The sequence below is a fragment of the Aestuariirhabdus sp. LZHN29 genome, assembly GCF_049985285.1.
GTDB lineage: Bacteria > Pseudomonadota > Gammaproteobacteria > Pseudomonadales > Aestuariirhabdaceae > Aestuariirhabdus.
The window spans coordinates 1-57,671 of record NZ_JBNIEU010000004.1 but is presented as its reverse complement, the minus strand read 5'-3'; the positions used below and the strand labels follow the sequence as shown (position 1 = coordinate 57,671).

General features: G+C 53.9%; 48 protein-coding genes and 3 tRNA genes (1 of these 51 running past the window's edge). 30 read left to right on the top strand and 21 right to left on the bottom strand.

Features of this window, described 5'->3' with window-relative positions; genetic code table 11:
* Nucleotides 1-192 carry the beginning of an AAA family ATPase gene (locus tag ACP3PW_RS14425; RefSeq protein WP_426417435.1) on the bottom strand. Its footprint begins 771 nt before the window's first position, so the window shows 192 of its 963 coding nt (coding positions 1-192); it begins with the start codon at nt 190-192; the stop codon falls past the left edge of the window.
* A gap of 205 nt (nt 193-397) precedes the next feature.
* On the opposite strand from ACP3PW_RS14425, the gene ACP3PW_RS14420 reads away from it, so the two are divergent.
* From ACP3PW_RS14420 to ACP3PW_RS14410, 3 genes are all read left to right on the top strand, one after another.
* On the top strand, nt 398-5,209 hold the full coding sequence (locus tag ACP3PW_RS14420) for an NAD-glutamate dehydrogenase (protein WP_426417434.1): 4,812 nt from the start codon (nt 398-400) through the stop codon (nt 5,207-5,209).
* 123 nt (nt 5,210-5,332) lie between these two features.
* The gene (locus ACP3PW_RS14415; protein ID WP_426417433.1) at nt 5,333-5,551 is read left to right on the top strand and encodes a DUF2835 domain-containing protein; all 219 of its coding nucleotides are present in this window, start codon (nt 5,333-5,335) and stop codon (nt 5,549-5,551) included.
* Between the two features lie 93 nt (nt 5,552-5,644).
* On the top strand, nt 5,645-6,673 hold the full coding sequence (locus tag ACP3PW_RS14410) for a quinone-dependent dihydroorotate dehydrogenase (RefSeq protein WP_426417432.1): 1,029 nt from the start codon (nt 5,645-5,647) through the stop codon (nt 6,671-6,673).
* Nucleotides 6,674-6,758: 85 nt separating this feature from the next.
* Here ACP3PW_RS14410 and rmf read toward each other — a convergent pair whose 3' ends face one another.
* Entirely contained in the window at nt 6,759-6,965 is a 207-nt protein-coding gene (gene rmf / locus ACP3PW_RS14405; RefSeq protein WP_426417431.1) for a ribosome modulation factor, read from the bottom strand.
* 332 nt (nt 6,966-7,297) lie between these two features.
* The gene (locus ACP3PW_RS14400; RefSeq protein ID WP_426417430.1) at nt 7,298-7,585 is read right to left on the bottom strand and encodes a hypothetical protein; all 288 of its coding nucleotides are present in this window, start codon (nt 7,583-7,585) and stop codon (nt 7,298-7,300) included.
* Between the two features lie 233 nt (nt 7,586-7,818).
* Here ACP3PW_RS14400 and rlmKL point away from each other — a divergent pair, with 233 nt between their 5' ends.
* Nucleotides 7,819-10,068 carry a bifunctional 23S rRNA (guanine(2069)-N(7))-methyltransferase RlmK/23S rRNA (guanine(2445)-N(2))-methyltransferase RlmL gene (gene rlmKL, locus ACP3PW_RS14395; protein ID WP_426417429.1) on the top strand — a complete coding sequence of 750 codons (2,250 nt, stop codon included), beginning with the start codon at nt 7,819-7,821 and terminating at the stop codon, nt 10,066-10,068.
* A 28-nt stretch (nt 10,069-10,096) separates the two neighbouring features.
* Here rlmKL and ppsR read toward each other — a convergent pair whose 3' ends face one another.
* Nucleotides 10,097-10,915 (bottom strand): posphoenolpyruvate synthetase regulatory kinase/phosphorylase PpsR, encoded by an 819-nt coding sequence (gene ppsR / locus ACP3PW_RS14390; protein WP_426417428.1) that lies wholly within the window; start codon nt 10,913-10,915, stop codon nt 10,097-10,099.
* Between the two features lie 209 nt (nt 10,916-11,124).
* Here ppsR and ppsA point away from each other — a divergent pair, with 209 nt between their 5' ends.
* Together ppsA and rraA are read left to right on the top strand one after the other, a co-directional pair.
* Nucleotides 11,125-13,497 (top strand): phosphoenolpyruvate synthase, encoded by a 2,373-nt coding sequence (gene ppsA, locus ACP3PW_RS14385; protein ID WP_426417427.1) that lies wholly within the window; start codon nt 11,125-11,127, stop codon nt 13,495-13,497.
* A gap of 104 nt (nt 13,498-13,601) precedes the next feature.
* Nucleotides 13,602-14,093, top strand: coding sequence for a ribonuclease E activity regulator RraA (gene rraA / locus ACP3PW_RS14380; RefSeq protein ID WP_426417426.1), 492 nt, complete (start codon nt 13,602-13,604; stop codon nt 14,091-14,093).
* 38 nt (nt 14,094-14,131) lie between these two features.
* Here the strand turns inward: rraA and ACP3PW_RS14375 are convergent, their stop codons facing one another.
* Nucleotides 14,132-14,605 (bottom strand): MaoC/PaaZ C-terminal domain-containing protein, encoded by a 474-nt coding sequence (locus ACP3PW_RS14375; RefSeq protein ID WP_426417425.1) that lies wholly within the window; start codon nt 14,603-14,605, stop codon nt 14,132-14,134.
* Between the two features lie 10 nt (nt 14,606-14,615).
* A complete protein-coding gene (locus ACP3PW_RS14370) occupies nt 14,616-15,554 on the bottom strand; it encodes an alpha/beta hydrolase (protein ID WP_426417424.1) in 939 nt (312 codons plus the stop codon).
* 285 nt (nt 15,555-15,839) lie between these two features.
* Here ACP3PW_RS14370 and ACP3PW_RS14365 point away from each other — a divergent pair, with 285 nt between their 5' ends.
* The 4 genes from ACP3PW_RS14365 (at nt 15,840) to ACP3PW_RS14350 (ending at nt 23,561) form a co-directional block, all read left to right on the top strand.
* Nucleotides 15,840-17,525 (top strand): AMP-binding protein, encoded by a 1,686-nt coding sequence (locus ACP3PW_RS14365; protein ID WP_426417423.1) that lies wholly within the window; start codon nt 15,840-15,842, stop codon nt 17,523-17,525.
* Between the two features lie 87 nt (nt 17,526-17,612).
* Complete coding sequence (gene hrpA / locus ACP3PW_RS14360) at nt 17,613-21,494, top strand: ATP-dependent RNA helicase HrpA (protein WP_426417422.1); 3,882 nt, start codon at nt 17,613-17,615, stop codon at nt 21,492-21,494.
* A gap of 162 nt (nt 21,495-21,656) precedes the next feature.
* Nucleotides 21,657-22,778, top strand: a complete 1,122-nt coding sequence (locus tag ACP3PW_RS14355) for a beta-ketoacyl-ACP synthase III (RefSeq protein WP_426417421.1) — start codon at nt 21,657-21,659, stop codon at nt 22,776-22,778.
* Between the two features lie 54 nt (nt 22,779-22,832).
* A complete protein-coding gene (locus ACP3PW_RS14350) occupies nt 22,833-23,561 on the top strand; it encodes an MlaA family lipoprotein (RefSeq protein ID WP_426417420.1) in 729 nt (242 codons plus the stop codon).
* A gap of 74 nt (nt 23,562-23,635) precedes the next feature.
* Here the strand turns inward: ACP3PW_RS14350 and ACP3PW_RS14345 are convergent, their stop codons facing one another.
* Nucleotides 23,636-23,932 (bottom strand): PilZ domain-containing protein, encoded by a 297-nt coding sequence (locus ACP3PW_RS14345; RefSeq protein WP_426417419.1) that lies wholly within the window; start codon nt 23,930-23,932, stop codon nt 23,636-23,638.
* A gap of 319 nt (nt 23,933-24,251) precedes the next feature.
* Here ACP3PW_RS14345 and ACP3PW_RS14340 point away from each other — a divergent pair, with 319 nt between their 5' ends.
* Entirely contained in the window at nt 24,252-25,430 is a 1,179-nt protein-coding gene (locus ACP3PW_RS14340) for a SpoIIE family protein phosphatase (RefSeq protein ID WP_426417418.1), read from the top strand.
* Entirely contained in the window at nt 25,430-25,912 is a 483-nt protein-coding gene (locus tag ACP3PW_RS14335) for an STAS domain-containing protein (protein WP_426417417.1), read from the top strand. Before ACP3PW_RS14340 ends, ACP3PW_RS14335 begins: the two co-directional genes overlap by 1 nt.
* Before the next feature lie 32 nt (nt 25,913-25,944).
* On the opposite strand, the gene ACP3PW_RS14330 is transcribed toward ACP3PW_RS14335, so the two are convergent.
* The 4 genes from ACP3PW_RS14330 to ipdC form a co-directional block, all read right to left on the bottom strand.
* Entirely contained in the window at nt 25,945-26,403 is a 459-nt protein-coding gene (locus tag ACP3PW_RS14330; RefSeq protein ID WP_426417416.1) for a TerB family tellurite resistance protein, read from the bottom strand.
* Between the two features lie 2 nt (nt 26,404-26,405).
* Nucleotides 26,406-27,371: a transaldolase gene (tal, locus tag ACP3PW_RS14325; RefSeq protein WP_426417415.1), complete on the bottom strand. Its 966-nt coding sequence runs from the start codon at nt 27,369-27,371 to the stop codon at nt 26,406-26,408.
* Nucleotides 27,372-27,437: 66 nt separating this feature from the next.
* Complete coding sequence (dusA, locus tag ACP3PW_RS14320) at nt 27,438-28,415, bottom strand: tRNA dihydrouridine(20/20a) synthase DusA (protein ID WP_426417414.1); 978 nt, start codon at nt 28,413-28,415, stop codon at nt 27,438-27,440.
* Between the two features lie 112 nt (nt 28,416-28,527).
* Nucleotides 28,528-30,156, bottom strand: a complete 1,629-nt coding sequence (gene ipdC, locus ACP3PW_RS14315) for an indolepyruvate/phenylpyruvate decarboxylase (RefSeq protein WP_426417413.1) — start codon at nt 30,154-30,156, stop codon at nt 28,528-28,530.
* Between the two features lie 149 nt (nt 30,157-30,305).
* Here ipdC and ACP3PW_RS14310 point away from each other — a divergent pair, with 149 nt between their 5' ends.
* Nucleotides 30,306-30,839 carry an Lrp/AsnC family transcriptional regulator gene (locus tag ACP3PW_RS14310; RefSeq protein ID WP_426417412.1) on the top strand — a complete coding sequence of 178 codons (534 nt, stop codon included), beginning with the start codon at nt 30,306-30,308 and terminating at the stop codon, nt 30,837-30,839.
* Here the strand turns inward: ACP3PW_RS14310 and ACP3PW_RS14305 are convergent.
* Entirely contained in the window at nt 30,804-31,178 is a 375-nt protein-coding gene (locus ACP3PW_RS14305) for a hypothetical protein (protein ID WP_426417411.1), read from the bottom strand. The two genes, ACP3PW_RS14310 and ACP3PW_RS14305, sit on opposite strands and share 36 nt — an antisense overlap.
* A 128-nt stretch (nt 31,179-31,306) precedes the next feature.
* On the opposite strand from ACP3PW_RS14305, the gene ACP3PW_RS14300 reads away from it, so the two are divergent.
* Nucleotides 31,307-32,374: a zinc-dependent alcohol dehydrogenase family protein gene (locus tag ACP3PW_RS14300; protein ID WP_426417410.1), complete on the top strand. Its 1,068-nt coding sequence runs from the start codon at nt 31,307-31,309 to the stop codon at nt 32,372-32,374.
* A gap of 26 nt (nt 32,375-32,400) precedes the next feature.
* On the opposite strand, the gene ACP3PW_RS14295 is transcribed toward ACP3PW_RS14300, so the two are convergent.
* On the bottom strand, nt 32,401-32,802 hold the full coding sequence (locus tag ACP3PW_RS14295; protein WP_426417409.1) for a globin domain-containing protein: 402 nt from the start codon (nt 32,800-32,802) through the stop codon (nt 32,401-32,403).
* A 197-nt stretch (nt 32,803-32,999) separates the two neighbouring features.
* Between ACP3PW_RS14295 and rmuC the strand changes: the two genes are divergently transcribed.
* The 5 genes from rmuC to ACP3PW_RS14270 all read left to right on the top strand — a co-directional run bounded on the left by rmuC (nt 33,000) and on the right by ACP3PW_RS14270 (nt 37,940).
* Complete coding sequence (gene rmuC, locus ACP3PW_RS14290) at nt 33,000-34,556, top strand: DNA recombination protein RmuC (protein ID WP_426417408.1); 1,557 nt, start codon at nt 33,000-33,002, stop codon at nt 34,554-34,556.
* A 44-nt stretch (nt 34,557-34,600) separates the two neighbouring features.
* A complete protein-coding gene (locus tag ACP3PW_RS14285; RefSeq protein ID WP_426417407.1) occupies nt 34,601-35,227 on the top strand; it encodes a dUTP diphosphatase in 627 nt (208 codons plus the stop codon).
* 110 nt (nt 35,228-35,337) lie between these two features.
* On the top strand, nt 35,338-35,667 hold the full coding sequence (locus tag ACP3PW_RS14280) for a hypothetical protein (RefSeq protein WP_426417406.1): 330 nt from the start codon (nt 35,338-35,340) through the stop codon (nt 35,665-35,667).
* Between the two features lie 405 nt (nt 35,668-36,072).
* Complete coding sequence (locus ACP3PW_RS14275) at nt 36,073-37,353, top strand: exo-alpha-sialidase (RefSeq protein WP_426417405.1); 1,281 nt, start codon at nt 36,073-36,075, stop codon at nt 37,351-37,353.
* On the top strand, nt 37,353-37,940 hold the full coding sequence (locus ACP3PW_RS14270) for a hypothetical protein (protein ID WP_426417404.1): 588 nt from the start codon (nt 37,353-37,355) through the stop codon (nt 37,938-37,940). The genes ACP3PW_RS14275 and ACP3PW_RS14270 overlap by 1 nt, the downstream gene beginning before the upstream one ends.
* Nucleotides 37,941-37,993: 53 nt before the next feature.
* Here the strand turns inward: ACP3PW_RS14270 and ACP3PW_RS14265 are convergent, their stop codons facing one another.
* Nucleotides 37,994-40,048, bottom strand: coding sequence for an LTA synthase family protein (locus ACP3PW_RS14265; RefSeq protein ID WP_426417403.1), 2,055 nt, complete (start codon nt 40,046-40,048; stop codon nt 37,994-37,996).
* A 215-nt stretch (nt 40,049-40,263) separates the two neighbouring features.
* Between ACP3PW_RS14265 and ACP3PW_RS14260 the strand changes: the two genes are divergently transcribed.
* Nucleotides 40,264-40,458, top strand: a complete 195-nt coding sequence (locus tag ACP3PW_RS14260; protein WP_426417402.1) for a hypothetical protein — start codon at nt 40,264-40,266, stop codon at nt 40,456-40,458.
* A 138-nt stretch (nt 40,459-40,596) separates the two neighbouring features.
* Here the strand turns inward: ACP3PW_RS14260 and ACP3PW_RS14255 are convergent, their stop codons facing one another.
* The gene (locus tag ACP3PW_RS14255) at nt 40,597-40,974 is read right to left on the bottom strand and encodes a SirB2 family protein (protein WP_426417401.1); all 378 of its coding nucleotides are present in this window, start codon (nt 40,972-40,974) and stop codon (nt 40,597-40,599) included.
* A 68-nt stretch (nt 40,975-41,042) separates the two neighbouring features.
* Here ACP3PW_RS14255 and ACP3PW_RS14250 point away from each other — a divergent pair, with 68 nt between their 5' ends.
* Nucleotides 41,043-41,624: a nucleoside deaminase gene (locus ACP3PW_RS14250; RefSeq protein WP_426417400.1), complete on the top strand. Its 582-nt coding sequence runs from the start codon at nt 41,043-41,045 to the stop codon at nt 41,622-41,624.
* A gap of 77 nt (nt 41,625-41,701) precedes the next feature.
* Here the strand turns inward: ACP3PW_RS14250 and ggt are convergent, their stop codons facing one another.
* The 4 genes from ggt to fusA form a co-directional block, all read right to left on the bottom strand.
* Nucleotides 41,702-43,453 carry a gamma-glutamyltransferase gene (gene ggt / locus ACP3PW_RS14245; RefSeq protein WP_426417399.1) on the bottom strand — a complete coding sequence of 584 codons (1,752 nt, stop codon included), beginning with the start codon at nt 43,451-43,453 and terminating at the stop codon, nt 41,702-41,704.
* A gap of 70 nt (nt 43,454-43,523) precedes the next feature.
* Nucleotides 43,524-43,763 (bottom strand): GrxA family glutaredoxin, encoded by a 240-nt coding sequence (locus ACP3PW_RS14240; protein WP_426417398.1) that lies wholly within the window; start codon nt 43,761-43,763, stop codon nt 43,524-43,526.
* A 106-nt stretch (nt 43,764-43,869) separates the two neighbouring features.
* Nucleotides 43,870-44,673, bottom strand: a complete 804-nt coding sequence (locus tag ACP3PW_RS14235; RefSeq protein WP_426417397.1) for a substrate-binding periplasmic protein — start codon at nt 44,671-44,673, stop codon at nt 43,870-43,872.
* A gap of 125 nt (nt 44,674-44,798) precedes the next feature.
* A complete protein-coding gene (gene fusA / locus ACP3PW_RS14230; protein WP_426417396.1) occupies nt 44,799-46,844 on the bottom strand; it encodes an elongation factor G in 2,046 nt (681 codons plus the stop codon).
* Nucleotides 46,845-47,077: 233 nt separating this feature from the next.
* Between fusA and ACP3PW_RS14225 the strand changes: the two genes are divergently transcribed.
* Both ACP3PW_RS14225 and ACP3PW_RS14220 read left to right on the top strand, forming a co-directional pair.
* The gene (locus tag ACP3PW_RS14225; RefSeq protein WP_426417395.1) at nt 47,078-48,397 is read left to right on the top strand and encodes a DUF3422 family protein; all 1,320 of its coding nucleotides are present in this window, start codon (nt 47,078-47,080) and stop codon (nt 48,395-48,397) included.
* A 164-nt stretch (nt 48,398-48,561) separates the two neighbouring features.
* Nucleotides 48,562-50,460: a propionyl-CoA synthetase gene (locus ACP3PW_RS14220; RefSeq protein ID WP_426417394.1), complete on the top strand. Its 1,899-nt coding sequence runs from the start codon at nt 48,562-48,564 to the stop codon at nt 50,458-50,460.
* A 252-nt stretch (nt 50,461-50,712) separates the two neighbouring features.
* Here the strand turns inward: ACP3PW_RS14220 and ACP3PW_RS14215 are convergent, their stop codons facing one another.
* On the bottom strand, nt 50,713-51,528 hold the full coding sequence (locus tag ACP3PW_RS14215) for an AraC family transcriptional regulator (protein WP_426417393.1): 816 nt from the start codon (nt 51,526-51,528) through the stop codon (nt 50,713-50,715).
* Nucleotides 51,529-51,543: 15 nt separating this feature from the next.
* Nucleotides 51,544-52,143 carry a LysE family translocator gene (locus ACP3PW_RS14210; RefSeq protein ID WP_426417392.1) on the bottom strand — a complete coding sequence of 200 codons (600 nt, stop codon included), beginning with the start codon at nt 52,141-52,143 and terminating at the stop codon, nt 51,544-51,546.
* Nucleotides 52,144-52,434: 291 nt separating this feature from the next.
* Between ACP3PW_RS14210 and ACP3PW_RS14205 the strand changes: the two genes are divergently transcribed.
* The 7 genes from ACP3PW_RS14205 to ACP3PW_RS14175 all read left to right on the top strand — a co-directional run bounded on the left by ACP3PW_RS14205 (nt 52,435) and on the right by ACP3PW_RS14175 (nt 57,594).
* The gene (locus ACP3PW_RS14205) at nt 52,435-52,893 is read left to right on the top strand and encodes an Lrp/AsnC family transcriptional regulator (protein WP_426417391.1); all 459 of its coding nucleotides are present in this window, start codon (nt 52,435-52,437) and stop codon (nt 52,891-52,893) included.
* Nucleotides 52,894-52,936: 43 nt separating this feature from the next.
* Entirely contained in the window at nt 52,937-54,625 is a 1,689-nt protein-coding gene (locus ACP3PW_RS14200; protein ID WP_426417390.1) for an aminotransferase class V-fold PLP-dependent enzyme, read from the top strand.
* 7 nt (nt 54,626-54,632) lie between these two features.
* Nucleotides 54,633-55,418 carry a sulfite exporter TauE/SafE family protein gene (locus tag ACP3PW_RS14195; RefSeq protein WP_426417389.1) on the top strand — a complete coding sequence of 262 codons (786 nt, stop codon included), beginning with the start codon at nt 54,633-54,635 and terminating at the stop codon, nt 55,416-55,418.
* Between the two features lie 120 nt (nt 55,419-55,538).
* The gene (gltX, locus tag ACP3PW_RS14190; RefSeq protein ID WP_426417388.1) at nt 55,539-57,023 is read left to right on the top strand and encodes a glutamate--tRNA ligase; all 1,485 of its coding nucleotides are present in this window, start codon (nt 55,539-55,541) and stop codon (nt 57,021-57,023) included.
* Nucleotides 57,024-57,181: 158 nt separating this feature from the next.
* Nucleotides 57,182-57,257, top strand: a tRNA-Ala gene (locus tag ACP3PW_RS14185).
* A 28-nt stretch (nt 57,258-57,285) separates the two neighbouring features.
* A tRNA-Glu gene (locus tag ACP3PW_RS14180) sits at nt 57,286-57,361 on the top strand.
* 151 nt (nt 57,362-57,512) lie between these two features.
* Nucleotides 57,513-57,594 (top strand) — tRNA-Gly (locus tag ACP3PW_RS14175).
* Nucleotides 57,595-57,671: the final 77 nt, after the last annotated feature.

Genomic DNA, 57,671 nt, shown 5'->3' with positions numbered 1-57,671 from the left:
GTGAAACCCGGCGTCTACTCCCTGGGCCAGACCTTTGATTGCCCGGGTTTTTGCTAGCCCGGGCGCGCCCTCTACTAGCAGGTGGCCATCGGCAAGCAAAGCGATCAGCAGTCGATTAACGAGGCGCTGTTGGCCGAGAATGACGTCGGAGAGAAAGTGCTCCAGATTGCGGATCGATTCACGTTCGGACATTGGTGCCTCACCAGTAGCAATTAGTTGCTGTTATTATTGGTCTTTCTATTAATATTTCAATGGCTTGTGGTGTAAACATCCGGTAGTTTGTTGGCAGTTTTAGTGTTGGCCGAGTGGATAGTCTACGCTTAACTCATTGCGTTTGGTGGAGAGGCTTGGACTCTCTGCCGTTCAGGTCTTATGCCGTAAAATAGGGAGCACTTTTATGGGTCAGTTTTCTGCCGAAAACAAGCAAGAGTACATGGATAAACTCGTGGCGGAGGTAAAACTGCATATCCCCGCTGCGAAAGCGGCCATAGCGGAGCGTTTTGTGCGCCAATTTTTCTCCGTTATTGGGTTCGAAGACCTGATGGGATTCAACAAAGCCGACATTGTGGGTAGCACCCTTAGCTTCTGGAAACTCTACCAGAGCAAGCCCGACGACACACCCCGTATCGAGATATTTAACCCTGAGTATGAGCATCATGGGTGGCATTCAACCCATACCGTGATCCAGATATTCCTGGCGGATAGCCCCTTTTTGGTTGACTCGGTGCGGATGCACCTGAACGAAGCTGGATCCACGATTCATTATCTCCAGAACAATATTGCTGAGGTTAAGCGGTCGGCGAAAGGCAGCTTGCAGGACGTGGTGGAACCGGGAAAAGGTAACTCCAAAGAAGCATTAATGTACATGGAGATTGATCGTGTTGCGTCTGACGAGGAGCTGGAATCGTTAAAGATGCGGCTCCTTTCGGTGCTAAACGATGTTGGCATGGTGGTGTCCAGCTATTCGCCAGTGTGCGAGGCGGTTGAGGAGTTAATCAAGTGCGTTGAAAAGGAACGCAAAGACGATGTGGCAGAAACCCAGGCGTTTCTGCGCTGGTTACTCGATAACAACTTTACCTTTTTGGGGTATGAGCTTCTGGATGTCGTCGACGGTGATGATGTCACTTGCCCGATTCTGAAACCGGGCAAACGTCTGGGCTTATTCTCCAGTGACGCCTACACCGATTACAGCAAGCGTTTGAGCAAGCATTGTTACGATGCCGGTAACCTGGATATCCTCTCCTTTTCCAAATCACCGGTCCGCTCCAGCGTTCACCGGCCGGCCTACCCCGATTGCATTTTGGTTCGTTTGAGTGATGACAAGGGTGGGTTAAAGCAGGAGGCGCGAATTCTCGGGCTTTATACCTCGCCTGTGTATACAGAGAGTCCAGACCAGATCCCCTATCTTAGGGAGAAGGTTCAGTGTATAGAAAGCCAGAGCGGTTTCGATCGAGCTAGCCACCATGGTAAGGAGCTAAAACAGATCCTGGATACCTTCCCCAGAGATGAACTTTTTCAAACACCTACCCCGGAGCTATTTGATACGACGTTGCAGATACTGCACATTCAGGAGCGTCGCCAGATTAAGCTGTTTATCCGCATCGACCGTACTCGGCAGTTTGCCAGCTGTCTGGTTTACGTTCCGCGTGACGTCTATAGCACCAGTTTCAGGGAAGCGAGTGAGGCGATTCTTGTGCGCGGCCTGAATGCACAGGATTCTGAGTTTACTACCTATTTTTCAGAGTCTGTTCTATGCAGGGTACAGTTTAACTTGCGTCTGGATCCCGATCGGGAAACGCATTTCAACCGAGCCCTGCTGTACAATGAGATCGTTCAAGTGTCCCATAGCTGGGAGGATGAACTCAGGCACTCAGTGATTGAGGTGAAGGGGGAGGTCAGCGGTAATCGCCTCCTTTCCCGCTATGGGCGGGGTTTTTCCGCCAGCTATAAAGAGCGTTTTGGGCCGCGCACTGCGGTTGTTGATATCGACCATATTGAAATGCTCTCCGCCGATAATCCTCTAACGATGAGCTTTTATCAGTCCCTTGATGAGCAGGAAGGGCATCTGCACTTCAAGGTGTTTCACTACGGACACACGTTGCCCTTATCTGACCTGATTCCCATGCTGGAGAATCTGGGGCTAAAAGTGATTGGCGAGTTTCCCTATGTGATCAAACGCCTGGGCAGCGAGCGCATCTGGATTCATGATTTTGTACTCGACTATGGCGCCCGGTCAGTGGATGTGCAAAAAATCAATCGAATTTTCCAGGATGCCTTCCAACAAACCTGGCTCGGAAATGCCGAAAATGACCGTTTTAATCGTCTGGTATTGGCAGCACACCTGAACTGGCGCGAGGTAGCCATGCTGCGAGGGTACTCCCGCTACCTGAAGCAGATTCGTTTTGGTTTGGGGCAGACCTATATAGCAGACACCCTGGCAAGCCATGTCGATATCACACAGACCATTGTCCAGCTGTTCAGTGTGCGCTTTGATCCCGATCTGGATCTGTCTCTGGAGCAGAGAGAGGAGCAGCGGGTTTTGCTTCAAAACAAGGTCTTGACGGCGCTGGATGAGGTTAGCGTTCTCAACGAAGATCGAATCCTGCGTCGCTATCTGGACCTTATCGGGGCGACCTTGCGGACCAACTTTTATCAGCTTGGGGAGCAGGGCGATCCTAAAAGCTATGTCAGTTTTAAATTCGCACCACGACAGATTCCGCAGATTCCCCTGCCAGCACCTCTATTTGAGATTTTTGTCTACTCTCCCCGGGTAGAAGGGGTGCATCTCAGGGGAGGCAAAGTAGCACGGGGCGGACTGCGTTGGTCTGACCGTCAGGAAGACTTCCGTACCGAAGTTCTGGGACTGGTAAAAGCCCAGCAGGTAAAGAACGCGGTGATCGTGCCGGTGGGCGCTAAAGGTGGCTTTGTGCCCAAGTGCCTACCCGATAGCAGTGACCGGGAAGCCTTTTTGGCGGAAGGCATCGCATCCTATCGCACCTTTATTTGTGCGCTGCTCGACATCACCGATAATCTGGTAGAGGGGGAGGTCGTGCACCCTGAACGGGTTACGCGTTACGATGAAGACGACCCTTACCTGGTCGTGGCCGCAGACAAGGGGACAGCTACGTTTTCTGATATTGCCAACGAGCTTGCCAATGCATACGGATTTTGGCTCGGAGATGCATTCGCATCCGGTGGCAGTGCCGGATACGACCACAAGAAGATGGGGATTACTGCCCGCGGGGCCTGGGTCTCGGTTCAACGACATTTCCGCGAAATGGATATTGATGTGCAAAAGGAGAGTATCTCCGTCGTCGGTATTGGTGATATGGCGGGTGACGTGTTCGGTAACGGTATGTTGCTCTCCAAAAAACTGGCATTGGTCGCCGCGTTTAATCACCTGCATATCTTTATTGATCCTGAGCCCGATGTAGAGGCGAGCTGGGTCGAGCGTAAGCGGTTATTCGATCTGCCGCGTTCGAGTTGGGAGGATTACAGCAGCAAGCTGATCTCCAAAGGAGGCGGCGTCTTTTCGCGGGCGGCTAAGTCCATTCCCATTAGTCCGCAAATGCAAGCCCGGTTCAATATCAAAGAAACCCACATGCCACCAACCGAACTGCTTACGGCACTATTGAAATCACCGGTAGATCTGGTGTGGAACGGTGGTATCGGTACCTATGTCAAGGCAAGCAGTGAAAGCCACGCCGATGTAGGCGATAAGGCCAACGATGTTTTGCGCGTCAATGGTGGCGATCTAAATTGCCGGGTGATTGGCGAGGGTGGCAATCTGGGTGCCACTCAGCTTGGGCGGGTAGAGTTTTGCCTCAATAAGGGCGCTTCCAATACTGATTTTATTGATAACGCCGGTGGCGTCGACTGTTCGGATCATGAGGTTAATATCAAAATATTGCTGAACGAGATGGTGAGCAGTGGCGATATGACTCCGAAGCAGCGTAATAAAATCCTGGAGAAAATGACCGATGAGGTTGCAAATCTGGTGCTAGAGAATAATTACCGCCAGGTACAGGCGATCTCCCTGGCTCAATCCCAGGCTCAAGCTCGTATGGATGAGTATCGGCGTTTTATCAGCCACCTCGAAGCCGAGGGTAAATTGAATCGTGCGATTGAATACCTGCCTGATGATGAAGGTTTGAGCGAACGGCTGGCGACAGGTCAGGGTCTGACCAGAGCGGAACTTTCACTGCTGATCTCATACAGTAAAGCGGACCTTAAAGAGCAGCTGTTGACCTCGAATATTCCCGATGATCCTTATCTGGCAAAAGAGGCGAACACCGCATTTCCGCAATCACTGGTGAAAAAGTATGGCCACTTGATCGAATCCCATCGCCTGCGTCGGGAGATCGTTTCGACCCAGATCGTGAATCACATGGTGAACATGATGGGAATCACCTTTGTTCACAGGCTGGCGCAGTCTACGGGGGCTCCGTCAGCCGATATCGCACGAGCGTTTGTTGTGGCGCGAGACTCCTTCGGTATGGAGGGTTATTTCGACCAGATCGAAAAGCTTGATCATAAGGTGAGTAGCCAGGTTCAGCACCAGATGATGGGCGAACTGATTCAGTTGACCCAGCGCGCCACTCGCTGGTTTATCCGCATGAAGCGCAACGACCTGATCGCTCAGGACGCGGTTGCGCATTATGGTCCCAAGGTTACCGAGTTTGTGAAGCTGTTTCCCAAACTGCTAAATGACAAACAGCGCCAGTCGTGGGAACAAAGAGTGGAACAGCTCACCGCAGCCGGAGTGCCCAAGACCCTCGCAGGGGTTGTAGCTGGAAAGCGCTTGCTGTCCGGTAGCCTCTCGATTACTCATGCCGCAGACCAAACCGGTCATCCCCTTGATATCGTAGCAAAGCTCTTCTTTGCTCTGGGTGATCGCCTGGATATCACCTGGTTTGCTCAGGAGTTGGGTAACCTCGACACCACCAATCAATGGCAATCCATGGCTCGTGAAAGTATTCGTGACGAGCTCAACTGGCAGCTGCGGGCTCTTACCGTGGCGATTCTTAAAGGAGCCAACGGCAAGGTGGATGTAGAGCAGCAGTTGACGAACTGGTTGAGCGAGAATGCAGCGCTAGTGCAACGCTGGGACGGCATGTTGACAGACTTGAGAAGTCAGGGAAGTTGCGAGCTGGCGATGTTTACCGTTGCTAACCGAGAGCTGGTGGACCTTGTGCAGAGTAGTCACTAGAGGTACTCGTGATGCGGAGCCGTTGCGTATAGAGCGCCTCGGCTCCATGTCTTGGGATGGGGAATACCCTTGTCGATATTCTAGCCAGTAGGGTAGTGGCTCAAAGCGGCCCAGAAATCGCTTATGCAGAGTTTGATTGTAGATATTTTAATACCGGCAGAGCAGTATCGAGCGCACTACGCAGGAGCTGTGCGGCAGGTTCAGGCGCGTTCGCGAGATGGTAGGTTGGTGGTTTTTCCTAGTGAAATTCTGCGGCCATTTGTGACCCGCAATGGAATCGAGGGGAGCTTTCGCATTGAGTTCGATATGCAGGGCAAGTTTCAACGCATCGAGCGCTTATAGCTGTTTGAACAACAGCGATGATAATGAGCCCTGAGGCTGCTCTTTTTTTCATTGCTGCGTATAATTGCTCCGTGCCCCCTCCCAGGAACTGATATGTATTCACTTGCCCGTAGTCTTTTGTTCACCCTTGATCCCGAAGTAGCCCACGATCTGAGTCTTGACTTGATGGGAGCTGCCAATCGTTTGGGAGTGAGTTCCCTGCTAACCAGCAAGGTCTCCCCGCGCCCCTGCACGGTGATGGGCATTCAATTCGCCAACCCGGTTGGCCTGGCCGCAGGTCTGGATAAGAACGGTGACTGCATAGATGGCTTGGGTGCGTTGGGGTTCGGTTTTCTAGAGCTGGGTACCGTCACTCCGAGGCCGCAGCCCGGTAATCCCAAGCCCCGCCTTTTCCGCCTTCCCGAAAAACAAGCGATCATTAATCGTATGGGGTTCAATAACAAAGGGGTGGAGCACCTGATTGCCAACGTTAAGCGTGCGCAATACAAAGGGGTTATTGGGATCAATATCGGGAAAAATTTTGATACCCCGGTGGAGGAGGCGAGTAGCGATTACCTGACCAGTTTTGAAAGGGTTTATCCTCACGCAGATTATATTACCGTCAATATCTCCTCCCCCAATACACCCGGTCTGCGTAGCTTGCAACATGGAGATATTTTTCGAGAGCTGCTAGAGCGCCTCAAAGAGGCTCAGCACCGCTTGCACCAATCGACCAATCGGTATGTTCCTGTCGCGATAAAAATCGCCCCAGATATGGTTGAAGATGAGCTGGTGGCCCTGGCGCGTGTGCTTGTTGAGCAGGAGATTGATGGAGTTATTGCAACCAACACGACCCTCGATAGAGAGGCGGTAGCCGGCCTAGATCATGCAGAGGAAGCCGGCGGCCTGAGTGGCGACCCGGTGCGGGAGCGCTCGACGGCCACTATCCGCTTGCTGGCCCAGGAGCTTGGCGGGCGTTTACCCATTATAGGGGTGGGAGGCATCAGCAATGCGGCTTCTGCGGCAGAAAAAATCGCAGCGGGTGCTAGCTTGGTTCAGCTTTATTCGGGGTTTGTTTACAAAGGACCATCGCTGATCGCTGAAGTTTCGGAGGCAGCTGCTGCAGAGTTGGGTAAAGCCTAGCGTTGACTGGAAAACAGCAAAGGGGCCAGAAGGCCCCTTTTTTATAGATAGATGTTGTAGTAATTCTGACGCAAAGAGTCCGGAATTAGTGCATGGCGGCTATGCGATGAACACCCGACACGCCGGTGAGTCCATCCCAGTTATCCGAGCGGCCTTCCCGCCAACCCGTTAACCAAGCCTGTCGCATCTCAAGGGCTCCGTGGGGACACTGATCACGTGATTTTCCAGTGACGCCAGTGTTATATCCTTTGGCGAACGCACGTTCCGTCATATCTCTTTTCTGTCTTTTCATGGTTGTTTTGGCCTCAGCTATTGATGTTATGACTGCTTAACCGTGGGATTTGCTTGATGCTACATAGGGCGCAATATCCCGTTGCCTCCAGGGGAGGGCTTGTACAACACAGAAAATAGGGCAACCAAATCAGCGGGAAGGAAAATGAACGTTACAAGGCGAGACTTGGATGTAGCTACCGCCTCCTCGTATTCGGTAGCCCCTGATAACCTTTCTATCGCAAAGACTTATCCTTTGTCGAGAATCGATTAAGAATAAATTTCAAAGAGCTTATTCAAACCGGGGTATAAAATCTAAAACAAGGATTAAAATGTTTAGGTAACTATCTGATATTAAAAGGTGGCGACCAGTTTGAGGCGTAGTTGCATGATCTCTCCCAGAAGCTCGTCCTGAACATCATAATCACTGTCGATTGTGGTGTACTCCAGGCTTAGCCCGGTATTGGGGTTGAGGCTGATGCTGGTGGGTGAGGGGTCGGAAAGCTGTGTCATGTTGACCATCTCGGGCATTTCGGACAGGTTGAGCATTGGGTGAATGCTACTATTGAGTGAGTCTGCAGTGGCCGTTGTAGACGCCATAAGTATGGCAGCGACGGTGATGCTGATAGATAGTTTGTTCATGAGTCCGCCCCTGTTGCTTGGTGTTTCGTTGTTCGTCTAACTTGAAACCAATGGTACCTATATGAGTAACAGAATTATGAGGAGAACTTCACACAGGATATCAATTCCTATCCCTGTGTTATTATTTGTATCTGTTTTGTGACGCAATTCCGTTCATTTGGTGACAATATTTCTTTGTTCGCGCCGCTGCCCACTCTGGTTTATCATGCGCCCTTTTTCACAGGTAACCCCCCATGACGCAAGCCCTAGACCTCTTCGCCTCCTGCCCCAAAGGTCTGGAAGCACAACTGATGCAAGAGCTTGTATCTCTGGGGGCGCAGGCGACCCGGGAAACGGTGGCCGGTGTCTCCTTTGAAGGGGATGTTGAGGTCGCCTACCGTTGCTGTTTGTGGTCCCGTCTGGCGAACCGTATTCTTCTGCGACTTTCCCGGTTTCCCATCGAAAACGGGGATGATCTCTATCGCGGGGTAAGTGGGGTGGATTGGTCCGAGCATCTGGCGCCAACCGGATCCCTGCGGGTCGACTGTCGTGGAGAGGTTGAAGGGGTCAATAACAGCCATTTCGGGGCGCTTAAAGCCAAGGACGCAATCGTTGACCAGATGCGGGATAAAAGCGGTGAACGCCCCTCAGTTGACCGCCAGAATCCGGATCTGCGGGTAAGCCTGGTGTTGGCGAAAGGCCACGCCATCCTGTCGGTTGATCTTTCGGGCCAGAGCTTGCACCAACGGGGCTACAGAAAAGAAGCCGGGGCCGCGCCATTAAAAGAGAATCTGGCCGCAGCCGTTCTTTACCGCAGCGGTTGGCCGGAGATGGCCGCCCAGGGTGGTTATCTGGTCGATCCTATGTGCGGGTCTGCTACCTTGCTGATCGAAGCCGCCTTGATCGCTACCGACACGGCTCCCGGGCTGGTGCGGGAACGTTTCGGCTTTCATGGTTGGCAAAAGCATGTTCCTGCGCTGTGGAAGCGAGTACGAAAAGAGGCGCTTGAGCGCCAGCAGCAGGGTGTCGCACGGTGTAATGCCTCTATCATCGGGGTTGAAGCCGATGGCGAAGTTGTCCAGCGCGCCGTAAACAATATCCAGCGTGCGGGTATGAGCCGGGTTGTAGCGATTAGTGTTGGTGAGTTGGCAACCTTGAAATGCCCGACTATCGAGGGTAAACCCGGTTTGCTTATTACCAACCCCCCCTACGGGGAGCGCCTGGGTGAGGAGGCGAGCTTGCTGTTCCTCTATCAGTATCTAGGACGCATGATGCGGGAGCAGTTTGTGGGTTGGCAGGGCGCTGTATTGACGGGCAACCCTGAGTTGGGCAAGCGCATGGGGCTGAGGGCCAGGCGCCAATACAAATATTTCAATGGTGCTTTGCCAACACGGTTGCTGATGTTTGATATCGACCCTCAATGGTTTGTTGGTAGTGCTTCACTTGATGGCGAGGGAAACGCCGTTAACGCAGCGCCCCCAAAGCTGAGTGCGGGAGCGCAGATGGTTGCCAATCGCTTGCGTAAGAATCGGCAGCAGCTTAGGAAGTGGGTGCGGCGTGAGGAGCTTCAGTGTTATCGCGTCTACGATGCGGATATGCCGGAGTATTCTGCTGCCATCGATATCTACGGTGACTGGGTTTGCGTGCAGGAGTATCAGGCGCCCAAGTCCATAGATCCTGATAAGGCTACACAACGGTTGCGGGACCTGCTGTCAGCGATTCCCGAAGCTCTTGAGGTCGATCCGGCAAAGGTGGTACTAAAAGAGCGCAAACGCCAGAGCGGAACCGATCAATATCAGCGTCAGGATCGCAAGGGTACTCAGCTGGAGATGTTGGAGCAGGGTTGTCGGTTGTTGGTTAACCTGACCGATTATCTTGATACCGGACTATTTCTGGATCACCGTCCAATGCGCCGCCGGATTGCCAGGGAGGCTCAGGGTAAGCGTTTCCTGAATCTCTACTGCTATACTGGCGCGGTAACGGTGCATGCGGCCCATGGTGGCGCTTCCAGTTCGACCAGCGTCGACCTGTCAGCGACCTATCTCGAGTGGGCGCGCAAGAATTTATCCCTCAATGGTTTCAGCGATCGCCATGAACTGGTGCGTGCTGACTGTATGGAGTGGATTCGTGATAACAACGAGCAGTTCGACCTGATCTTTGTTGATCCCCCAACGTTTTCCAACTCCAAGCGTATGGACGGCGTGTTTGATGTTCAACAGGATCATGTTGAGCTGCTCGATGCGGCGATGGCATCGCTGGCCCCTGGAGGCGTGCTCTATTTCTCGAACAACTTTCGCCGTTTTCAGCTAGATGCTGGGTTAGGGGAGCGATACCGGGTCACGGAGATCAGCGAGCAGACGCTGGATCCTGACTTCAAACGTAATCCTAAAATTCATCGCTGCTGGCGCCTTACACAGCTTCACCAGGATCAACCCGAAGATCCGAGTCAGCCCAAAGCGCAGGCAAGTGCGTCAACCATCTGGGGTAAGTCGCCGGGTAGCTAGGAGGGATTGTAGTTGGCTCTGACGGCGGTTACTTCAGGCGTCGTGCGATGCCCGCTTCGGCGATGATGCGGGTTGCTATCTCCTCCACAGAGAATCGGGTTGTGTTGATGCACGATATACGCTCTTTGGCCAAAAGGCGTTCAACCTCTGCCACCTCCATCTGGCATTGGCGCGGGGAGGCGTAACGGCTATTGGGTCGCCGCTCACTGCGAATGGCGACAAGACGCTGTGGGTCGATGGTGAGCCCAAACAGCTTGTGGCGGTGAGGCTGGAGTGGCGCCGGGAGACGGAAGTCCTCCATATCCTCTTCAGTAATGGGATAGTTGGCGGCCCTTATTCCGAACTGTAACGCCAGGTAGAGGCAGGTGGGGGTTTTTCCGCAGCGGGATACGCCAATTAATATAATATCGGCTTTGTCGTAGTGGCGGGTTCGGGCCCCATCATCGTTATCCAGCGCAAAGTGGACCGCATCAATGCGCTCGGAGTAGTGGTTGTTGGCGTCAATTTTACGCTTCTTGCCAATGGAGTGGGTGGGGTGAAGGTGCAGCTCTTCCTCCAAGGGGCCGAGAAACGTAGCAAAAATATCCTGATGTCGTGCACTGGCTTGGCACACAATACCCGCAATGGTTTCATCAATGATGGTACTAAACACCAGTGGGGGGATGCCCTGACGGGCAGCGCACTGGTCGATGATGGCAACCACCTCACTCGCTTTCTCTGGCGTGTCGATGTACGGCAGTGTCTGGCGAGCGAATTCGACATGATCGAACTGGGCAAGCAGACTTTGGCCAAAGGACTCTGCGGTGATGCCTGTACCATCAGAGATAAAAAATACATCCCGGCGCATAAACTCTCCCTGGACCAGTATCGAAAGCGTCATAGTAGGGAAAAAAGGGCGTTGGTACAAAGGTGCTTTTAGCAGAAGCATTTGTCGTCCGGCGGAGCGCACGGGATGACATTATTGGGCCATCAGTTATACTCAGGCGCCTGCAGTGGCCATCAGCTTGCAGTAACCTGTGATGGCCGCAATTTCTGCTCGTCATGGGAGAGGCCGCCTTGATCGATTATGTAATTCCTTTGCAAGACCTGGGTGCCGGCGACGTTGATGTCGTTGGCGGAAAAAATGCGTCTCTGGGCGAGATGATCAGTAACCTTGCGAATGCCGGTGTGAGTGTCCCGGGTGGGTTTGCGACCACAGCAGACGCGTATCGCGAATTTCTGGAAAACAGCGGCCTGAATCAACGCATTCATGAACTGTTGGACAGTCTCGATGTGGACGACGTTAATGCATTAGCCGTTGCGGGAGCGAAGATTCGCGGCTGGATCATGGATCAGCCATTTCATCCACAGCTCGAACAGGCGATTGAAGCGGCGTTGTCCGAGCTGCAAGATGGCAACATCAACCTCGCTGTTGCGGTCCGCTCTTCAGCGACCGCCGAAGATCTTCCAGACGCCTCCTTCGCTGGTCAGCAAGAAACCTTTCTCAATATCTGTGGCCTGGACAATGTTATTCATGCGGTCAAGGAGGTGTTTGCCTCGCTCTTTAATGATCGAGCGATTGCCTACCGCGAGCATCAGGGATTTGATCACCGCCAGGTTGCGCTCTCCGCTGGCATTCAGCGTATGGTTCGCAGCGAAACCGGTGCCGCGGGTGTGCTCTTTACCCTGGACACGGAATCGGGATTTCGCGATGTGGTGTTTATTACGGCAGCTTACGGTCTTGGTGAGACCGTTGTACAAGGTGCCGTGAACCCCGATGAATTCTATGTGCATAAACCTACGTTGAGCGCCGGGCGCCCCGCTATTTTGCGCCGCAACCTAGGTAGCAAGGCGATAAAAATGGTGTACGGCGAAGCCGCCATTGCCGGGCGCTCGGTCGCCACGGTCGAGGTTGATGAAGCCGAGCGGATGCGATTTTGTATCACCGACGCCGAAGTGGAAGAGCTTGCTCGTCAGGCGCTGATTATTGAGCATCACTACGGTCGCCCTATGGACATTGAGTGGGCTCGGGATGGCGACGATGGTCAGTTGTATATTGTGCAGGCACGCCCGGAAACGGTAAAAAGCCGGACCCATGCGGCCACCATGGAACGCTACCTGTTGCAGGAACGGGGAACGGTTCTTGTGGAGGGGCGAAGTATTGGCCAGCGCATCGGCAGTGGGCCGGTAAAAATCATCAATGATATCGGCCAGATGGATCAGGTTCACCCGGGCGACGTTCTGGTGACCGATATGACTGACCCGGACTGGGAACCGATCATGAAACGCGCATCGGCCATTGTCACCAATCGGGGAGGGCGTACTTGCCATGCCGCCATTATCGCGCGGGAACTGGGTATCCCTGCGGTGGTGGGCTGTGGTGATGCGACGGCAAAGCTGAATGATGGTCAAGAGGTCACCGTATCCTGTGCGGAGGGAGATACCGGGCTTATCTACGAAGGGGCGCTTCAGTTTGAGATGCGTAAAAACAGCGTCGACTCCATGCCTGAGCTACCGTTCAAAATCATGATGAATGTGGGGAATCCTGACCGAGCATTCGATTTTCAGGCTATTCCTAATGAAGGGGTCGGGTTGGCACGTCTGGAATTCATCATTAACCGCATGATCGGCGTCCATCCTAAAGCGCTATTGAATTACGATTCCTTGCCTGAAGATATTAAGGTCAATGTTGACGCGCGTATCGCTGGATACCCAGGGCCCGTCGAGTTCTATATCGAAAAGTTGGTGGAGGGTGTGTCTACCATCGCGGCCGCGTTTGCCCCCAAGAAGGTGATTGTAAGGCTCTCGGATTTCAAATCAAACGAGTACGCCAACCTGATTGGTGGCCGCCTTTATGAGCCGGAAGAGGAGAACCCCATGCTCGGTTTCCGGGGCGCTTCTCGCTATATCTCGGATGGTTTCAGGGACTGTTTTGCCCTCGAATGTGAGGCGATGAAGCGGGTCCGTGAGGAGATGGGCTTAACCAATGTCGAGCTGATGGTGCCTTTCGTACGCACGGTTGGAGAAGCGCAGCGGGTCGTGCAACTGCTGGAGGAGCAGGGGCTTAAGCGGGGTGAAAATGGCTTGCGACTGATCATGATGTGCGAACTTCCAGCCAACGCGCTGTTGGCAGATCAGTTTCTTGAGCATTTTGATGGTTTCTCAATCGGTTCGAACGATATGACCCAACTGACCCTGGGGCTTGATCGAGATTCCGGCATTATTGCCCACCTGTTTGATGAGCGTAACGAGGCCGTCAAGATGCTACTGGCCAACGCGATAGCAGCTTGCAAAAAGGCCGGGAAATACATCGGCATTTGCGGCCAGGGACCCTCGGACCACCCGGATCTCGCTAAATGGTTGATGGAGCAGGGGATCGATACCGTATCCCTCAATCCGGATTCGGTGATGGAAACCTGGTTCTATCTGGCGGATAAAGAGCTCTCCTGACCCTGTGTGTCAGGTGGGTTTGGGCCACCGCCGGAGCCCCTGTGCGAGACCCGTAATCTGGGATAACCCCCTATCTATTTAGTGACAATCCTTAGGAGAAAACCGTGGAGTACGTAACCCCTGATTTGTGTGATGAGTATCCGGAGTTGGTGGAAGTAGCCGATCCGATTTTTAGAAATTATGGCGGCAAGGGTTCTTTTGGAGGCCAGATCGTTACCGTTAAATGCTTTGAGGATAACTCCAAGGTCAAGCAGTTGGTTGAATTGGATGGATCAGGCAAAGTGATGGTAGTGGATGCCGGCGGTTCAATGCGTCGAGCCTGCCTTGGGGATATGCTAGCTGAGAAAGCAGCCAGCAATGGTTGGCAAGGCATTATCATGTACGGCTGCATCCGCGATGTAGATGTGATTGCGAAAACCGATATCGGTGTGCAAGCGCTGGGCACCCATCCGATGAAAACCGACAAGAGGGATATTGGTGATGTGGATATTCCGGTAACCTTTGCCGGTATTACATTCTGCCCGGGAGACTACCTGTATGCCGACAACAACGGTATCGTGATTTCACCGGAGCCGCTGGAGATGCCCGGCGCATAACCGGGCACGGGGTAGGCACAAGGCAAGGCGGTAAGGGCCTAACCAATGGTTATGGTGGGCAGCGTCCGGGCGTCAAGCGTCATTTTCTCGCTGGGTGCCATCACTAGCGCTTCGCCACTGACCACGGTTTTTCCCTGCTGGTTAACCACTTTGGTGATAAAGGTGACCTGCTTGCGGCGCTCTTGCTTATCTTTAACCTCGAGCTCTACCCTCAGCGTGTCGCCCAGCTTGACCGGGCGCTGGAATTGGAGGCTCTGGCCCAAATAGACCGTGCCGGGTCCCGGCATAACATTGGCCAGGGCCGCCGATATCAGTGAGCCGGACCAGGCCCCATGGGCGATACGCTCTTTAAATTGCGTCGTACGCGCAAACTCAGGATCGAGGTGAAGCGGATTGATGTCGCCGGAAACAGCGGCGAACAGGATGAGGTCTTTCTCCTCAAGGGTGCGCTCGAAGGTTGCAGTTGCGCCGATCTCAAGTTCATCAAAGGTGTAGTTGGTTAATTGGTTCACGCGGTGATCCTCAGCGGGTTGGTTCTGTGCTGGACAGGGCGGGAGTCGATGATAGCCAATCCAGCAGCTCGCTGACCACCTCCTGGCGATTGGTTTCATTAAAAATCTCGTGGCGCGCGTTTTCGTAGAGCTTGAGTGAGACCCCGCCACGAGGAGGCCGGCCCAGCGCTGCATAGAGATCATGGAGCCCTCTGGGGGCGCTAACAGGGTCTTGATTGCCGCCAATAATATACAGCGGCAGGTCAGGGACTTTAGCCAGCAGCGATGGCTCGGTAATCTCCAGTAGCCCACCCAGCAGGTCTATCCAGAGCTGACTGCTGCAGGGGAATCCGCACAGTGGATCGGCAATGTAACGGTCGACCTGTTCAGGATCTCTCGACAACCAATCAAATTCGGTACGGTTAGGTTTGAATGCTCTGTTGAAGGCCCCGAACCCCAGGCGATCCATGAGCAAGCTGGGGGCGGAGGGGCCCAGCCGCCATTTTTCAATCCGCGCAATGGTCCGGGCCAAACGGTAAAGCATCGGCGATCCGTAGTTTGATCCGGATAAAATGCAACCAGCCAGTGGTTGCGGGTCGCGCATCAGGTATCCCAGGCTGATATAAGAACCCATGCTGTGGCCCAAAAGGTAGAGCGGCAGGTGGGGAAACTGTTGCTGGGCCCAGCGGTGTATCGAGCGCAGATCTTCGCAGACCCGGTTCCAGCCCCCCTGGTCGGAAAAGTGGCCGGGTACCGGAGTGGCACAGGCCCCGTGCCCGCGGTGGTCATGGGCTAGAACCTGATAGCCCGCGCACTGCAACTCGGTCGCGAGGGTAGCATAGCGCTGGCTGTGTTCTGCCATACCATGGGTGATGTGCACAAGTGCGCGGGGCGCGTTGGGTGCATCCCATAGGTACAGCGGGATGCTGTGCTGGTCGCCGGCCTCGAGCGGGTGTGTATGCCAAACCATGGGCGCTCCTTTGAGTATGACGGAATGGAAGTCTGTTTGCTTTGTACGCGAACGTGCCCAAAAAATCATCCTTATGGCTGAATTTCTCCTTTGTTAGTCCAGTTAAAGGGGGGGGTGGGCTATTAGCCTGTAGGGAAAACTGATAACCTCCGAGCCGGTGTACACCAAGTGCCGGTGGCAAGTGTTGGCTGTAAAATGCGGCTGTTCTTAGCGGAAACAGCGCAAGCCGCGCTCTCACATATAGAGCACGACAACAATAACGATCGAGTTGGTGAGGAGCAGAGAATGAGTGAAAACTTCTGGACGGATAAGTACCCTGCGGGGGTCTCCCCTGAGATCAGTACCGATCCCTATCGTTCCATTTTAGATGTGCTGGATGATTCATGCCGCAAATTCGCGGACAAGCCTGCGTTCTCCAATATGGGCAAAACGATCACCTATCAGGAGTTATACGAACTTAGTGGCCACTTTGCCGCTTATCTGCAAAACCACACTGACCTGCAGCCGGGTGATCGAATTGCGGTGCAGATGCCCAACTTGATTCAGTTCCCTATTGCTGTATTTGGCGCAATGCGCGCCGGAATGGTGGTGGTTAATACCAACCCGTTGTACACCACCCGAGAGATGGAGCACCAGTTCAATGACTCCGGTGCAAAGGCGCTGGTTGTGCTGGCGAACATGGCGGCGCTAGCTGAAGAGGTGATTCCGAAAACCGGTATCAAGCATGTGATCGTGACCGAAATTGGTGATATGCAACCACCCCTCAAGCGCCTCCTGGTGAACTCTGTCGTCAAATACGTCAAGAAGATGGTTCCGGCTTATAGCCTGGCCAATGCTGTCTCCTTTTCCAGGGTTTTAAAGTTGGGAAGCGAGGCTCGCTTTACGCCGGTCTCGGTAGAGTTTGAGGACGTTGCAGTGCTGCAGTATACCGGCGGCACGACAGGCGTTGCCAAAGGTGCAATGCTGACTCACCGCAATATCGTATCGAACATGGCCCAAGCCAAAGCCTTGATGGGTAGCGAGATGAGCGAAGGGGAGTTGGCTGTCGCGCCGTTGCCTCTTTATCATATCTACGCATTTACCTTTCATTGCATGGTGATGATGATCCTAGGTGGCCATAACCTGCTGATTACCAACCCCCGTGACCTGCCCTCTTTTATCAAGGAGTTGGCTCGCTACCCCTTCAGTATTTTTGTGGGCCTCAATACCCTGTTTGTTGGTCTGTGCAATAACCCCAATTTCCGCCAGCTCGATTTCTCTTCGCTCAAGGCGACCTTCTCGGGTGGTATGGCGCTGCAACTGGCAACGGCTGACACCTGGCACAAGGTGACCGGGTGCGAAATCTTCGAAGGCTTTGGCATGACCGAAACTTCACCGATTGCGACCATTAACCCGCAAGGTGCCAATCAGGTTGGCACCATCGGAATACCCGTTCCCTCCACCGAGTTGAAGCTAATCGATGATGAGGGTAATGCCGTCGCTTTTGGTGGCGTAGGGGAGCTCTGCGTGCGGGGGCCGCAGGTGATGAAGGGCTACTGGCAGCGTCCCGAAGCCACGGCCGAGACAATTACCGAAGATGGTTGGCTTAAAACCGGTGATATCGCCACTATTCAGGAAGACGGCTATGTGAAGATCGTTGACCGCAAAAAAGACATGATTGTGGTCTCCGGCTTTAACGTCTACCCCAATGAGCTGGAAGATGTCCTGGCCCAGCATCCTGATGTTACCCAGTGTGCCGCCATTGGTGTACCCGATGACAAAACCGGCGAGGCGATCAAGATGTTTGCCGTGTCGAGTAATCCCGGCCTCAGCAAAGAGGATGTGATCGCCTATTTTCGCGAGAACGTCACCGGTTACAAAGTACCGAGAATGGTTGAATTTCGAACCGAACTACCGACTACGAATGTGGGCAAAATTCTGCGCCGTGAACTGCGTGATGAGGAGGTCGGAAAGCTCAAGTCAGCGGGTTAACGAATCGAATATCGGTTATCGCCAGCGTTTGGCTTTTGATAGAATGCCCCGCCATTGAGTGGGGCGTTTTTTATTGTGGGGCAGTGAGTGAAGAAAACAGCGGCAGAGCTGCAACAGATGGTCGAAGAGGCGATGTTGGTCGATCGCCACCCGCTTAGGCGGCAGTTACAGCAACACCGGCGCGAGAAGAGGCCATTGCCATCGACTTGGCATAAGCGATTAGAGCGATCGCGCGCACTCGCGGCCCAGCGCGTTGCCACATTGCCAGAGCCCACCTTCGATCTCTCGTTACCGGTCAGTCAGCGCTGGGAGGAGATCGCCGATGCGATCCGTGATCATCAGGTGGTGGTGTTGGCCGGTGAAACCGGTTCGGGTAAAACCACCCAGCTACCCAAAATCTGTCTTGCGCTGGGTCGAGGCGTTTACGGGCTGATTGGACACACCCAGCCCAGACGCATCGCCGCCCGCTCCGTGGCTAGTCGAATCGCCGACGAGCTGGGCTCCGAGTTGGGCGCCAGTGTCGGTTATCAGGTTCGCTTTAGTGACCAGGTGAGTGATACCAGTCATATCAAGCTGATGACCGATGGCATCCTGTTGGCGGAGATTCAGAATGACCGTTTTCTGAATCGCTACGATACATTGATTATCGATGAGGCCCATGAGCGCAGCCTTAATATCGATTTTTTGCTGGGTTACCTGAGCACATTGCTACCCAGGCGGCCGGACCTGAAGGTGATCATTACCTCGGCCACTATCGATGTAGAGCGTTTCTCTCGTCACTTTAGCAATGCACCGGTAATTGAGGTGTCCGGCAGAACCTTTCCGGTTGAGACCCGCTACCGCCCGCTGCTTGACGCAGGAGAGGGGGATCAGGATCTCGATCTGCAGCAGGGTATCGTGGCGGTGCTGGAGGAGATCGAGCAAACCGAACGAGGGCAGGGGGCCGCTCCTGGCGATGTGCTGGTGTTCCTCAGCGGCGAGCGCGAAATCCGTGATACGGCCAAGGCCTTGCGCCACCTTGAGCTTCGCCACACCGAGGTCGTGCCGCTCTATGCCCGCTTGAGTCCAGCGGAGCAGGCGCGAATATTTCAGCCCCATAGAGGGCGGCGGGTCATCCTCTCCACCAACGTAGCCGAGACCTCGCTGACGGTACCGGGTATTGTCTATGTGATCGATTCCGGCTATGCCCGCATCAGTCGCTATAGCTATCGTTCAAAGGTTCAGCGGTTGCCGGTTGAAGCGATCTCCCAGGCCAGTGCTAACCAGCGTAAAGGGCGGTGTGGTCGAGTTCGTGCGGGCATCTGCTATCGGCTTTATGCCGAGGAGGAGTTCCTTTCCCGTCCGGAGTTTACCGACCCAGAAATACTGAGAACGAATTTGGCGTCGGTCATATTGCAGATGCTGAAGCTGGGGCTGGGGGAGATCGAGTCGTTCCCCTTTGTCGATCCGCCAGATAGTCGCTTTATACGGGATGGTTTTAATCTTCTGCAGGAGCTGGGTGCGGTCACCGCCCAGCGTCGAATCACCGCCCTGGGCAAGCAGTTAAGTAGTCTGCCGGTTGATCCTCGTATCGCGCGCATGGTCATCGAGTCCTCTCGCCAGCAGTCGCTTGATGAGGTGTTGGTCATCGCCGCAGCACTCAGTGTTCAGGATCCCCGTGAACGCCCCGCAGACAAGCGACAGCACGCCGATCAGCTGCATAAAGAGTATCAGCAGGATGAGTCGGATTTCCTCACCCTGCTGAATCTTTGGCACCTCTATGAAGAGCAACGTCAGTCCCTGAGCCAGGGACAGCTTCGCAAGTACTGCAAGCGTCGTATGCTGAATTATCAACGGATGCGCGAGTGGCGAGATCTGCATCGGCAGCTGCTGCTGGCCGCACGGGAGCTAAAGCTTAAGCTCAGGGGAGATGGTGAACCTGCCAGCTACCGGTCGGTCCACACCGCGCTGTTGGCGGGTCTATTGAGCCATATCGGTACGCGGACCGAAGAATCCGATTACCTGGGCGCGCGCAACCGCAAGTTTCACCTGTTTCCTGGTTCGGCGCTGTTCAAGAAGCGGCCCAAGTGGGTATTGAGTGCGGAGCTGGTAGAGACCTCCCGTCTCTATGCTCGAACCAACGCTGGGTTTGACCCGGACTGGTTAGAGGCCCTGGCGGGACACCTTGTTAAGCGCAACTACTTTGAGCCCCATTGGCAAAAGAAGCGCGGTCAGGTGATGGGGTTTGAGCAGGTGTTGCTTTACGGGTTGGTGATCGTGCCTCGAAGGCGCATCGACTACAGCAAGGTCGATCCGGTTGTGGCCCGCGAGATCTTTATTCGCAGCGCCCTGGTTGAGGGGTTGTTTGCAACTCGTGCCGGTTTTTTTGACCACAACCTTGCCTTGCTGCGGGAAATTGATCAGCTGGAAGCCAAGTCTCGTCGCAGGGATATCCTCGTAGATGAACAGACCCTGTTTTCGTTTTACGACGAACGTATTCCCGCCGACATCTGTGGTACAGCCAGCTTTGAGCGCTGGCGTAAGACGTTGGAGCGGGATAACCCCGAGGCGCTTTACCTGACCCGGGAGTACCTGATGCAGCATGATGCGGCGCAGGTTACCGAGGCCCAGTACCCGGATGCTATCGAGCTTGAAGGGATGCGGCTGCCGTTGTCGTACCATTTCGCACCGGGAGAAGAGGACGACGGTGTCACCGTTGAGGTCCCTGTCGGGCTATTACCACGCTTGCCACGCTTTCGTCTGGAATGGCTGGTGCCGGGTATGTTGCGTGAAAAAATAACTGCGCTCGTACGGGCGCTGCCCAAGCATTTGAGGAAAAATTTCGTCCCCGTACCGGACTATGTCACAGCGCTGCTGGAGACGTTGGTGGTTGAGGATCGGCCCTTGCTGGAGGCGGTCTCCGAGCGACTGGTTAAGATGAGTGGTGTTCGTTTTTCTGCCGATGTCTGGAAGGAGGCCGAGCTGGACCACCATCATCGCTTTAATATCAGGGTTCAGGATGACAGTGGGACTTTAGGGCAGGGACGAGATCTGTTGAAGTTGCAGCGAAGATTTGCACGTCACGCCAGCGAAAGTATCAGCCAAAGCGAGGAGGGGGGAATAGAGCGCGAAGGCCTTAAACGCTGGGATTTTGGCGATCTACCGCAAGAGATCGCGCGTCAACAGGGAGGGGTGACATTGAAAGCCTGGCCGGCATTGGTTGATGAGGGGCGAGATGTCGCGATTCGCCTGTCTCCCAATGCTGCACTGGCTCATGCTCAGTCGCGCAAAGGGGTTCAGCGCTTGCTGTTGCTGGCGCTCGGGCGGCAGGTTAAGGAGGGGCAGCGGTTTTTAAGCCGATTCGATCAGAGCGCGCTGCAGGCGGTGACGTTGATTGCCAAATCGGCATTGCAGGAGGATCTGTGGCTGGCAGCGATCGACCGGTGCTTGCTGGCAGAATCCGAATTACCCAGGAGTGAAAGTGAATTCGACCGGCTGTTGCAAAAGCGCGGAGAGCTGATTGAGGTGGCCCAGCAATATGATCAGCTCGTGGCGGAAATTTTTAGTCGAATTCACCAGGTGCAGAAGCAGCTTAAGGGCAAGATCTCCCTGCATTTGGCTCTGTCGCTGGCCGATATCAAGCAACAACTTCAGCGCTTGGTCTACCCGGGGTTTCTGCGACAAACACCCTGGGTATGGTTGCAGCAATATCCCCGTTATCTTGACGCGATACTCTACCGCCTGGACAAGATGGGCACGGTGATGAATCGGGACCGAGCCAGTAGCGAAGAGCTGGCGGGCTTGTGGGCGCAGTACGAGTCACGGGTCCGCCAGTACGAAGACAGGCAGATGATAGTGGAGCCGCTCACCGACTACCGCTGGATGCTCGAGGAGTACCGGGTATCCCTGTTCGCCCAGCCATTGAAGACGTTGCACCCGGTCTCCGCCAAGCGGCTACGAAAGATCTGGCAGGAGCTCCCCTTACCCTGACCTGCAGGGGGTGACCAAAGCGCTACAAAAAGTCTGCCGAGCGCTGTTGGCGCTGTGGTATCATCCCATCTTTAAAAGCCGGCGCTTTCACGTTAGCGACTTATAAGTTGGGCTATGGTGAATTTGGTATCGGTTGCCAAGTGAGAGAAAAGGGGAGAGGTTTTGACAGACGTAGTAATCAGCGGCACAGGCCTGTATACGCCGCCAGAAGCCATCAGTAATGAAGAGCTGGTTGAATCCTTTAATGCTTATGTCAACCGGTTCAATGAGGCTCACCGTCTTGAAATCGAGGCTGGAGAGCTGGAGCCAATGGCGGAGTCCAGTGCGCCCTTTATTGAAAAGGCATCGGGTATTCGCAGCCGATTTGTAATGAATAAGTCGGGTATTCTGGATATCGACCGGATGTGCCCACAGCTACCCGAACGCAGTAACGATGAGAACTCCGTTCAATGTGACATGGCTATTGGTGCCGCCCGTGAAGCGCTGGAGCGAGCAGGGCGCAGTGCTGCCGATGTTGATGCCATCATCTGTGCAGCCTCCAACATGCAGCGCGCCTATCCGGCGATGGCCGTTGAGATTCAGCAGGCCTTGGGAGCCGGCGGTTATGCCTATGACATGAACGTGGCCTGCTCTTCCGCTACTTTCGGTTTGCAAGCGGCGGTTGATGCCGTGCGCAGTGGCTCGGCCGGTGTTGTGTTAATGGTTAACCCGGAGATCTGTTCGGGGCACCTGAATTTCGCCGACCGGGACAGCCATTTTATCTTTGGAGACGTTTGTACCGCCGTGGTCATCGAGCGCAAGGATGCAGCGGTTTCATCTCACCAGTTCGAAGTGATGGGAACCAAGCTACAAACCCGCTTTTCGAACAATATTCGAAATAATTTCGGCTTCCTCAATCGTGCCGACGAACGTGGCGTTGGTGCACTGGACAAGTTGTTTATACAAAACGGGCGCAAGGTATTTAAAGAGGTGTGCCCCATGGTCGCCGAGCAAATATCCGCCCATATCGACGAGCTGGGTGTACCGGTTGAGGAACTCAAGCGGCTCTGGCTACATCAGGCCAATATCAATATGAACAACCTGGTAGCGCGCAAGGTTCTGGGCCGCGACCCCGAGCCTGCAGAGGCGCCTATTATTCTAGATGAGTATGCCAATACCAGCTCCGCCGGATCGATTATTGCCTTTCACAAGCATCAGGATGACCTCAAATCCGGTGATCGTGGCGTGATCTGCTCGTTCGGTGCGGGATATTCTATCGGTAGCGCGGTGGTGCGTAAGGTCTAGCACTTAATTTTATAGGCGACGAATGCCTTGGTGTGGTTTTGCGGTGTGACAGGTATGTCTGTAAGAGTTATTGAGAGGGTTTCCATAGGGGGCGCTATTGCTCGTTTTGTAGGGATGGTCCTGCTGGCGGGGCATCTGCTGGCGTCGGGTGTAGTGATGGCCGAGGGGTATGACAACCCCGACCCGTGGGAGCCGATGAACCGGACAGTATTCCAGTTCAACGAGGGGCTTGATAAATACCTGCTTAAACCGGTGGCAGAAGGTTATGTGTCAGGTGTGCCTGAACCGATGAGGGGGTTGGTTAGCACTTTTTATGACACCAGTTTTGCCCCTGCGGACGGCTTGAATCTGATGCTGCAAGGGGAGCCCGTACGTGGTTTTAAACAGATATCCCGCTTCCTGATTAACTGCATTCTAGGCATGGTGTGCCTCGTTGACGTGGCGGATTCATTCGGTATACCAGCCGATTCGACGAACCTGGGTACGACGCTTGGTAAATGGGGGGTGGGCGATGGCCCCTACCTTATGGTGCCTTTGCTAGGCCCCCATACGCTAAGGGATGCTGCCACAATTTACCCGTCCAGCCTTATGTGGGCCGGTGCTTATGTCGATGGATCTGATCGACGTACGGCGCTGTTGCTTGGTTTGATCGTAGAGAAACGGGCGGGGCTGCTGAAAGCGGAAGAGTTGATTATAGGGGACAAGTACAGCTTTATTCGTGATGCTTATCTGCAGAAACGCCGCTACGACATCACAGGTGAGGAACCTGAAGATGATTTCTAGCCGGGATCGCTCTTGCTCGTGAGCAATCCATAAAAAAACCCGATAGCGCTATCAGGTTTTTTTATGGGGTTCGATTATTTTATGCGTTCTATCGAAAGTGCAATGCTGCATCGATCCTCGATTAGCTCGCTACTGCGAACAACCCTTGCCTCCGCGCAAAAGTCGGGAAACTCGGGTCGTTCTGACGGTATGGTAATGATGAGTTGCTCCCCGGCGGGTAGTGCTTGCGGCGCATCGAGTAGAACCCCCGTACTGCTCAAATTATTGCAGCGCACTGAAAAAACCTCACCGCTCGATCGTGTGATCTGCGCCTCGGAGTCGATCTGCATGCGCATAAAATCCCTTTTTTCACTGTATTGCCTGTCTGACATCGCCATGGCTCCCCCCTGAACTTGTCATAATGGTCACAAGTTTTATACCCCCCATATATAGTAATTTCAACGTCAATAGGGACAAAATATGGGGGTTATGCGCATTTGTTCTCAAACTCACGCTCCTCTTGCTACACAATCTATAAGGGAGTAAGGTTTGAGTCTATACCGTCATGATGAGAGAAGCGGCCTCGGATCGTTTTTCTCGCCTGCAGGCAGGCTTCTGATGCTGTCGCTAGGGCAGCTGTATTGGTCTATATCTTAAGATATCTGAATTGTCCGCCTCTCTTGGCGAAACTAGAGGTTGCTTGAAAAAGCTATGGCTCCTGCAGGAAAAACGCTGCTGGTAATCGATGATGAAGCCCCCGTAAGGGAAAGTGTTGCGGCTTATCTTGAAGACAGCGGATTCACTATTTTTCAGGCGGAAAATGGCCTGATTGGTCTGGACCTAATCCAAAAAGAGCATCCCGATGTGGTGATCTGTGATCTCCGCATGCCGCGTATGGATGGCCTTTCGGTGCTTCGTTCTATTAAAGATATCGCGCCCCAAACTCCGGTTATTGTTGTTTCCGGGGCTGGTGTTATGAGCGATGTGGTAGAGGCTTTGCGGCTTGGGGCCAGTGATTATCTAATTAAACCTATTGTCGACCTTGAAGTGCTTGAGCACTCGGTGTCACGGGCGTTACAGCAGCTCCAGTTGGAGCGGGACAACGAGTCCTATCGGGAGAGCCTGGAAGCGGCGATCAAGAGTTTACAGGCGAGTTTGGCTGAGCTGCAGGAGGATCAGCGAGCGGGCAGGCAGGTGCAGCAAAAGCTATTGCCTGAATCTCCCCAGGAGGTGGCGGGCTTTAGGTTTGACTATCATATTTGTCCCTCCTTGTACCTCAGCGGGGATTTCGTAGATCTGATACCGCTGAATGACCATTCGTTTGGATTTTACCTAGCGGATGTTTCCGGCCATGGGGCCTCCTCTGCATTCGTTACGATACTGCTCAAGCACATGACCTTTCGCTTGCGGCGTGAGTACCGTGATCGTGGGGCACTCCACCCTGTGCGCCCCTCGGAAATACTGGGCTCCCTCAATCATGGTTTACTAAATACAGATCTCGGTAAACACGTCACCATGTTTGGTGGCGTTATTGATACCCGAAAAAATACTCTCACCTACTCGGTTGGAGGGCACTTCCCCTTGCCGGTTTTGGCGACCGATGGGGGTGTTGAGTTTTTGAGGGGAAGTGGTTTTCCTGTGGGTATATTTGACCACGCGGAGTATGAAGACCATGAAATTGCCCTTCCCGAGGTATTTACCCTAGTGGCATTCTCTGACGGAATACTGGATTGCCTACCTCAACAAAGGCTTTGCGATAAGGAATCGGAACTCCTGTCGGTAATTAAACACAATAGGGACTTGGAAACGATTAAGGCTGCGCTTGGGCTCGATACCTTGGAGGAGTCGCCCGATGACATCGCAGTTTTAGTGTTAAGCAGGAACCAGTAATGGACGCAGGCAAAATTCAAGCGGCGGGAGAGGGTGGCGATTATCGGTTAAAGTTTACCGGTGATGTGCGCTTAACACTGTGCAATTCGCTTGATCAGTTTCTAGAGGAGATGTTCGACGACGACCATTTCCGTTCGGTAGTGATCGATTTGACGCAGACCGAGGGTATCGATAGTACCTCGCTGGGCCTATTGGCCAAACTTTCTGTGCAGGCAAAAAAGCGGTTTGACTATGTGCCGACGATCGTTTCCAGCAATCCTGACATCACCAGAATTTTATTGAGCATGGGCTTCGACCGAGTGTTTGATATTGTCGAAGAGGCCAATATCAAAAGTACCCCGTTGAAGGAGATCGTCTGTGAAGCCTGCTCTGAGCATGTCGTGAAGGGGCACGTGCTGAGTGCGCACCGTACCCTAATGGATCTTAATGAAAAAAATAAAGAGACATTTAGTGAATTGGTAAAAAGCTTAGAAGGCAAATAAATCAATAGGTTAGAAAATAAATATAGAGTGTTTTATAGGTTTTGTCTTTTTTCCAATACGTCTATTTTTGTTCGAATGAAATCTCCATGGGCGACGTAAAGAAGGTCGGAGATTTTACGAATTTGGTACTCTTCGTATTTATCAAGGCGGTCATCCGTATAGGCCACCTGCCACATGGAGCGGACTAGTGCTACCTTGTCCGGGTACTCCAGTTGGTCGTTAATCAGCTGGATAAAGGGGAACAGTGAAGTGGCCTCGGCGGACTGTTCCTGGGCCAGTCGCAGCAGGTCATCAAGTTCCTCTGTTTTGACGTTGAGACGGCTTTCAATCAGACTGCGAATCTGCCTGGTCTCGTCGTCACTGACCTCGGCATCCGCTTTGCTGATCTCTACCAGCAGCACAGCGCACGCCAGTTCGAGGCTGTGTTGATGGGTGGGAGCATCAGGCTCTCCCGCTAACTGATCAAAAAACTGTTTTAGCGAACTCAGCATGGTTACCCACCCAGCCCCTGCAGGAGTTTCTCCAGTTTAACCTGGTCGATGGCGAAGTTGCGTATCCCCTCGGCCAACTTTTCGTTCGCCATCGCGTCCTCATTCAGCGCCCAGCGAAAGTCATTTTCCGTGAGGCTATGTTGTGGATCCTCGCTCAGCGGATTGTCGGCAAATAGTTTACGCGGCAAGGAGGCGGTACTGGTGCCCAGTTCATCCAGTAGCGCGGGACTGATGGTTAAACGGTCGCAGCCAGCCAGGTGGCGAATTTCGTCGATATTGCGGAAGCTGGCGCCCATCACCACAGTGCCATAACCGTGAGCCTTGTAGTAGTTGAAGATCCTGGCGACTGAGACCACCCCTGGGTCTTCTGCTGCAGGGTAGCTGTCTCGCCCGCTATGGGCTTTGTACCAGTCCAGAATTCGGCCAACAAAGGGGGAGATCAGATAAACCCCTGCATCGGCACAGGCCTGCGCCTGGCCAAACCCGAATAGCAGGGTCAGGTTACAGTTGATGCCGGCTTTCTCGAGATGTTCAGCGGCACGAATGCCCTCCCAGGTTGCGGCCATTTTTATAAGCACGCGCTCGGGGGGGATGTCGGCTTGCTCGTAGAGATCGATCAACCGTTTTGCACGTTCGATGGTGGCGTTGGTATCGAAGGAGAGGCGAGCATCGACTTCGGTGGAGATGCGACCGGGTATAACCTGCAGGATTTCACGCCCAATCTCTACCGCAAGTTTATCGACACAGTACCCGAGTTTCTCGTTGCTGCTGCCGGCTTTGGAGGCTGCCCAGGCGATCGCCTCCGTTAGTAGTGGGGCGTACTGCTCCATCTGGGCGGCTTTAAGCAAAAGGGAGGGGTTGGTTGTGGCATCGACCGGCTGATAGCGCTTGATGGCCTCTATATCGCCAGTATCGGCGACGACTGTGGTGAGTTTCCTGAGTTGATCAAGCTGGGATAATTGCGACATAGTTCCTCCACGTTGGGCGTTGAGTGTATCACCACTGGTGGAGGGGGTGAACGCTTAAGCGGGGTGTCAGGCCTTCTCGGGGCTGAGTTCAACGGCCTTGATTAGGGTATCGATGCCCGCTCCCGGCTTCCATGCGTTTTCGCTAAGGTGGCGCCGAAAACGTTTGGCCCCGGGTTGAAGATGGAACAGGCCGAGGATATGCCGGGTGATGTGTTGAAGATGTGCCCCCAGAGCCAGCTGCTGTTCGATATAGGGAACCAAGGCATCGATCACTTGGTGACGAGTACGCGGAGTACGCCGGCTGCCGTAAAAGAGCCGGTCAACGTCGGCTAGCACGTAGGGGTGATGGTAGGCTTCGCGGCCCACCATGACGCCATCGACCTGTTGCAGGTGCTGCTGGCACTGCTCCAGGCTGGTAATGCCGCCGTTGATCAGTATTTCAAGCTGGGGGAACAGCTGTTTGAGCTTATAGACCCAGTCGTATTTGAGTGGGGGGACATCCCTGTTTTGCTTGGGACTGAGCCCCTCCAATACGGCAATTCGAGCGTGGACGATAAAGGTCTTACACCCCGTCTTGGCAATCGTACCGACAAAGTCTGTCAACTCATCGAAAGACTCCCGGCCGTTAATGCCGATACGGTGTTTGACCGTAACGGGAATGGAAACGCTGTCCTGCATCGACTTGATACCGTCTGCGACCGTGGCGGGCTCGGCCATCAGGCAGGCTCCAATGCGACCATTTTGTACGCGGTCGCTCGGGCAGCCGACATTGAGGTTAACCTCGTCGTATCCATACTCTTCGGCAAAGCGGGCACAGGTGGCGAGATCGGCTGGGTCGCTGCCTCCCAGTTGAATGGCTACAGGGTGCTCCTCGGCGTTATAGCGCAGGAATCGATCGCGATCTCCGTGGATCAGTGCGCCGGTGGTGACCATCTCCGTATAGAGCAAGCAGTGTTGGCTGATCAGGCGTAAAAAATAGCGCTGATGCCGGTCGGTCCAATCCATCATTGGGGCGACGCAGAATGTTCGGTCGAGAGGATGCACGGTACGGGAGGCCTTCGGGGTTGGTTGTGTCAAAGCGCGCCATTATACGTGGCAAAAGGGGGGAGAGTAACTGCTACTTATCCCTACCCCTACCCCTACCCCTTGCTCTCAGCTATTGTCCCATGCCGGTGCGGCGCTTGTGGGCGTCGACGAACTGCTGCAGTGTGGCGGAGCGAGCGTCTGGCGTCATCATTATTTCAATCAATTGGAAACGGCCACGCTTCGCCGCGGCCTCTGTAAGCGCGAGTTGAAGCTCGCTACGGGTTGTGACTCGTTTACCATCGCCGCCCATGGCATCAGCCATGGATGCGAACTGCCAGTCGTCCAGGTTGTTGTAGCTGGTTTCGGGTTGGAAGGTCGCCAGCATGCCCCAGCAGGTGTTGTTGAATAACAGTACGATCGGGTCCCAGCCGTAGCGGCGACAGTTCCCCAGTTCCCAGCCGGTCATCTGGAAGGCGCCGTCGCCCACCAGAATGATGGGGCGTTGATTCAGCTCGGCTTGCAGCCCGAGCCCTGCTGGTACACCGAACCCCATCGTTGCGTAGTAGCCGGGCGCCACCAGGTGGGTGTTCTCCATGTCCATGGCGGTAAAGAGGCAGTCGCCAATGTCGGAGGCGATGGGCATTGGACCGTTGCTGGCGAACAGGTCGTTGACCGCCCGTGCAATATCGGTGGGCTCAATGGGGTTGTCGTCGGCAACCAGTGTATGGGGATAGCTGATGGTTCGACCCGGTTTGGTTTCATCAACGCTCTGGGTGGCGGCTAACAACGCCTCCACCAGTTCGGCCAGCGAGATGTCAGGGTATTGGTGGTAACCGACCTTCACCTGTCGGTCAGAGGCGTTGATGGTGTTACGCATATCCAGGCGCTTGGCGGATACGCCAAAGTTGGTGTCGCACACAATAACTCCCAGCATTAGTACCTGATCCGATTCCTCTACCGCGCGGGTCACGTCGGCATCACCTGCCATGCCGATATAGGAGCCGATAAGTTCGCACGATGCGGTCGAAAACAGGCCTCGCCCCATAAACGTGGTCGCGACAGGCAGTTGCAGGCGCCGTGATAACTCGGCGACCTTTTCCTCCAGGCCATAGCGGCGGACCTCTACACCCGCGAGGATGAGGGGTGCTGTGGCGTGGTGGAGCTGCTCAAGGACCTCTCTGGCGCAGGCGCTGATAGCATCGGAGTGACCTGTCGTGTGGGCGAGCGCTGGCACCTCTTCGCAGGGAGTGTTGACGAGGTCTCTTGGAAACTCGATGTATACCGGACGCGATTGTTCAAGGCAGCTTTGCAAGACGCGCGCGATCTCCTGGGGGGCGGTGCGCGGATCGTTCAGGATTGCCTGATCGCAGGTGATCTCTTTAAAAACCTCGTGCTGGGAGTTGAGGGTCTTGGCCTGGTGGTGCAGTAACATGTCGTCGTTGCCCTCCGAGATGCCCGGCGCTCCAGAGACCACAACCAGCGGTGACTTTTCGGCATAGGCGCAGGCCACGGTATTGACCATATTGAAGGCCCCGGCACCATAGGTGACGACAGCTACCCCTATGCCGCCACCGCTGCGGGCGGCAGCGTCGGCTGCGAACCCGACCCCGGGCTCGTGGCTAAAGGTGTAGAGGGGCAGAATGGCAGACTCTTCGATCACCTTGAAAAAAGGCAGCGCGAAATCTCCGGGGATGCCAAATATCTGTTCGGCTCCGTTCTCTTTTAAGCCCTTCAGTAGGGATTCGGCCATTGTAGTCATCGTGCTCTCCAGTTTAGGGAATCTATTTATGGTAGCGAATCGGTGCTGGCGTATCCTCGCATTATTGGCTATTGGGACGACCCTTACTGCTATAAAAATCCATAAATGATTTAATATGTGCTTGATACGTGCGGATTAGGATGATTAATATGGGTATGATTGCATCGCGGGTCGTGCTGGATCGTTTCGATCGGCGGATAATTTCGGAGTTACAGGAGGACGCCCGACTCTCTCATGTCGTGCTGTCCGAACGTGTTAGCTTATCGCCTTCACAGTGCGCTCGTCGTTTGCAGCGGCTGGAGTCGGAGGGGGTGATTACTGGTTACCACGCACAGGTGAATGGGCCTTTGTTAGGGCTTGATGTGGTGGCCCTTATCAATATTAATCTGGAAAAGCATAAGGAAAACATTACCACGGCATTTCAGGAGGCGGTTAAGCTGCGCCCGGAGATTACCGAATGCCTGTTGGTCACCGGAGAGGGGGACTATGAGCTGAGGGTGGTCGCCCCTAACTTGCAGGCTTTTTCGACCTTTATTACCGATCATTTGATGAAAATGCCCGGGGTCGCATCGATTCGCTCGAATATTCAGCTGAGCCAGATTAAATCCTCGCCGGTATTACCGCTCGAAATCCTCGACGGTCCGGTTTCAGTCGGGGCGGCAGCTAAGATCACCCGTGGTTAGTAGTTCGACGAAGGGTATAGGGAATTCGCAATAAACCCGTGGTGGGCGAATGCTGTAGCGGCTTACCAGATCGATGTGCTGTTTCTTCTCCGGTAGGGTAATTTCGATGCTACTGCTACCTAGTTGAGCTAATAGATGGGAAACAGCGTCTGCTTCGAAGCTTTTAAGGCCCAGGTTCCGGTTGAGTTCGGGGATGGTGAAATGCTCGGAACTTCTGCGTTCTATCATGTAGGCAAGGGTGTCGAGCTCGGCACTGCTGAGGCGTTGCCCTTGATAAACAATAGTCGCGAAATGCCCTTGCGTGATGAGCTCGAAAACCTGTTGAATGCTATTGCCCATAGTTCTTCTCGCATCCTTGGATCGCTGACAGTACCGATTATTCCACAGTCGGTGGTTTGCGGTGAAGCGGTAGTTTACATTTTGATGAAAGCTCCTACCCGAAGGCGGGTAGGATCACCGGAGGTTTGATGAAATCAATACAGGTTACGGAGTTGTCGAAAGGGTTCGATTATATAAAGGTGATCGACGCACCTGTACCTGAACCTGGTCCGGGGCAGGTTAGGGTGCGTATGTTATGCAGCCCGGTTAACCCCTCGGATCTCAACTTTATTCGTGGTGATTATCGCCACGCTTTATCTCGAATGGTCTGGAATAGGCAGCGAGAGATCCCTGCGTTTGATCCGGATGGTCGATTGCCCTATCCGGAACTGCCCTATCCGTTAGGAGGAGAGGGGGTGGGCGTTGTCGATGCTTGCGGGAGTGGGTGGCTAGCCCGACGGCTAAAGGGTAGGCGCGTGGCCGTTGCCGGTGGACCTCCCAATGGTACCTGGCAAGAGTACTGTGTTGTGGATGCTAAAAAAGCGCTGCCGGTGCCCGATGCATTGAGTGATGAGCAGGCATCCATGTTCATTATTAACCCGCTCTCGGCCTACGCGATGGTAACCCGGGTTTTGCGGGTAAAAAAGGGGGGATGGCTTTTACAAAGTGCGGCGGCCTCCGCGCTGGGGAAGATCGTTATTCGTCTCGGGGTTAGCCTGGGTTTTAATACCATCAATGTGGTACGTAGCGAGGAAAGTGCCCAGCAACTACGAAGCCTTGGAGCGACACATGTGGTGGTAAGCGATGGTACGGGGTTGTGTGAGCAGGTTGCCCGGATTACGGGCGGGCGTGGCGCTGACTACGCGATGGATGCGGTGGGCGGTTCGCTCGCTGAGGCAATGCTGCAGTGTCTGGGTGTGGGGGGGCATATGGTGGTCTACGGCACTCTGGGTGAACACCCGATAACTCTGCCATCGCGGGATTTGATGACTCCAGTGAGCAAAGTATCGGGTTACTTTGCCCTGAACTGGCTTGGGCAACAAAAGCCACTGAGTATTTTGCGGCTTCTGCGCGAGCTGAGTCGGTTGCAGGTAGCGGGGTTGTTTGACACCCCGGTGCAGCAGATGTACGCCTTGGATCAGGTGATTCCTGCGCTCGAAATGGCCACGGCATCGGGCCGCAAGGGCAAGGTGTTGCTAAAGATTGCGTCCCGCTAGCGGGGCGTCTGCCGTGGGCGTAAGGTTTAGTACATGGCCTGCATGGTGGCGATGCCCGGTTTAAGGGTGTCGCCCCAGGCGGCTTCTATTTCCGGGGTCAGCTGGGAGTCATACTCGCGAACGGTTTGCATCAGGCTTTCGAACCAGCAATCGTAAAGCTCGGGCGTGATGTTATGTTGAGCCTGGCTGTGGGTTTTACCGATATGGCGAACGTGGGCCATCCCGGCAGTGGTGTCGGCGCTGAGTAGCATTAACATATGCAGGGAAGCATCCATCATGCGCTTCTGCTTGTCCATGTCGGTCTCGGCGAACTTTTCGGCTACCTTCGGGCTGCTGTTAATAAAGTGCTGGTAGAATCGGTCCATAAAGGTGCCGTCTTCCATGCATCGGTCCAGACTATCGTTAATCAGCTTGTCGTTGTTTGTCATTGAGTGCCCACACTACTTTATGATTTTCAGGGTTTTTCTATGTCGTGCTTGCCGAGCCAGGAGTGTCCCCGGTTTTTGATCCTGCGCTTGGGTTTACTGGGGCGATAGGATAGGCTGGCATGCTTTAAAAAACAATCTTCGTTAATAATGACGCTTGTCGGTCAATTGCAGGGGGAAGGGTGGATCAGGTTCAACTGATGCAGTGGATAATAGCTGGCGCCAGCGGGCTATTGCTGTTGGTGATGGTTGTGATTGGTTTGCTGTACAGGCAGTTGACCCGGTCGCAAGGGGAAGTTAGCTCGCTACAGGGTGGGCAGGCGGAGGCGGAAACTCGCTGTGCTCACCTCCAGCAAGAGCTCGCGCTTGCAGAGCAGCAGCTCCAGTACCAAAGGGATCGCTCCGGGGAGTTACAGCAGCAGCAGTTGGTTATCGTGGCGGAGCGTGATCGACTGCAGCAAGAGCTGGCCGGAATACGTGAGAAATACAGCCATTTGCAGGCAACCGAGCAAGGTTTGTTGCAGCAGATAACGGCTCATGGAGAGCGCGAAGCTGCTTCTCAGGAGGAGCTGGTTAAGTTGCGAGGGGCACTGGGGACCCTTGAAGGGCAGCATTTAGCGTTGCAGGAGACCTTGCACAAGGAGCAGCAGCACGCGAAAGAGAAGCTTGAGTTGCTAGAGAGCAACCGCAAGCAGCTTAAGTTGGAATTTGAACACCTGGCCAACCAGATTTTTGAAAGTAAGCAGCAGGTCTTTGAGGAGCAGAGTCGCAAGGGGCTTGATACGCTGTTGTCGCCCTTTAAGGATCAGCTGGAGAGCTTTCGCCAGCGCGTCGATCATGTCTATGCCAGCGAAAGTCAGGAGCGTACGACGCTGCGCACCCAGATTGAGGGGTTACATAAACTCAATCGGCAGATGACCGAAGAGGCGGGAAACCTAACCAAGGCGCTGCGGGGGGAGAACAAGGCTCAGGGCAACTGGGGTGAACTGATGCTGGAGACGGTGTTAGAGCGCAGTGGTCTTCGTAAGGGGATTGAGTACCGGCGCGAGGAGGTGGTGAGGGATGAGCAGGGCAAGATTTACCGCCCCGACGTCATCATCGACCTGCCGGAAGGCAAGCATGTTATCGTCGATGCTAAAGTGAGCCTTAATGCCTATACCGACTATGTGAACAGTGCCGATGAACTCCAGCGCAATATTTCATTAAAGGCGCATATTGAAAGTGTTCGTCAGCATATCCGGGGGCTATCTGAAAAGGCCTATCAGAAGTTGCCCGGTATCAATTCACCGGATTTCGTCTTTCTGTTTATGCCGGTTGAACCTGCTTTTATGGTCGCTTTTGAATTTGATGAGCGGCTCTTTATCGAAGCGTTTGAGAAGCGAATTGTTGTTGTGACTCCCACCACCTTGCTGGCGACGTTGCGCACGGTGTCCAGTCTGTGGAGCCTGGAGCGGCAAAACCGCAGTGCTCGTGAGTTGGCCGAAATGGGTGCCAAGGTCTACGACAAATTGCGGGTTGTCGTAGAGGCAATGGAGAAGCTGGGAAAACAGATCGATACCAGCCAGAAAACCTGGCATGAGGCGTGGAATAGCTTACGTGAAGGGCGGGGCAATCTGGTGCGTCAGAGCCAGCGTTTCATCGATCTGGGAGTGCGAGTCAAGAAAGAGCTACCGAAATCCTTAGTGGAATCGGCCGATGAGGCAGACGACACAGTCGTCGGGAATCTTCCGACTGAAGTGCCAGAAAGGTCAATGTAGTAAGAATGGGGTTAAAGTCCCAGGCTATGAGTGAGAGAGCAATAATGAATCAGTTAAAAGAGATGTTACGGTTGCAGAATGAGATTAACTGCAAAATTAACCACGATTGGATTGACCTGAGTCGTCCCTGGTTCAGGGCTATCTGGCTCGAGGCTGCAGAAGCGGTTAATGATCACTGCGACTGGAAGTGGTGGAAGCACGGAGCAGACAATCGTGAGCAGATCGTGCTGGAAGTGGTGGATATCGCCCATTTCCTGTGGGCGCAGCTGATACAGGATTGTGGAGCGATTCCCGACGATAGCAGGGTGCAGGCCTTCGCCTCGCAGATGCAATCGGTACTGAGTTCTGAGGAGCCTATGGGGGTTATTGAGGCGTTTGAAGCCCTGGCCCAGGCGACGCTTACGTCAAAGCGTGCAGAGCTCGAAGCCTTCGCACGGGTAATGCTGGCGGTCGACATGAGCTTCGAAGAGTTGTTTAGGTCCTACGTGGGCAAGAATATCCTGAATCGTTTTCGTCAGGATCACGGCTATAAAAGCGGCGATTACCACAAGGTATGGCAGGGGCGTGAAGATAATGAGCACCTGACCGAACTACTGCTTGAGCTGAGTATCACCAGTGACAGCTTTTCGACTGACCTGTATCAAGGGCTTGAGGCACGGTATCCAAAATAGCTGATTAGTTTGTCGGTATTGCGTATGATTGGCGTCATTGATTTGTCATATTGTTGGGGGTGGATGCGCGAATGAAAGGTGCGGTAGTCGGGATTGTCTCTAGATCCTTCATGCACTCCTGCAAGGAAAGTTCGGAGCTTTATGACCACCTTTTACAGGTGGCGATCTCCCTTGGCTGGGATTTCCAGCCCACCCACCCGCTAACAACGCCCACGACTCTGGTTTTTGACACCATCAGCGGTGGCCATACTTACTTATTGGCGAATATCTCCGAGCCTGGCGTTTTGCACCTTACTGCACGTAAAAGCGGCATCTATCGTTACGACTGGAATGGCAACCTGCGCCAGATTAATAGTTTGAAAGCACGTCTGGAGGAGATCAGTGGTTACTCAATGATGCCGATCAATCGTCGCAGTGCGACCAACGACGCGAGCTCTTAACCAGGTAAAGGGGTGGGCAGCTCGGATCGGGTCGGGTTGGTGCATGCCGCAGGCCCTCATTGGCGTGAAGCAGTGTGACGATAAAGCGCTGGGCCACTGCGCAGGAGGTGAACCGTCTTCCGCTGGCTTCCAGGTATTGCTCCAGGGTAATTTGGCGCTCCTTAAGCGCCGCGCGGGTTTCCTTGACCTGTTCGCGAAGGTTTAAGCTCGAAATTATAGTACCGGCAATCACCATATCTCCCACTGCTACGGCTGTAGCTTGTGTGTTGTTCCCATACTCATTAGGCTATGCGCTTTTGGTCGGTGCGGTAATTGGTATATACACCGCACTTACTCAGTATTTACCGTAGCTTTCTGCCTGCACCCTGCGTGATGATGGCGAGCCTCGTAAGGAGAGAAAAGGGTTTGCGTTTTACCCATTACATGTCCCGTCTTATTGCCTCACTGATGGTGGTCGCCGTTTTTGTCAGTGTCTGGTTGCTCGCCCCTGAAACACCCGAGCAGCGTATCAAGCTGGCTCAAGCGGACGTTGCTTCACCCGGGGTTGTGTTCAATCAGCGCCTTGCTTCTGACGGTAAAACCATCATGGTGCACGCTCCCTCGCTCGTTGAACTGCCGGACGGCCGCCTGTTGGCGGCCTGGTTTGGAGGCAGTCGAGAAGGGGCGCGGGATGTTACAATTGATGGTGCCTATTACGATCCAAAGTCGGCTCTTTGGTCTTCAAGCTTTACCCTTACATCGCCCGCGCTGACCCAGGCCGGGACCCGCCGCTTTATCAAAAAACTGGGCAATCCTGTGCTGGTGATCGGAGCTGATGGGCAGTTGTGGATGATATACGTCAGTGTGTCGGTTGGCGGCTGGGCGACCAGTCAGCTAAATCTCGTAAAGTCTCCTGATCTGGGGCGTTCGTGGGGCTCGCCCCGACGGCTTGTGACCTCTCCATTTTTTAATCTGAGTACGCTCGTCAAAGGCACACCCTTTTACTACGAAGATGGCACCCTTGGAGTGCCTGCCTACCATGAGTTTGCGGGTAAGTTTGGCGAGGTGTTGCGGCTGGATACGGATGGGGCACTGGTAGATAAAGTACGCTTGACGAAAGGTAAGGAATCCTTGCAGCCCATTATTTTGACGGAATCGACAGGGCGTGCCACCTCTTACCTGCGCTATGCCGGGGAGGATGCTCCCTACCGGGTTCTGAAAACCAGGTTGAACAGCGACGGCAGCTGGGGCGAGGCAGTGAAGACCTCGATCGCTAACCCTAATTCTGCGCTGACCGGTTTTCGCGCGTTGGAAAGGAACTGGATGATCGCTAATGACACTGTCGATGAGCGCGACAGGCTGGCGCTGTTGGTTGAGGATAAGTCAGGTGGTTGGCGTGTGGTTCATTACTTTGAGGATTCATCCTCTTACTTCAAAGATCGCCCCGATCGTAAAGAGTTTGCCCGGATGATGGATGGATCAATTTCAGCGATGCTGGCATTGCAGCCAGCACGCCTGCCGTTGCTTGATACCTTGAAACGTCGCGCTGAAGGCGAGATGTGCTACAAAGACAGTTGCTACTTTCAGTACGATTACCCCTATGCCGTACGCACAACAAATGGGCGGATTCATATCCTCTTTACCTGGAACAGTAGCGCTATAAAGCATATTGAAGTGAGCGAAGGCTGGCTAAGGGAGAAGTTATAATGACTGCCTGGATGGTGTCGGTGCTGGGGTTTTCCATGGCACTGTTTTGCATATTGCCCCGCCGTTGGAGCGAACGTTGGCCGCTACTGTTGGGCACTAGCCTAACGGTATTGCTGCTGGTTCCTGTATGGCAAGGCAATAGTCTGTCTGATTTGTTGCGGGGAGCGCTGGGAGATTTTTCCATTACCTCGTTAGTACTGTTGTCTATGGCGTCGGTGAGCCGGTTAGGCGTACCCTCACCGCTTACGGATCGTCAGCGAGTTATCGGTGGACTGCTTGTCGTCGCCGTTGCCGTGCCGTTTTATGCGTCTACGCTAGGCCTTACTCTGGTGGATCCCTATCGTTGGGGGTTTGGCGAAACGCTGCTCTTACCGGTTGCTGCGCTGGCATTGCTGATGGTTGGGCTCCGCTGTTGGTGGGCTGTTATTTTGCTCTGCTCTGCGGTGTTGTTGTGGTCATTCGGTGCGCTGCTGGAATCCCGTAACCTGTGGGACTATCTGCTGGATGCCATGCTGGTTTTCTATGTGCTGGGTGCCTTCTTGATCGGCGCGGTGCGGCAGTTAATGAAGCTTGCACGGTCTGGTTGAGGGGGGGGGAAGAGAAGGGGGCTCATAAACATGAAGCCCCTTTTTTTTGCGCTTTATTTGGCCAGGGAGCGCTCGTTATTGTGATGCAGGAGATAGCGGGTGGTTTCGTAGATTCCCTTGGCGATCTTCGTTAGCTGCTCGGTCTTTTCCGGGAACTGGTCACTGACATCGACCGCGGGAGTATTGGAGTTCAAATCGTGCAGCTTGATATCGTCACTGTTGTACTCAATTCGCAGCATATAGTCCTTGGTGATCGCGCCAATAACCGGTGCGGTCTTATGGGAGGTTTGAGTGTATACCGCCCGATCTCCTTCAGGGGCCGGATCGTTGATATCTCGCCCCATGGTGTTGTTGCGATAAGGAATACCGACCAGTCCCGCGATCGTCGGGAATACGTCGACCAGGCTGACCGCATCCTCAATGACTCTAGGCTGCAATAGTTTGGGTGCATAGATCATATGAGGTACGTGGAGGCCGTCAAGGTCCAGCGCTTCATAAAAGGGTTTCATATGAGGCGTTTCGGTGATGCGATTGTTGTGGTCGCCGTAGAAAACAAAGATGGTGTTGTCGAAATACCCACTCTCCCTGGCCATCTCCATAAAACGACCAATGTTATAGTCCAGTAACCTGACGGCATTGTACTGTGCGGCACTGCGGAAACCCGCCTTGCTCAGGGCCTCGGCACTGTGGCTGTTATCGACTTCGAAACTGTCATTGTTCTCCGGCACAGTGAAGGGGCGGTGGTTGCCTGCGGTTTGGATGATGGCGAAGAAGGGTTCATCATCGGGTAGCTGACGAAGCACCTTGTCTGACTCTTTGAACAGATCGAGGTCGGAGATTCCCCAAACATCGACATTGGGTGAGCTGAAGGCCCCCTCCTCGAATATTTTGATATCGGGGATATTATGCTTGATCACGGCGCTCATGTTGGCCCAGCCGAGATTGCCTCCGATGATGTAGTGTTTGTTGTAGCCCTTGAACTCATTCACCATCATTAGCTGGTCGGTGATCAGAGTGTTGCGGCTTGCAGTGTTCACCCGGGTCACATCGGGCAAGCCGGTCAGGCTAGCAAATACGGTGCGTGCGGTACCCGACACCGGTACATAGAAGTTGGGCATAAACCAGCCGTTTCTTGCGATCTCGTCAAGGTGGGGGGAGGGTTGGAGTGGGTTGTTAAAGATTCCCAGTCGACTCGCGCCAAGTGACTCGAGCATGACAAACACAACGTTGGGCTTGCGGCCGTTGTTGGATACGCTGTGGCTGGATGGCGAACGCTGGCGCATGGTACGCAGGCGGTTTGCGTCTGGTTCGTCCACCTCCAAATAGCGGCTAATGGTCGCGTAGTATTGCTTTACCTGCTCTATTTCGTAGGGTTTTTCGGCGTACTCAAAGGAGACAAAGAAGTAAAGAACCGGGTTGAGTCCGACGGAGGAGATTGCGGTGCTGCCACTGAAAAATGCATCACTCCAACGCAGGGGTACCGGATTTTCAATGTTGCCAGGCCAGCGTCCGAGAAGGCCCAAAACGACAGCGAAAAACAGCACTACGCCCGCTCCGATTCGAGCGGGTAGGGGGATCGGTTTTGGGGGCTGGGCCAGTGTGCGCTGGACCAGCATGGAGTAGCAGAGCATAAACAGGGCGATTGTGGTTATGACCGCCAGCGTGATCCAGATGACAGGGTAACTTTCCCATACCATATTCTTGGAGATCGCAAAGTCTTCCAGAAACCGTATCGCGGTAGAGTTGATGCGCACGCCTAGATAGGCGTAATGACCGAAATCGAAGACATAGAATACGAGCAAGCCGGACACTGCGAGGAGTAGATAGCCCAATGCAAGCTGTCGTAGCAGGGGGACTTTAGAGAGGTTTATCCAGGGAATATAGGCCAGCACGATCAACGGCAGGGTTAGGAGGAGTGCCAGGCGGAGATCAAACTTGATGCCTATATAGAGCACCTTCGCGAGGTCGCTGACTGATGTTTGCACGGTGTCACCAACCTCGGAAAAACCCATGAGGAAGATGACGCGCAGTGCAACCATCAATAGCCAGAACATTGCGCATACACCCGCCAGATAGCGTACACGGCGCGATTGAAGCCAGGTTAGCATTATAGTGACCTTCGAAAATCCGGTGAAGTGATACAGTAAAGGGGACGTATTCTACCCAAATTTTCAGCTAATCCCAATCTTCCCGTTGACGCGTCCAGGTCGTTTTAGCGGCGCTTGGGTAGTCTCGGGCGTTGTCTGTAGACTTGATGCAGGTCATAGTAAAGCTGGGGGTAGGGATTACACTTTGCTTCTGTTGTAGAGAAGGAGTTCTAGAGATGAACCTGATAATTTTGGTGGTGTTATTCGCGCTATCGGTGGTGATGGCGGCGCGTTTTAGTGCCGCGACGGGAAACTGGATAGAAGAGCGTACTGGCGTTGATCCGACCATCTATAAATGGATTATGTCCTTTTTGTCGATTCTCGTGGTCTTTATGTTGTTCCGACTGATTGTGCCGGGAGCCTTGTACTGAGGCTACTCGAGGGGGCGAAAGCCCCCTTATTTTTGCCTCTAGTAGCTGTTTGGCCTAGGTATCTGTTTAATCTTATGGATTCTTTCGCCGGGCGCCGTTAGATCGACAAGCTGCTGGCTTGCCTGCGCTGAGCGGGGTTTACCACCAGGACCAGTAACTGTGGTTGACCGCAGCGCCGACAATGTATCCGAACACCGCGATAGCACCCAGTGCAAAAGCGAAGCGAATAGTGGCTGTTCGACCGCGTTTAATGGCCACCGTGCCCAAGCCTATGTAAAGCACTAACGCCAAAAATTTCGCAGTTAACCAGGGGGTCGTGAACGGGTACTGGTTGATCGACACCATTAAATAGATTGCGCAGGCCAACAGTAAACTGTCGATGATGTGTGGCCCTATGCGGACCCATCGTAGGGCTAAATACGGGGATTGCCTCACAGACCAGAAGGCCCGAATAACGAAGAATGTGATGCTGAGTGCAGCCAGGGTGACGTGGCTATGCTTGATGAGAAGATACATGGATAATCCAGTGTTGAACGGCGCTTAGTTATATCAATACCATCGGTTTAGATCCATACAGGGTTGGAATGTTCAGGCTCTCTTTTCTTAAAACTCGACCACAACTGGAGCTCCCTGAGATCGCTGAGCGCCTGGGCCGGTTACCCGAGTCAGATTATCGCAGCGCCTGGGCGCGGCGCGTGTGTGAGCTTGCCTTGCAGGCTCGCCATGAAGGCAATTATGGTGTCGGCGCAGTGCTGTGCCATGGCGAGCAGATTCTGTTTGAGGCCATGAATGCTGTATTCGAACCGCTGCACGATAGTTCGGCACACGCCGAGATGCGACTGCTGGATACATGGGAGCAAGCGGTCGCTGAGGGGAGGCAGTCTTCGGCTACGCTGCGTGAGTTGACCCTGGTGTGCAGTCTCGAACCTTGCCCGATGTGCTTGTCCCGGCTGCTGATGAGCGGGGTTCGCCGTATTTACTATTTGGCGGAGGACCCTCAGGGCGGAATGATGACGCGGGCCCGTCATCTACCACCGGCGTTCCGGAACTTGATGCAATGCTGTGATCATGGCGTATTGCGTGTGGATGAGGGGTATCGTTACCTCGCCCGGCAGCTGTCTCGCCATGGTCTGCTGCAGTTGCGTGAAAAGCTGATCTCCTATTAGCAGGGGTGGATGACCGGCAATGAATTGCGGGTGCTTTGATCGGCAAAGCCCCCCCTGTACAGTTGCCTTACTGACATCTATCGCCATAGTCCCATCGCTGAGGAGGTGCCGCGTCTCGGGTCGGCGGCCCCCTGCATGATTCCCTCGTCGTCGATATAGATACTCTGGCTGGCGCCCATTGCGGCTTTGGCTTCGAGGCGATGGCCCAGGGCCTCCAGGCGTTCGATGGTGTCCGGGCTGATCCCGGTTTCGATTCTTAATGTGTCGGGCAACCACTGATGATGAATGCGGGGAGCGTTGACCGCTTCCTGAATATTTAAACCATGGTCGAGCACGTTCATGATGACCTGCAATGTAGTGGTGATGATGCGTGATCCACCCGGAGTGCCGGTTACCAGCAGATTTTTGCCCTTATAACGCACGATGGTGGGCGACATAGAGCTCAGCATGCGCTTGCCCGCTTCGATACGGTTGTTGTCGGAACCGATCAGGCCGTAGGCGTTGGCGGCACCGGGTTTTGCGCTGAAGTCGTCCATCTGGTTATTCAGCAAGAAACCGGCCTCGGCAACCGATATTCCTGAGCCATAACTAAAGTTGAGGGTATAGGTGTTGGATACGACGTTCCCGAATTTGTCTGCGATCGAATAGTGAGTGGTTTCACTGCTCTCGTAGGCGGGAGCTTCACCTGCCTGGATAGCGGAGGAGGGGGTTGCCCGGTTTGGGTTAATCAGCAGTCGACGCTGATTGGCATAGCGGTCTGAAAGGAGTCCCTTCAGTGGTACCTTAACGAAGTCGCTATCCCCCAGATGTGTCGCTCGGTCCGCGTAGGCGAGCTTCATCGCTTCGGCCATTAGGTGGATAGTGCGCGCGGAGTTGTGCCCGAATCGGGCCACCGGGAAGGGTTCCATCAGTTTAAGTATCTGTACAATGTGAACACCGCCGGAGCTCGGCGGTGGCATGGAGTAGATATCATAGCCCCTATAGCGCCCCTTAATGGGTTCGCGTACCAGAGCTTGGTAGTTGGCCAGATCTTGCCGGGTGATCAAACCGCCACCGGCCTGCATCTGATCCGTAATCATACGGGCGGTTTCACCCGCGTAGAACCCTTTGTGGCCCTGTTCGGCAATGCGTTGCAGTGTTCGAGCAAGGTCTGGTTGCATGAACTTTTCGCCAGGCTGGTAGGCGCTACCGTCTGCCTTATAAAAAAGTGCCTGGGTGGTTTTATCTCGTTGCAGATGCTTTCGCAGATGCTCGAAGCCCTGAGTGAAACGGGGAGGGACGATAAACCCGTTTTTGGCCAGGGCAATGGCCGGAGCCAATGCCCGCTCCCTATCGATGGTGCCGTAACGTTCAAGGGCCAATAGTAGTCCCGCAACCGTGCCGGGAACCCCCGCTGATTGAAGCGAGAATCGGCTGAGCCGCGTATCTACCGCGCCGGATTGGTCGAGAAACATATCGGCTGTTGCGGCCGCTGGGGCCTTTTCTCGATAGTCGATCGCAACTACTCGATTTTCGCGGTCGCTGGAGAGCATCATAAAGCCGCCACCACCAATGTTTCCGGACCTTGGCTGTACCACGGCCAATACGAAACCTGCGGTAACGGCTGCATCCATAGCATTACCGTCCTCTTTAAGGACCTTTAAGGCGGCTTCCGATGCCAGCGGATGGCTCGTTACCACCATGCCCGCGTTACCCAGCAGGGGAATGGCCCGGTCGCCCTCTAAAATGGGCGCAGCCCGACCCTGCACCGCGAAAAGCAGGGCGAGCAAAGCAATAAGAGGGGGGCAGGTCAACGAGATTCGCCAGCGACGGCGATGAACAGGGGGCATGGGCGGATTCCGGTTTTAGGTAATCCAGTATAGCCCCTGCGAGCCGGCGGGCGAAAGCTGCTTGGGGCCCTCAGGCCTCTTTGTGGAGGATGTCGTTAAATTCCGTAAAACCACCGATGTGTTCCCGTCCGATGAAGATTTGGGGCACGGTCTCGACAGGTTTGCCGATGGTTTTTTCCAGGTCTGCTTTGCTGATCCCTTGCTGGTGTATATCGATATATTTGAAGTTTAGCTGTTTATCTTCTGCCAGTTGTTTGGCGCGCTGACAGAATCCACAACCTTCACGGCCAAAAATAGTTACGTTTTGCATGGGGCTCTCCATTGATCACACTAGAGCGGGTTAATCGTGGATGCATTGTGGCGTGGATCTCCCCTGGGGGCTAATTGCCACTTCTAATGAAGGAGATAGGCAGATTCTATGGATGCCTTGCGAGCCAGTGCGGGGGTGATGAGGATGATTGACTGTTATCGTTTGCGGGTGGTTGGAGGGTATCGGACAGGTAGGGTTTTGAGAAAATGCGCTGCAGTACCCCCTCTTCTTGCATCAGTTCCAGTGCGTGCTGGAGGGGTTCCAAGACCTCCTGTCGATTTGAGCGCCGAGAGAGGTAAAGGTGTCCGGAATTGGAGCTGAGAACGAGTAGCTGTGCAAGACGCAGGGGATCAATTCCGAGTTCGCGTAGGGTGAAGAACAGGGTGTAGTCTGCCGATACCATCGCCTCTATGCGGCCTTGCAAAAGCATTTTGACGCCTTGGGACATATCGTTCACGGGAACCTTATAAAGTGTCTGATTGTCATCAAATGCCTTGCCGTAGCGGGATCCGCGAATGTAGCCTACGCGTGTGTTCTGAAGGTCACTAATGCTACTAATCATGGGCGCATCGGAGCGGGCAATAACGATGATCGATGACCTGACCACTTCCCCCAGATCGATTCCGTACTGATCGGCCTCCGGGCTTTTGAACAGTACGGCGATGTCAGCGTGCCCGCGCTTGATCTCCTGGATTACTCGAGGGTAGGGGGCCAGGACATTATTCATAGGGAGTGCGCTGTATTTTTCCAGCTCTCGTGAAAAATGGCCGAGTAAGCCCTGTGGATTACCCTCTTTATCCAGGTAACCCCAGGGTTTTACGGTCGATATCGACATCTGCAACGGGGCCGCCAACGCAGGAATCGACAGCAAGAGGGTTAGGCTAAGAAGTAAAGGGCGGAACACAGACATGCGTTGAATTTTCAAAGCTAAACGAAGAGTGAAGTTTAACGGAGCGCATCTATCAGGCCAACCCCTAGAGGTGGCCAGATAGATGCGTAGAGTGGTGTGGTTTGCTGAAACAGGAGTTTCGTTGATCAGTCCGGACGTTGATGGTGCGTTTTTGCCAGTTCCTGCTGCAGTTGGGTATCAACGCGGTCGTAATGGCTCAAGCGCATGGCAAAGGTGCCCTCACCGCCGCTCAACGATTTGATTCGAGACTGGTAATCACAGAGGGTGCGCATAGGCGCCTGTGCTGAGATTTCGGCTTTATGGCCGGGTAGGTTGGTACTGCCCATAACCATGCCGTGTTTGGAGGCGATGTCGCCGGTAATATCGCCAATGCAGTGCTCGGGAACGCGAATATCAAGGGCAACGATCGGCTCCAGAATAACCCCGCCGGCCTTATCTATCGCGTTCAGGAATGCCTTTCGGCCCGCAGCAACAAATGCAATCTCCTTGGAGTCTACGGAGTGGTGCTTACCGTCGTATACCGAGACCTTAATATCCTGCATGGGAAAGCCCGCAATTGCTCCCTGGTTTATCACCTCGCGAACACCTTTTTCTACGGCAGGGATAAACTGACCAGGAATGGCTCCGCCCACTACCTGGTTGCAGAACTCGAAGCCGGCCCCGGATTCCAGGGGTTCGATGCGTAAAAAGACTTCACCGAACTGTCCCGACCCTCCGGTCTGTTTTTTGTGTCGGCTATGTCCCTCGGCGGGCTTGGTGATGGTTTCCCGGTACGCGATACTAGGCGTATGGGTTGCTACAGAAACGTTAAATTGTCGCTGCATGCGCTCAATAACGCTATTGAGGTGCAGTTCCCCCTGACCAAGAATGACGGTTTCATTCAAACTCGCTCGATGCTCGATCACCAGGGAGGGGTCTTCAGCCTCGATTTTATGTAAGGCTTCCGAAAGTTTTTGCTCGTCACCCCGACGTACAGGGGTCACAGCAAGGCCATACATCGGCGGATTAAAGTCCACCGACTGCAGGTGGTAGTGGTCTTCGTCGTGGGAGTCGTGGAGCACGGCATCAAAAAGGATCTCATCTACCTTGGCAACAGCGCAGATATCTCCGGGAATCGCGCGATTCATCTCGCTGTGTTTGGCTCCCTGTATCTGATAAAGGTGCGCTACCTTAAAGGGTTTTCTGCTATCGCCAATAAAGAGTTGGGTGTTGGGGGTGATCTGGCCTTGATGTACACGAAACATGGCCAGTTTTCCGACGTAGGGGTCGACCTGAATTTTGAATACGTGGGCGATGGCGTGCTGGTCGGCCGCGGCGACAACGTCCACCTTTTTTGCACTGTCGCCTTCACCTTTGAAGAAGCAGGGCGGATTGCCCTCCAGCGGGTTCGGCATCAAGTCGGTCAGTATGCTCATTAGTTGACCGATGCCGACGCCAGTTTCGGCAGAAACGAAGGAGATGGGAATCAGGTGGCCTTCGCGCAGCGCTTTCTCGAACGGAGCGTGAAGTTGTTCGGGGCTTAAAGATTGTCCCTGCTCAAGGTAAAGCTCCATTAAGGCTTCGTCGACCTCGACCACCTGATCGACCAGAGCGTCATGGGCAGCGTTGATATCACCGCTGGCTGCGTCCCCGGGTTGTGGGGAGAAAAAGCAGTCGAGCACTTCTGTGCCGTCTTTTGTCGGCAGGTTTAGCGGCAGGCACTGGTCGCCAAAGCGGTCACGAATCTGTTGCAATAGCGCGATGAAGTCGGTGCCGGGGAGGTCGATCTTGTTGATGATCATGGCTCGGCATAGATTTCTATCCTTGGCCGCTTCCATTAGTTGCTCACTTACCGCTTCGACACCGGCGGCGGCATTGATTACCAGTAAAGCGGCATCGGCTGCGCTTAGTGCGCTAATGCTTCTACCGGAAAAATCCGGCACCCCTGGGGTGTCGATAGCATTGATTTGGTGACCCTGATACTGGAAGTGGCAAAGGGCTGTGTCCAGAGAGTGGCCACACTCTTTCTCCTGGGGGTCGAAGTCGCTAACTGTATTTTTACGGGCGATGGAGCCTGCAGTGCCGATAGCGCCGCTATGGGCCAGCAGCTTTTCAATCAAGGTTGTTTTGCCGGCCCCGGTGTGGCCGGTGAATATGATGTTGCGAATCTGCTCTGTGCCGTAACTGGCCATGCTTTTCCCTCTCTTTCGGTTCCGAACCTGATGCGCCATCCTGCGCGTATCGATTGAGTATATGGTATCCACCAGAGGTAAAAATTGATCCAGTTAAAAGGATCGAGTGCTTTTCACGTTTACCGGGCACACAATTCCAATGCAGGTATTCAATCTATAGCATGGAATACCGGTTTGATGTCGTGGAGGGCGCAGCGTAAACTCGCGCTAACCTGATAAATTAAGTGGAAGCTATGACACAAGAGCAGCATTTTCTCGGTGAATTTCGTCTTCCTGTTCACCATCTGCGTGAGCAGCTTTATAGTGAGCTGCACGCTCGTCCCTTTCCGGTGGTTGAGTCCCCGGCACTCGTCAGCCACATGGCGATTCTTTCCGGTGAGGGTGGTGGGCAAAAAGAGGTGGCTCATATAGCCCTGCTTTGCCAACGTTATGCGTTGCCTCAGCCTGACAGTAACGCGTCGGCGTTGTACCTCGATTTTGGCGACTTTCACCTGCGCTGGGAACGCCATACGGAGTTCTCCGCATACACCTTTATTCGCCCGCATCTCAGTGAGAAGCCATTTTCTGAAAAAGCGATCGATGGGGCTCCCAGGGAGTGGCTGGAGGCGATCGGTGGGGAAGTGGTTACCGCCCTGCACGGGGTTATCGAAAAATCAAATGCTGATACGGCCATCGATAGTGACGCGTTGTGCGAGGAGCTTTTTGACGGTGAGCGGGCTATTGGTTCCTTTGCGATGGAGCGAAGGGCAATGGTTTGCACCAGCTTTCGGCTCCATCGAGGGGGATTTGGGCGCTTCTATATCGCTAATTACAGCCTTTCCCCCCAGCGAACTGGCCGTCTTCTGCAACGAATCCTGGAGATCGAAAGCTATCGTGTGATGGCGCTGCTCTCTCTTCCTCTGGCCCGGGGTATCAGTCCGCGTCTGGCGCTGCTGGATGCAAGGGTGACAGAGATTACCTCGCGCCTTGCGGAAAAAGAGGGTGATCCACTTGAGGACCGGCAGCTGCTGGAATCGATCTCGGCTGTTGCCGCAGAAGTAGAGCAGTACCGATCCGATACCAGCTATCGGTTTGCGGCCTCCAAGGCTTATACATCATTGGTCCGTCAACGACTTGAGTTTGTTGAGGAGGAGCCGTGTGAGCACCTGCAGACCATTAGCCATTTCTTTGCCCGGCGCTTTACCCCTGCGATGGATACTTGCGACGCGATCGCGGGACGTTTGGAGGAGCTTTCCCAGCGCCTTGCGCGGGCGGGGGAGCTGCTGAGAACCAAGGTTGATCTCTCTATCGAGCAGCAAAATCAGCGCCTGTTAACCTCAATGAACCGGCGCGGGAAGTTGCAGTTACGGCTACAGGAAACGGTAGAAGGGCTGTCGGTAGTGGTCATTAGTTATCACGTGGTTGGCTTGCTCAAGTATCTGTTTGATGCGGGTAAGCCTGCCGGCCTGGGACTGGATACAAGCCTTCTGCTTGCGGCCAGTGTGATACCGGTGGTGCTGGGGGTCTGGTGGTTGATGCGAAGAGTGCGCCGCCGAATTCATGGCTCTGGCTAGGGTTAGTTTGGCTTGCTGATTGTTAACAAAAAGCAGGGGTACAACTAAGGTTGAATCCCTAATGTGCGCCTTTCTCGGCATAATTGTCGACAATGTAGGGTTGGCTAGCGTTTTTAGCCGATCGACCATAAGAACAATGACGCAGACAACGACGAGGGAGCACTATGAGCTACAAAGAGGAGTACGCCCGATCTATCGATGACCCGGAGGGGTTTTGGAAGGAGAAGGCGGAAGCAATCAGCTGGTTTAAAGACCCCCAAACCATTCTGAGCCAGGACGAAAATGGTATCGACCGCTGGTTTGCTGATGGTGAGCTGAATACGGCCTATCTGGCGCTCGACTACCACGTAGACTGTGGTCGCGGTGAGCAGGTTGCTCTGATCTATGACTCCCCCGTTACCGGCACCAAGCGCAAATATACTTACAACGAGATGCTGGACGAGGTGTCCCGCACCGCCGGTATGCTGGCAGCAAAGGGCGTCGGCCGTGGCGACCGTGTCGTTATCTATATGCCAATGATTCCCCAGGCGGCGGTCGCGATGTTGGCCTGTGCCCGCTTGGGTGCCGTCCACTCGGTAGTGTTTGGTGGTTTTGCTCCCAGTGAGTTGGCGGTACGGATCGATGATGCGGAACCCAAGGTGGTGATGAGTGCCTCTTGCGGTATTGAGGTCAACCGTATTATTGAGTACAAGCCCATGCTTGACGAGGCTCTTTCGATCGCCAAGCACAAGCCAAGTGCCAGTATTGTATTTCAGCGCGAGCAAGGCCTCGCCACGATGAATAACGCGATTGATTGCGACTGGGTTGATCTTCTCGCTACTGCTGAAGCGGTGGGTTGTACTCCCGTATTGGCAACGGATCCGCTTTACGTTCTCTATACCTCGGGTACCACAGGGAAGCCAAAAGGGGTGGTGCGAGATAACGGTGGCCATGCGGTGGCGATGCACTACAGCATGAAGGCAATCTACGACATGAACGTGGGCGACGTATTTTGGGCGGCCTCGGATGTGGGTTGGGTCGTTGGGCACTCCTATATCGTTTACGCACCCCTTATCAAAGGCTGCACCACGGTATTTTACGAAGGCAAGCCCGTGTTTACGCCGGATGCCGGTGCGTTCTGGCGGGTGGCCAGCGAGTATAAGGTGCGAGCGCTTTTCGCCGCCCCGACCGCTTTTAGGGCGATCAAGAAAGAGGATCCCGATGGGGACCTGATCAAGCAGTATGATCTTAGTGCGTTGGAAACTATCTTTATGGCCGGTGAGCGCCTGGATCCACCAACCTACGAATGGACCGTGGAGAAAACCGGTAAGCCGGTTATCGATCACTGGTGGCAAACGGAGACCGGTTGGTCGATTGCAGCCAACATGGCTGGCGTAGAGTTGTTGCCTGTTAAACCCGGTTCGGCCACCGTGCCGGTGCCTGGCTTTAATGTGCAGATTCTAGATGAAAGTGGCGAGCCTGCAGGTCCTAATGAGCAGGGTTTTGTTGCTATCAAGCAGCCATTGCCGCCGAGCTGCCTACCGACGGTGTGGGGAGATATCGATCGTTTCCGTAGCGGGTATCTGGAGCAGTTCCCCGGATACTATGTGTCCGGTGATGGTGGTTACCTGGATGACGATGGTTACCTGTTTATCATGGGACGAGTTGATGACGTCATCAACGTTGCCGGACACCGGCTATCCACCGGTGAGATGGAAGAGGTGGTCGCGGGGCATCCGGCGGTCGCTGAGTGTGCGGTTATTGGTATCAATGACCCCCTTAAGGGGCAGTTGCCGCTGGGGCTGATCCTGCTGAAAAATGGTGTTGACCTCGATCCGGCAGACCTGGAAAAAGAGCTGGTTCAGATGGTTCGACAGAAGATTGGGCCGCTGGCCTGTTTCCAAAGAGCATTGGTGGTCAGTCGTTTGCCAAAGACCCGTTCAGGTAAGATCCTGCGGCGGAGTTTGCGTCAGATTGCGGCGGGTGAGGAGTACAGTATTCCCTCTACCATTGATGACCCTGCAAGCCTGCCCGAGATCGAGGGGCTGATGTCCGAAGCCGGGGTGATCTCCGCACCTGCCTGATCATTCCAGCCTGACCTATCGAGCCCTCACGCCGTTCGCCGTGGATATTCTGTGTACGGAGTGGGGGCTTTTTATTGTTGTGGCTAATCCTTCGCCTTGTATGGTACTCAAGGGCGCGACGCCGTTGCGCAGGGTTGCGGGGTTTTCAATGACTCGGTTAGCGGCCAAGGCTTACCTCCCTGATCTATAACTGAATGGGGCTACCGCAAAGGTGCCTTTTGACCCTTGGCGAGCCCTGGCTGCAGCGACACGCTAGATAAAGAAGGCTTGATATTGTCTGGGGGTTACTGCAAGGCGCTTTTTGAAGTTGCGCTGAAAGTGGCTTTGGTCTGCGAATCCCAGGGAGCTTGCCGTATCGGCCAGGCTAAACCCCGCTTGTAATAATGATTTTGATTTTTTTATCCGCTGATCGAGCTGAAACGCGTGGGGGGACTGGCCATACTTTGCCTTAAAGCTGCGAATCAGGTGGTAGCGGCTCAGGCTCGCATGCTTGGCGAACTCATCAAGGGTTATATTGGTGTCAAGCTGGTCCATGATGAGCTCTTCGATTCTCCGTACGCGATGAAGGTCGGGTGCCATAACCCCCTTTTTTCGGGTGAAGGGCTCCAGGAAGTGAGGCTCAAGGAACTCAATCAGAATGCTTTCGGCTATCAGTGGGTTGGGCTCGTGCAGTAGGCATTTAAACAGTTCATCAAAAGCCCTGTATGTATGAATACCGCTCTCAAAATTCTTTGTGAAAGGCAGGTAGTCCGTGCCATGGGCGTTTAGCATCTCGTGCTGAAGTTGTCCTATCCAGTGGGTATCAACGAACAACATTCGATACGACCAGTCCCGGGCTTTAGGGTTGCAGGAGTGGGCGTCGCCAGGGTTGATGGTGACCGTCGTACCATCACCAATAAGGTGTCTATGGCTTCGATTGAGATAGTCTGCCTGTCCGGCATCGATTACGCCAAAGGAGAATTCATCGTGGGAGTGGGTGTGATAGCAGGCGTTGGACTGGTTCGCGCTGCGCATCTCTACAAAGGGGAGTGCCTGGCTTTTTTTAAAAAGAAGAGTCTGGTCGTGCATCACCGGCAGTGTCCGCTACGGATTCATAAACATAATGATCACGGTGGTGCTCAAGAGCAACCCCATCAGAACATTAAATAGAACATGATGGCTTTCCTTGGCCAATACGTTGCGAATCAAATGCCCGAACGCAGCCCAGGTCCCTATTCCGATAAAACAGACAACGAAAGAGATCAGGCAAAATATTAGCAAATAGAGTGTCGCGGGTGAGTTCGTCACGACAAACAGGCTGACGCCTGACATGGAAACCAGCCAGGCTTTGGGGTTTAAGCCTTGAGATAGGACACCTTGCAATAGGCTGGGAGGGTTGTTCTCGGCCCAGTTATCGTCTGTCAATGGCTTGGATGTTGCGATTTTATACGACATATAGAGAAGAAAGACCCCGCCGGGATATTGCAAGTTGGTGGCTAGCCGAGGGTACGCCTCGAGCACTTCGTTGAGGCCAATGCCCGTCATAAAGACGATCAGGGTGTAGGCGAGTGTTGCTCCGAGCACATGAGGCACTGTTCGTAAAAAACCAAAGTTAGCGCCAGCCCCGGTGGCGATGATGTTGACGGGGCCGGGGGATATCGCGCCGATTAACGCAAAAATGAACATTGAAATAAAAACAGTCATCCCAGAGTCCTGGAAGAGATTCAGAAGCCTTTAATATAGAGTCACCCAGGCGTTGGATATTGAACAAAATTGCGGGAAACCACCCAGATGTTCGGCTCAAAGATGGGAAGAATCACCTGGCGCAGGTAAAAAAGAGCGTTATTTAGAAAAAAATTGGCCCGATTCAGGGTAAATCCTTGGTAAAAAATTCCCGCAGGGTCGTGCTGATGAAACGAGGTTTTATAGAGTCGTTGCTGGATGGTGTTGCAGGGAATATAATACTCTTATATGTCTATTTGAGGGAACAGTATCGTGTTTGATGACACTGATATGGCACTTCTTGCTATTTTGCAGAGCGATGTTAGTCTTTCTGTGGAAGAGATGGCTGAGCGTGTAGGGCTCACCAAAACACCTTGCTGGCGGCGGATTCAAAAGCTGGAGAAAAGCGGGGTGGTTCTTCGCAAAGTGGCGTTGTTGGATGCCGATAGGCTCGATCTGGGTGTGTCGGTTTTTGTACAGGTCAAGATCAGTGAGCACAGTGCCGATTGGCTACAGTCGTTTTCGTCTGTAGTGGCCTCCTTTCCGGAGGTGGTCGAGTTCTACCGAATGAGCGGTGAGTATGACTACCTGTTGAGAGTTGTGGTGAAAGATATTGCCGCCTACGACAGGTTTTACAAGCGGTTTATCGAAGCTACCAGCCTCAGTAATGTGACCTCTAACTTTGCGATGGAACAGATCAAGTACAGTACGGAGCTTCCGTTACCTGAGTGATCGCCGATCAGCCCTGCCGCCCTTTAATATAGAGAGGTTAGGTATGTCGGTAGAACAGTTGATTGGCAGTATTCGAGACGGAGTGATCGGGGAGGGGACCGCGCTGCAAACGCCCTTTGGTATTCGCCCGTTAGTTTATGCCGACTACACCGCTTCGGGTCGGTCGCTTGATTTTATCGAGCAGTATATACACGACCAGGTTCTGCCCTGGTACGCCAACACCCACACTGAAACCTCTGTCACCGGTTTGCAGACCAGTCGCTTGCGCGAGGATGCTCGTGCTCTTATCAAGCGCTCGGTGCAGGCGGATGAAGACGATCTGGTGATCTTCTGCGGCTCGGGAGCGACGGCAGCGATCCACAAGTTGGTCGATATTCTGAACCTGCGTTTGCCGGCAGACCTTGATGATCGCTATAGGCTAATGCAACAGATCCCGGTCAACGAACGTCCGATCGTGTTTATTGGTCCCTATGAACACCATTCCAATGAACTTCCGTGGCGTGAGTCCATCGCAGATCTGGTTTCGATTGGGTTGGATGAATCAGGCGATATCGATTTGGTTGAGCTGGAAGCTGAGCTAAAGCGCTATAAAGCGCGCCCTTTAAAAATTGGCAGCTTTTCTGCGGGCTCCAATGTTACCGGGTTGTTGACCGATACGGATGGAATAAGTCGTTTGCTGCATCGCTACGATGCACTGTCTTGTTGGGATTATGCGGCGGCGGCTCCCTACGTCGATATCAATATGAAGGGGACGGGTGCAGGTTTGCACAAGGATGCGCTGTTTATCTCGCCGCATAAATTTATCGGCGGACCAGGTACCCCAGGGGTACTGGTTGTTAATAAAAAACTGCTGTCCAATCGGGTGCCGAGTGTCCCGGGAGGGGGGACCGTGTCCTGGGTATCACCGGCTTCTCACTGCTACCTGCAGGCCAGTGAGCGGCGGGAGGAGGGAGGAACTCCGGCGATCGTTGAATCCATTCGTGCAGGATTGGTTTTTCAGCTCAAGGACGCAGTCGGTGCCACGACCATAGAAAAAATGGAGCACAAGTGGATTCGGGGGGCGCTGGCGCGCTGGGAGAGCAGCCCGCAGATCAAGGTGCTGGGTGACCTGACAAAGCCGCGTACCAGTATTGTATCGCTGCATATTCGCAGTGGAGGGCGCGTTCTACATCATGGGTTTGTCACTGCGCTATTGAATGATCTATTTGGTATTCAGGTGCGCGGAGGTTGTTCCTGTGCGGGTCCCTATGGTCATGAGTTACTCGACATGGATCTCCCTACCAGCGAAGCGATTGAGAAGAGCATTGCTGAGGGGAACAATGTACTCAAACCCGGTTGGGTGCGGTTGAACTTTAACTATTTTATTGGCGCTGAAACCTTTGAATACCTGGTGCGGGCTATCGAGTTGGTTGCAGAGTATGGCGAGCGCATGTTGGGTCACTACCTCTTTGATCCTACCCGCGGCGTATGGAGCTATCAGGGGCAGGCACCTGAGGCATCGGTGCGCTTGGGTGATATTAGCTATCAGGGCGGATCAATGAGTTATAAACACGCCGAAACCCCTGATCTCCTGCCGCTATCTCATTATCTGCAAGAGGGGGAGAGATTGATGAGAGCGTGTAAGCGGGTTTCCAGTGATTGTGGTGTGGTGTTGAGTAGGGAGGCCGACGCATTGCGCTGGTTTAGCTTGCCGAGCGACGAAGGCAGTGATTCGGCCCGTAAGGCTGGATAACACGCAGGTGCTTCTTGTTACCGGTATCTTAATTGGCTCGGTTCTCGGATTAACCGGTGCCGGTGGGTCGGTGTTTGCCGTGCCTCTGTTGGTGATTGGTGCTGGTCTGGCCATGCAGGACGCCACCGGTATTGCGCTCGGGGTGGTCGCGTCCAGCGCCGCAGTGGGGGTGTTGCTCCGGGCCCGCAGTGGCCAATTGGCGCTGCGCCCGGCGCTTTTGCTTATCATGAGCGGGTCGGTAACGGTGCTGGTTGGTCAGCGTTTGGCTTTGTTGATTCCCGGGGGGTGGCTCTCTTTTCTGTTTTTGTTATTGGCTCTGGTCATTGCCCTCAGAATGTGGCGCCAAGCCACCGATCAGGGCAGCGAGGCTCGTCATCCCCGGGGTTTGCTGGCGGACAGTGAATCAGAGGTGTCGGCGGGTTTCAGCGGTGACGGGTTGATGTTGGTAGTGGCCGGTGGTTTTGCAGGGCTGCTGGCGGGTATCTTCGGAGTCGGTGGTGGTTTCTTTATCGTGCCGATGTTGATCTTCCTGACACAAATGAATATGCGGATTGCAATCGGCACCTCGTTGCTGGTCATTCTAGTGCTTAGTCTCACGGGATTTGCGGGCTATCTTTATCAGCGCCCCCAGATGGATTGGGAGCTGCTTGTCTTGCTTGCCGGTGGGGGCGCCCTGGGGATGCTGCTGGGAAGTCGTACTGCGGCTTTTCTTAATGGTGTGGTCCTGCAGCGGCTGTTTGCGGTGGCAATTGGGCTGCTGTCCCTGTTTAGTTTACTTAAAATCTCGCTCTAAAAGACTTGCGTTTATAGAGCCGCTATACGCTCTCCCCGGTTTTGGGTGAAATGTCCATTAGCCCCACTACAGAAAATCCGTATAATTGCCCTTCCTTTTCAACTGCTCATTGGATGGACCATGACTGTTCGCACTCGCATTGCGCCTTCGCCTACCGGCGACCCCCATGTTGGTACTGCGTATATTGCCCTGTTTAACCTCGCTTTTGCTCGTCAGCATGGCGGAGAGTTTGTGCTTCGTATTGAAGATACCGACCAGCAGCGAAGCACGCCGGAATCCGAACAGATGATCCTGGATTCCCTGCGTTGGCTTGGGCTGGACTGGGATGAGGGACCGGATCGTGGCGGAGAATATGGACCTTACCGGCAGAGCGAGCGAGCAGATATCTATCAGCGTTATGCACAGCAGTTAATTGATGATGGTCATGCATTCTACTGTTTTGCGACTCCGGCGGAACTTGATGAGATGCGTCAGGAGCAGCAGGCCAGAGGCGAACGCCCCAAGTACGATGGTCGTGGCTTAAAGCTGAGCGCTGATGAGGTAAAGCAGCGATTGGATGCCGGCGATCCTTACGTAGTTCGGATGAAGATCCCGGAGGAGGGCAGTTTTCGTTTTGAGGACTACCTGCGCGGAGAGGTGGAGATTCCGTGGCAGCAGATCGATATGCAGGTGTTGATGAAGCAGGATGGATTACCCACCTATTTCCTCGCGAATGTTGTTGATGATCACCTCATGGGTATTACCCATGTTTTTCGCGGGGAGGAGTGGTTGCCCTCTGCCCCGAAGCTGATCAAGTTGTATGAATACTTTGGTTGGGAAGCCCCGGTGTTGGGGCATATGCCATTGTTGCGGAATCCGGACAAGAGCAAGTTATCCAAGCGTAAAAACCCTACCAGCATTCTCTATTACAAGCGTATGGGTTACCTGCCAGAGGCGCTGCTTAACTATCTGGCGCGTATGGGGTGGTCTATGCCCGATGAGCGAGAAAAGTTTTGCCTGGAGGAGATGATAGCCAGCTTCGATATGAAACGGGTTTCGTTGGGTGGACCGATCTTCGATCCGGAGAAGTTGGATTGGCTGAACGGGCAATGGATTCGCGAAGATTTGAGTGATGAGCAGTTTGTCGAACGGCTCAAGGCGTGGGCATTCAATGATGATTATATTCGTCCTTTGATTCCTCATATCAAGGGTCGGGTAGAGCGGTTTTCCCAAGTGGCGCCTTTGTCTAGTTTTATGTTTTCTGGCATGACCGAAGTGGGTGAGGCGCAGTTTGAATCCTTGCGGCTTCCACCCGATGAGGTACGGCGCGTTCTCCAGTTTGTCTCCTGGTACCTTGATGATCTCAGGCAGTGGGAAAAGGAGGGAATCTTCGCTGGTCTCAAGGCGTTGGCGAAGGCGATGGGGCTGAAGATGGGAGATTTTATGGCGCCTGTTTTTCTCTCTATAGCAGGTACTACGTCCACATTTTCGGTGGTCGACGCGATGCAACTGCTGGGTCCGGATTTAAGTCGAGCTCGGGTGCGCCATGCGCTCAATCAGCTTGGAAGCGTCTCCAAGAAAGAGGCAAAGCGCTGGGAAAAGGAGTATCGCAACCTGGAGCGCTAGGTAGAGTTGGTTGGTAGAGGGCGAGGGTCATCGCGGTAAGCCTAAGTACCTTGTTTTACTTTTATAAAATTGGTTGCTCAGGGTTGACAGGGTGCCATAAGCCAGTAAAATGCGCTCCACGTTTGAGGGCTTGTTTGGCCCGAGAATGACCGGATATCGGGGCTATAGCTCAGCTGGGAGAGCGCAACACTGGCAGTGTTGAGGTCAGCGGTTCGATCCCGCTTAGCTCCACCATATTTGGCAGTAATGCCATGAAGGTTTTGTCCCCTTCGTCTAGTGGCCTAGGACACCGCCCTTTCACGGCGGTAACAGGGGTTCGAACCCCCTAGGGGACGCCACTTTCTTTTGCGGGATTCCCGCCCAGCGGTAGCTGGTTAAACATATATGTGGGATAGCTCTGGGAGCACCGCCTTGCCAAGGTTGGGGTCGCCCAGAGCTAGAGAGTGAGTCTCGTTTCCCGCCCAGTGGTAGCTGGTTAAATATATGTGTGCGGGAATAGCTCAGTTGGTAGAGCACAACCTTGCCAAGGTTGGGGTCGCCCAGAGCTAGAGAGTGAGTCTCGTTTCCCGCCCAGTGGTAGCTGGTTAAATATATGTGTGCGGGAATAGCTCAGTTGGTAGAGCACAACCTTGCCAAGGTTGGGGTCGC

Bases quoted from the DNA above. Each gene is read 5' to 3' on its own strand.
- ACP3PW_RS14340 (WP_426417418.1), top strand. From the start codon at position 24,252: ATGGCTCCTGCAGGAAAAACGCTGCTGGTAATCGATGATGAAGCCCCC.
- ipdC (WP_426417413.1), bottom strand. From the start codon at position 30,156: ATGACTACAATGGCCGAATCCCTACTGAAGGGCTTAAAAGAGAACGGA.
- ACP3PW_RS14305 (WP_426417411.1), bottom strand. From the start codon at position 31,178: ATGGGCAATAGCATTCAACAGGTTTTCGAGCTCATCACGCAAGGGCAT.
- ACP3PW_RS14265 (WP_426417403.1), bottom strand. From the start codon at position 40,048: ATGCTAACCTGGCTTCAATCGCGCCGTGTACGCTATCTGGCGGGTGTA.
- ACP3PW_RS14225 (WP_426417395.1), top strand. From the start codon at position 47,078: ATGACACAAGAGCAGCATTTTCTCGGTGAATTTCGTCTTCCTGTTCAC.
- ACP3PW_RS14285 (WP_426417407.1), top strand. From the start codon at position 34,601: ATGAATCAGTTAAAAGAGATGTTACGGTTGCAGAATGAGATTAACTGC.
- tal (WP_426417415.1), bottom strand. From the start codon at position 27,371: ATGTCGCAATTATCCCAGCTTGATCAACTCAGGAAACTCACCACAGTC.
- ACP3PW_RS14250 (WP_426417400.1), top strand. From the start codon at position 41,043: ATGTTCAGGCTCTCTTTTCTTAAAACTCGACCACAACTGGAGCTCCCT.
- ACP3PW_RS14400 (WP_426417430.1), bottom strand. From the start codon at position 7,585: ATGAACAAACTATCTATCAGCATCACCGTCGCTGCCATACTTATGGCG.
- ACP3PW_RS14210 (WP_426417392.1), bottom strand. From the start codon at position 52,143: ATGACTGTTTTTATTTCAATGTTCATTTTTGCGTTAATCGGCGCGATA.
- ggt (WP_426417399.1), bottom strand. From the start codon at position 43,453: ATGCCCCCTGTTCATCGCCGTCGCTGGCGAATCTCGTTGACCTGCCCC.
- ACP3PW_RS14255 (WP_426417401.1), bottom strand. From the start codon at position 40,974: ATGTATCTTCTCATCAAGCATAGCCACGTCACCCTGGCTGCACTCAGC.
- rlmKL (WP_426417429.1), top strand. From the start codon at position 7,819: ATGACGCAAGCCCTAGACCTCTTCGCCTCCTGCCCCAAAGGTCTGGAA.
- fusA (WP_426417396.1), bottom strand. From the start codon at position 46,844: ATGGCCAGTTACGGCACAGAGCAGATTCGCAACATCATATTCACCGGC.
- rmf (WP_426417431.1), bottom strand. From the start codon at position 6,965: ATGAAAAGACAGAAAAGAGATATGACGGAACGTGCGTTCGCCAAAGGA.
- ACP3PW_RS14420 (WP_426417434.1), top strand. From the start codon at position 398: ATGGGTCAGTTTTCTGCCGAAAACAAGCAAGAGTACATGGATAAACTC.
- ACP3PW_RS14365 (WP_426417423.1), top strand. From the start codon at position 15,840: ATGAGTGAAAACTTCTGGACGGATAAGTACCCTGCGGGGGTCTCCCCT.
- ACP3PW_RS14415 (WP_426417433.1), top strand. From the start codon at position 5,333: ATGCAGAGTTTGATTGTAGATATTTTAATACCGGCAGAGCAGTATCGA.
- ACP3PW_RS14270 (WP_426417404.1), top strand. From the start codon at position 37,353: ATGACTGCCTGGATGGTGTCGGTGCTGGGGTTTTCCATGGCACTGTTT.
- ACP3PW_RS14410 (WP_426417432.1), top strand. From the start codon at position 5,645: ATGTATTCACTTGCCCGTAGTCTTTTGTTCACCCTTGATCCCGAAGTA.
- gltX (WP_426417388.1), top strand. From the start codon at position 55,539: ATGACTGTTCGCACTCGCATTGCGCCTTCGCCTACCGGCGACCCCCAT.
- ACP3PW_RS14260 (WP_426417402.1), top strand. From the start codon at position 40,264: ATGAACCTGATAATTTTGGTGGTGTTATTCGCGCTATCGGTGGTGATG.
- ACP3PW_RS14220 (WP_426417394.1), top strand. From the start codon at position 48,562: ATGAGCTACAAAGAGGAGTACGCCCGATCTATCGATGACCCGGAGGGG.
- ACP3PW_RS14330 (WP_426417416.1), bottom strand. From the start codon at position 26,403: ATGCTGAGTTCGCTAAAACAGTTTTTTGATCAGTTAGCGGGAGAGCCT.
- ACP3PW_RS14240 (WP_426417398.1), bottom strand. From the start codon at position 43,763: ATGCAAAACGTAACTATTTTTGGCCGTGAAGGTTGTGGATTCTGTCAG.
- ACP3PW_RS14345 (WP_426417419.1), bottom strand. From the start codon at position 23,932: ATGTCAGACAGGCAATACAGTGAAAAAAGGGATTTTATGCGCATGCAG.
- ACP3PW_RS14335 (WP_426417417.1), top strand. From the start codon at position 25,430: ATGGACGCAGGCAAAATTCAAGCGGCGGGAGAGGGTGGCGATTATCGG.
- ACP3PW_RS14215 (WP_426417393.1), bottom strand. From the start codon at position 51,528: ATGCACGACCAGACTCTTCTTTTTAAAAAAAGCCAGGCACTCCCCTTT.
- ACP3PW_RS14280 (WP_426417406.1), top strand. From the start codon at position 35,338: ATGCACTCCTGCAAGGAAAGTTCGGAGCTTTATGACCACCTTTTACAG.
- ACP3PW_RS14310 (WP_426417412.1), top strand. From the start codon at position 30,306: ATGGGTATGATTGCATCGCGGGTCGTGCTGGATCGTTTCGATCGGCGG.
- ACP3PW_RS14200 (WP_426417390.1), top strand. From the start codon at position 52,937: ATGTCGGTAGAACAGTTGATTGGCAGTATTCGAGACGGAGTGATCGGG.
- ACP3PW_RS14295 (WP_426417409.1), bottom strand. From the start codon at position 32,802: ATGACAAACAACGACAAGCTGATTAACGATAGTCTGGACCGATGCATG.
- ACP3PW_RS14235 (WP_426417397.1), bottom strand. From the start codon at position 44,673: ATGTCTGTGTTCCGCCCTTTACTTCTTAGCCTAACCCTCTTGCTGTCG.
- ACP3PW_RS14300 (WP_426417410.1), top strand. From the start codon at position 31,307: ATGAAATCAATACAGGTTACGGAGTTGTCGAAAGGGTTCGATTATATA.
- ppsR (WP_426417428.1), bottom strand. From the start codon at position 10,915: ATGCGCCGGGATGTATTTTTTATCTCTGATGGTACAGGCATCACCGCA.
- ACP3PW_RS14370 (WP_426417424.1), bottom strand. From the start codon at position 15,554: ATGGTTTGGCATACACACCCGCTCGAGGCCGGCGACCAGCACAGCATC.
- rmuC (WP_426417408.1), top strand. From the start codon at position 33,000: ATGCAGTGGATAATAGCTGGCGCCAGCGGGCTATTGCTGTTGGTGATG.
- ACP3PW_RS14350 (WP_426417420.1), top strand. From the start codon at position 22,833: ATGTCTGTAAGAGTTATTGAGAGGGTTTCCATAGGGGGCGCTATTGCT.